Here is a 57,671-nt window from a genome sequence, read left to right as displayed (position 1 = left end):
CCGAGCCGACCAAAAAAAACGCCGGGCTAAAAAGCCCGGCGCGGAGTTCGCAGGAAAGGCTTGAGGGCCCGGCACTCCCACGACGTGTAGGGCGCCCATTGTCGATGCGATTCGCCCGGCGCGCCGTGATCAAAGTCAAAGACCATCGCGCCCGCTCGCACTCCGGCAAACCCTCGCCGTTCCTCAGCCGTCGCGGAAGATAAAGCTGTATGCGCTCAACGCGGGCACGCCGCCCAGATGCGCGTACAGCACCTTCGACCCCGGCTCGAATTCGCCGCGGCGCACCTTGTCGATCATGCCGTGCATCGACTTGCCCTCGTACACGGGATCGGTGAGCATACCCTCCATCCGCGCGCACAAGCGAATCGCCTCGAGCGTGCCATCGTTGGGCAACCCGTATTCCGGGCCGGCGTAACGCGTGTCGAGCACCACGTCCTTTTCGCCGATATCGCGGTTGAGGTCCACGAGCCCTGCGGTATGACGCGCAATGCGCGTGATTTGCGCGTGCGTCTTCTCCGGCGTAGCCGATGCGTCGATGCCGATCACGCGGTCCGCGCGGCCATCTGCCGCGAAGCCGACCACCATGCCCGCCTGCGTGCTGCCCGTGACCGAACACACGACGATGTAGTCGAACTTGAAGCCCAATTGCGCCTCCTGCGCCCGCACTTCCTCGGCAAAGCCCACGAAACCGAGTCCGCCGAGCGGATGCTCCGAGCAGCCCGCCGGTATCGCGTACGGCTTGCCGCCCGCCGCGCGCACACTCTCGAGCGCTTCCTCCCAACTCGGCCGAATGCCGATGTCGAAGCCATCCGGCACGAGCCGCACGTCCGCGCCCATCATGCGCGACATCTGGATGTTGCCAACCCGGTCGTAGACGGCGTCGGAATAGTTGACCCAGTTTTCCTGGACCAGCACGCACTTCATGCCGAGATGCGCGGCGACGGCTGCAACCTGACGCGTCTGGTTCGACTGGATGCCGCCAATCGAGACCAGCGTGTCGCAGCCTTGCGCGAGCGCGTCGGGAATCAGGTATTCGAGCTTGCGCGTCTTGTTGCCGCCGAACGCGAGGCCGCTGTTGCAGTCCTCGCGCTTCGCGTATAGCTCGACCTTGCCGCCGAGATGCTCGCTCAGGCGCTTGAGCGGCTGGATGGGCGTGGGTCCGAACGTCAGTGGATAACGGGGAAAGCGCTCGAGGTTCATCGAATATCTCCGGGAGGTCGGCTCGTGCAGGGCGGGGTCAACGGTCGGCATGCGGCTGGAACGCGCAATCCGATGGAGAAATGTTAGGCGCCCTGCTGCGAAATGAGCTTGCGAAAAAAATATCGATGACCTACGTTTAAAGCGCTCCGATTGACCCGGTAGCACTTTTAATTCGCCAAACGATTGAATTGCGCAATGAAATTAACCCGACAATCTCCCGCTACGCCAGATGGCCCGCCCGCGTTGGATCGCATCGATCGCGCGATCCTCAGGCATTTGCAGCAGGACGCATCGATTTCGAACGTCAGCCTCGCGGCCAGGGTAAAGCTCAGTGCGCCCGCGTGCCTGCGGCGTGTGGAGCGGCTCAAGGAGTTGGGATTGATACGCGGGATCGTCGCACTGCTCGATCCGAAGGCGCTCGGCGCGGGCATGCTGGTCGTGATCGGCTTCGTGCTCGACCGCTCGACGCCTGAAGCGTTCGCGGCATTTGAAAAAGCGGCCCAGAAGGTTTCAGGCTGTGTGGAATGCCACGTGGTGACCGGCGAATTCGACTACTTCATGCTGGTGCGCACGCGCGACAACGAAAGCTTCAACCAGTTGCATGCGGAGCAGTTGTTGTACTTGCCGGGCGTGCGGCAGGTCCGCAGCTTCATGGTGCTCAAAGAGATTCTTTCGACGCATGCGTTGCCGCTGTGACGATAGACGTGCGAATGCGACCCTTTGCTGAGGATGCCTGAATGTCGATGTAGCGCGGGGAATTGAATCTGGATGATGAAGCTGTGTGGCCGAAGGCCAGGCGTTCTGTTGGTGGAGGTAAGCGGGATCGAACCGCTGACCTCTTGCATGCCATGCAAGCGCTCTCCCAGCTGAGCTATACCCCCATGCAGAACGGCTTCTGCGCCAGTGGGATGACGCAGAATCGAGCAATGTCAGCCAATGTCGTCTAACAGACCTGCTCGAAGAGCGGCGATTATATACGCCGCCCGCGCAACCTCGCAAGCACCTCGCTGCAGTTCAGCGAGCGAACCCGTCAGCAACGACGGCCGACGATTTCACCGAAACTGCGGCATGTCGAACGTGTCGGCCTTCGCCGCGGTCTTCTTGCGGCGCTTGAGCTTGATCTGCGACTGCGCAACGCCGCTCCACATCTGCGCCGCGCGGCGCACCGCGCAATCGAACGATTCGTCCTCCACGGCGGCGCGGCCGTCCACGGTGATCCGCCAGCCGTTGCGAATGCGCGCGCAACTCACGCGATCGTCTTCCATGAGATCGGCGTACCAGCGCCAGACGCGCGCGTCGTCGACATTCGCACGCGTGGCGGCGGCGAGCCGCGCGAGTTCGAGATTATGTGGTTGTATGAGCATCTTTCCCCCTGCCGTGGCCTCGCCTACCAGCCCAGTTTCGCTTCTACGCCAACGTAGTCGGCGTTGCGCGCCCCAAGCGCGCGAATCGAATCGCCGACTTCGAAATGCACGGCTTCGAGCGCAAGCGCCACGTTGTCGTTGACGAGCCAGTCCGCGCGGACCTGTGCATACATGCCGGTCCACAGATTCCCCTTGCCGGCCGTGCCCGGCACCACCGCCATGCCCTGCCCGTAGATCGCATCGGCTGTCGTATCGCGCCATTGAAAACCGAGCGCCGTGAGCAAGGTCACCTTAGGCGTGACCTTGAACGTGAGCGACGGCTTTACGTGAATCAGGTTGCTGTAGCCGGTATAGCCCGCCAGCGTGAAGTAGTACCCGTTCGGAAAGAGCGGATTGAACGTTTCCACGCGACCATCGCCGGGATGCCGGTCACCCGATGCGCCGTCGATCTGCACGCCAAGACGCGGCGCGCCCGGCAGCGCGGCGAACGTATAGCCGCCCAGTGCGCCGAACGCCCACGCGCTCACCGTGTCGGCCCCTACGTGGCCGGTTTGCAGCATCGCTTCGATGTCCCAGTCGAACGACGCGCGCTTGCCCGCATAGCGCGCGTCGAACACGTCGCGCCGCTCGTTGCCGCTCGCGTCGAGAAAGCGCGCGTTGTCGCGCTCGTAGCGCGACCAGTACGCCGAGAGATCGCCGGGCCCCGTCTGCGCGCGCTCCACGCGCACGCCGCTAAACGTGAGGTGGCCGTTCGAGACGTCGTCGAACACTTCAGCATCGCGGTACTGCACCGGCTGCGTGAGATAGCCGATGAAGCGCCACTTGCCGATCTCGTAGTCCGCCCACAGCGCGTCGAACGCCTGGCGCACGTTCGGGCCATCGCGCACGGAAATGAAGCGCTGCAAATCGAACGCCATCTCCTGGCGCCCCACGCGCGCCTTGAAGGTGCCGCCTCCCACGCCATAGACGAACGCTACAAACGCCTGTTCGATGTCGAGCGGATTCTTGTCGACGGGCGTAACGGAGTCCTTACCAAACGGGCGCGCGTCTTCGAGCTGGAAGAAGGCCTGCACATGCTCGCCGAAGCGCGCGTCGGCATGCACTTCGGCGCGCTGGATCACCCAGCTGTCGGGCCGCGCGGCGCCGAGACCGAAGAGCGGCGTATTGTTCAGCTCGAAGCGCTCACGCAGGTTCGCGCCCAGCGAGAGATACCACGCGGGATCGCTGGAAAGCGGTATGTACTTGAGCGAATCGAGCGGCTTGCGCGGCACGCACGGATTGGCGAGCACGCCCCAGTCTTCCTGCCAGCGGTTGAACGACGGAACCGGACGTTTTGCGTCGCAAGCGGCAGCGGAAGTCTGCTGCGTTGTATCCGCATTTGCCGTGCTGGCGTGACATGAAGCGCTCGCGGCGAACACCGCCGCCGCAAGCGTAGACTTGATGCGAGTGCGCATGCCGTTTATTTCGTACGCTGGTGCAGCTCGGCGACATAGCCGCCCGGGAATTCGACCATCGTCGTGCGGCCTTCGACGTTCTGCGCCGGCTGCACCAGCACCTTCACGCCGGCAGCCTGCGCGCGAGCGAGCGTCGCGTCGAGATCGGCTACGTCGTAGCCCGTGGTTTCCGCGCCATAGGGATAAGGCAGCTTGCCGTCGGTCACGAACACGAGCATGTTGCCGAAGCCCGACTCGATACGCACGCGCCGGATCGCTTCGCCGGGTTTGCCGATTTCCGCGCCGTCCGCATGATGGTTGTCGGCAACGATCTTGCCGTGCGAGAAGCGCAAGAAGCGCTTGATGAAGTTCTGCGCCTCGTACTTCGACACGTACACGCGGTTGTCGGGCACACGCTCGAGCGGCGCATACGAAGGCGCCTTCGTGTGCCAGTACAGCTGCATCGTCAGGCCGCCGGGCCACTGGATGATCGCGTCCTTGCCGATCGGATCGTCGAAGGGCTCGACGATCACGTCGGCGCCCGCCGCACGTGCGGCGCGTACGGCACGGTCGATGTCGGTGACGAGATAGCCCGTGCGCTCGTTGCCGAACGGGTGCGGAATGGGCGTCTGGAACGCGAACACCGAAAGCATGCCCACCGGCGTCTGCACGTATTGCGACGCGGTCTTGCTCGGCGTGGGCGTCACCGTGAATACGGCGCGCGGCGAAGCCTTGCCGCCGAAGGTCGCGACGAAGCTGTTGACGAACGCGTCGATGTCGTCGCCCGCTACATAGACATGCGTGGTGTCGTATTGCGGGCCGACCGAGACGACGGGCGTTTGGGCGGTCTGCGAAGCTTGCGGATATTGCGCGTCGTCCGCGAGCGCCACGGCTGCGGGGAACGCAGATCCCAATGCGGCGAGCGCGAGAATCAGCGCGCGCATGGGACGGTGAATGGCGGAAAGATTCACGTAGTGCTCCAGATGAAAGAACGGAAATAGAAAAGGAGTTAGTTGGCCGCTGCGCGCCAGGCGCACGCCGCGAGCGCGCCGAGCAGAACCAGCGGCACGACGAGCGCCCAGAACGACGCCGTGAGCCAGCCCAGCGCGCCGCCGCCCGCGCCGAGCGCGAACGCCAGCACAGGCGGCAACGTGCGTGCGAGGCGCTCGCGCGCTTCGGCGCGCGCGGCGTGTGCGGCGTGCCGGCGATGCGGCGCGAGAAGATCGAAGGCGTCGATCACGGCTTGCGTCACGTTGCCGGTCATGACGGTATTAGCGACCACGCTGCGCGCGGTAAGCCGCGCATGTGCGTTCTGCACGCCCATGCCCGCCGCGCCGAGCAATCCGCAGGCGATGGTGAGCGGCGCATCGGCGTTCGTGATCGGCGCGGCGAACACACCCGCGACCATGAACGCGGCGAGCAGCGCGATCTGCAGCGTGTAGAGTCCGCCCACGCGCGTGCCGTGCGACTGCGTTCGCAGCGCGTCGTCGAACACGCGGGCCACGACGATGCCAGCCACGAATGCGGGAAACGCGAGCCATTTGATCAACAGACCGCTGCCCGCGCCGGCAAGCCCCGAGCCGATGAGAATGAAGTTGCCGGTGACGTGCGCCGTGAACAAGCCGAACAGCGCGACGAAACCGAGCGTATCGACATAGCCCGCGACAAAGGCCAGCACGACGTTCTCGCCCCAGAGCGGGGCAAGCGTGGCCGCCGCCGCGCCAACGCTCAAGGTTCGTTGCTGCATGACGTTTGCACCTTGGTGGTAGTGGCGTGCGTTTGCGTCTGCGCTTGCGGTGTCTGCAGTTGCGCCTGCACGAAAGGAATAGCGTGCTCGCCGATCACGATGCCGAGCAGACCCAGCAAGGCAACGAGCGGCGGCGCGGGCGACTGCACACGCGAGACGTAATAGAGCAGGCCGACCACGATGCCCGCCCCTAGCGAAATCCAGTAAGACATCTTCTGTCCTCCAAGTCCGGCCTGCGTCGAGCAGGCCTTCCGATTTAGTCCTGCCATTGCGAGCCCAGAATCTGCCCGCAGAAGTTTTCCCGGCAATAGTCCGGGTCGATGCGGTCGAGCACGTCGGCGTTGCGCGTGCCGAAGGTCGTTTGCGGCCGATGTGTCACGCCATGCCCGATCGCGCCGATGATCGCCTGCTTGAAGCCCTTGCCGCGCGGATACGCCGCGAGCACGCCAGCGCGCTCGGGGCCCGTATAAGCCTCGAATTGCGCGGCGACCAGGTCCGTGCGCACCGCCGTGGCCAGCACGCCCGCGAGCGGCGAAATGCACTCCGGTATGCCCGGCGACGTATGCAGCGCGATGGCGAGCCACGCGTCGTCCTGCTCGCGCGAACTCGCGCCATGGTGATACAGGAGCCGGCGCGCCGCGTCGGCGCTGTCCAGCTCGTAGCGCATCGTCGAATGCGCATAGGCCGCACTCAAGCCCATGTTTGCGTACATGGCGCTCACGTAGAGTGTCTGGGCATCGCACGCGAGGCCGTTACGACGCGCGCTCAATGAGGCGAATACATATACGCGGTTCGCGTGGCCAAACAGGACCGCGGGCAGCGCCGCGCGGGCGCTTTCTGCCGCCGCTCTTGCGAGCGGCGTGCACGGAATGCGCACCCCCGCCACTTCTCCGTCCATGCCCGCCGATGCTGCTCGCATGCCTCTCGTCTCCCCTTGTTATGATCCGCGACGCTTCACGCCGCTCTCGTACGCGCCGATGCTCGCAGAGCGAGCCGATAGCGTCCCGCGCCGCCCAACGCCACGGTGCCGAACAGAATCAGCAGCATCCAGGCAAATTGCCCCTGCGCGAGCGTCCAGTCCGGATGCACGAGCACGAGCGCCACCACGGTCACGACCAGAATCGGCACCGCCGCCAGCCGCGTGGCAATGCCAAGGATCATCAGCACGGGGCACACGACCTCGGCGAAGATCGCGAAGCCCAGCGTGAACGCCGTGCCCAGATGGAGCGGATCTTCGATTTCACCAAGCTGGCTCTTCATGTGCAGCGCCTTGGGCAGTCCATGCACGAGCAGCACGAGCAGGCTCGCGCTCACGCGCAGGAACAGGAGCGCGGCATCGGTTGCGTCGATTCTTGCGTCGATTCGTTTCATCGCGAAGCGCGCTCCCTGCTCAGAACGCGAAACAGCTACAGCCAAGCGCGCCCCAGAACGCATTGGCGTCGCCCGCGGGCACGTTGCTGCGCCACGCCCAGCCGTGTGCATGCTTGTGCACGCCGCAGAGGTTCACACACGCATTGCTGCACGACTGCGCCAGCGCATCGTTCGCCGTGACGGGACGGTAGCGCGCATAGCCGCCGAACTCCGCAACGGGCGACCACGCCGGGCTCACGGGCAGCGTGGGCGGGCTGAGCGCATCGAATTCGGCGTCGGCATAGACCACACGCCCGTTCACCACGGTGAGCACCGAAGTCAGATGCTTGATTTCCTCTTCCTCGATCGTGAAGAAGTCGTCGCTCAGCACCGCGAAATCTGCGAATTGACCCGGCACGAGCGCGCCCTTTTTTGTCTCGTCGTTCGAGAACCACGCGCTGCCCACCGTGTAGCGGCGCAGCGCTTCCATGCGCTCCAGGCGGTCGCGCTGCGCGTACATGGGCGTGCCGCCCACCGTGCGCCCGGAAACGAGCCAGTAGAGCGAGACGAACGGGTTGTAGCTCGCCACGCGCGTGGCGTCCGTACCCGCGCCCACGGGCAGCCCAGCCTCGAGCATCTTGCGCACGGGCGGCGTTTGCGCAGCGGCCTGCGCACCGTAGCGCGCAATGAAATACTCGCCCTGGTAAGCCATGCGGTGCTGAACGGCAATGCCGCCGCCGAGCGCCGCAATACGCTCGATGTTGCGATCCGAGATCGTCTCGCAGTGGTCGAAGAACCAGCGCAGGCCGTTGAACGGCGTATCGGCGTTTACGCGCTCGAATACGTTCAGGAAGCGGTCGATGGATTCGTCGTAGGTCGCATGAAGGCGGAACGGCCAACGATTCTGCACGAGCAGGCGCACGACATCTTCGAGTTCCTTTTCCATCTCGCCCGGCAGGTCGGGGCGCGGCTCGAGAAAGTCTTCGAAGTCCGCCGCCGAGAACACCAGCATCTCGCCCGCGCCGTTGACCTTGAGGAAATCGTCGCCGTCGCCGGGGCGCGTGGCCTTCACCCACTTCGCGAAGTCCTCGATTTCGCGCTTCGCATTCTGCGTGAAGAGGTTGTACGCGATGCGCATGGTCAGCTGGTCGCGCTTGGCGAGTTCCATGACCACGGCATAGTCGTCGGGATACGCCTGATAGCCGCCGCCCGCGTCGATGGCGCTCGTCACCGCAAGGCGGTTCAGTTCGCGCATGAACTGGCGCGACGAGTTCATCTGATCGTCGAAGGCAAGCTTTGGGCCCTTCGCGAGCGTGGCGTACAGCAGCCCCGCATTCGGGCGCGCGATGAGCATGCCGGTGGGATTGCCGCGCCGGTCGCGCTGGATCTCGCCGCCCGGCGGGTTCGGCGTATCGCGGTCGTAGCCCGCCGCGCGCAAGGCCGCTGCGTTGAGCAGCGCGCTGTCGTAGAGGTGCAGGATGAAAACCGGCGTGTCAGGCGCGATGGCGTTGACTTCTTCGAGCGTCGGGCCGCGCTTCTCCGCGAACTGGAATTCGTTCCAGCCGCCCACCACACGCACCCACTGCGGCGCGGGCGTGCGCGCGACCTGGGCGCGCAGCATCTCGAGCGCGTCACGCAGCGAGGGCACGCCGTCCCAGCGCAGCTCCATGTTGAAGTTCAGGCCGCCGCGAATCACGTGCAGGTGCGAGTCGTTCAGCCCCGGAATCACGGTGCGCCCGTTCAGGTCGATGCGGCGAGCGTCGTCGCGCGCCCATTGCATGACGTCGCGCTCGTTGCCGCTCGCGACGACCTTGCCGTCCGCCACGGCCAATGCCGTGACGAACGAACGGCGCTCGTCCTGGGTGGCGATTTTGCCGTTGTAGATCACCAGGTCGGCGATGCGGGCAGGTTGATCGGGTGCGCTCATCGACGCCCTCCTGTGTGCTCGATTCGGTTTGCATGGTTCGCGTGCGAAGGCAGGTTCGCTTCGCACGCGTGACTGACTGAAACTCAGGCGGCTTCGCTCGCGTGCTCGCCGAGAATCTGCTTGGCGTAGCGCACGCCAATGCCGTACGCGCTATGCGCCTTGAAGATGTCCATGCAGCCTTCGTAGGTCTCGCCGCGCGCCCAGTCGCGCTGCAGTTCGCACATGAACTGCAGCGAGGTCATCGGCACCGCGCCCGCCTGGATCACGCGCTGCACGGCGCGCTCGTGCGCTTCTTCGGTCACGTCGCCGCATGCGTCGGTCGGCACGTAGATCTCGAAGCCTTCGTTGAGCATCTGCACGGTCGGGAACGCGACGCAGACTTCGGTCCACAGGCCCGCGATCACGATCTTCTTGCGGCCCGTGGCCTTGATCGCCTCGCGAAAGCCCGCGTCTTCCCACGAGTTCATCGAAGTGCGGTCGATCGGCTTGATTTGCGGAAACACCGCCTGCACTTCGGGCAGCAGGTGGCCGCTGAACGTTTCCGAGGCGATCGTCGTGAGGACGGTCGGCACCTTGAAGAGCTTCGCCGCCTTCGCAAGGATCTGGACGTTGTGCAGCACCGAGGTGCGTTCGTGCGAGTGGGTGCCGAAAAACATCTGCGGCTGGTGGTCGATCAGCGCGAGCGCGCAGGTGTCGGGGGTCAGCAGTTCTTTAGCCATGAAAAGCTCCTTGATGGAATATCCGGGTGAAAACCTGAAGCGTTCTGAAATGACGTGCACGGTCACGCGCGCGTCACACGGACCGCGTTGCGTCGTTTCAGGACTTGAGGAAGGCGAGCAGGTCGGCGTTGACCTGATCGACGTGCGTGCTGCACATGCCGTGCGGCGCGCCCGCGTACACCTTGAGCGTCGCGTTCTTGACGATCTTCGCGGAGCGCTTCGCCGAATCGTCGATCGGCACGATCTGGTCGTCGTCGCCGTGCAGGATCAGCGTGGGCACGCTGATCTTCTTGAGGTCTTCGGTGTAATCGACTTCGGAGAACTGCTTGATGCACTCATACTGGCCCTTGATCGAGCCCGCCATGCCCTGACGCCAGAAGTCCTGCACGAGGCCTTGCGAGACCTTCGCGTTGGGACGGTTGAAACCGTAGAACGGCGTGGCGAGGTCGAGATAGAACTGCGAGCGGTTCGCGGCCACACCTGCGCGAATGCCGTCGAACACCGACATCGGCAAGCCGTCCGGATTGGTCGCCGACTTGACCATTTGCGGCGGCACGGCGCCGATCAGCACGGCCTTCGCCACGCGCTTCTCGCCGTGGCGGCCAATGTAGTGCGCCACCTCGCCGCCGCCCGTGGAATGGCCCACGAGCATCGCGCCCTTCACGTCGAGCGCGTCGAGCACCGCGGCCAGATCGTCTGCGTAGGTGTCCATATCGTTGCCCTCGGACGGCTGGCCCGAGCGGCCATGGCCACGGCGATCGTGCGCGATCACGCGGTAGCCCTGGTTCACGAGGAAGAGCATCTGCGCGTCCCACGCGTCGGCGCACAGCGGCCAGCCGTGCGAGAACACAACCGGGGTGCCCGTGCCCCAGTCCTTGAAGTAGATCTGCGTGCCGTCCTTCGCGCTCACGTAGTTGCCGCCGTGATGGTGGCCCGTGCCATGCGCGTGCGGCGCTGCACCTACCGTTGCGGCCGCGTTCGCCGAAAAGCTCGACATGGCGGCCACGGCGCCTGCCATACCCGCGCTAGCCGAAAGCAGCCTGCGGCGCGACGCCGAGGGGATGGGCGAATTGAGTTCCTGCGTGCTCATGCTGATTCTCCGTCGTTGCATCGCTCCCGCATGCGCTGGGCGATGTCACTGCGCGTTGTATTGGATAGCGATGCGGCGATCTGCGAGAAGTCGTTGACCTTCGCCGCATGCCCAACGGCAGCTTAGAGACGGAGCGTTCTGAAGTCCTTGGCGTGAGCTGAAAGTTTCTGAAGCAGAGCGCTTCAGGTAGTGGCAGGTTGTGGCGCAGGCGCGCGCGCGTGGGACGAAGCGCGCTCTTCGTCGAGCTTTGCGTCGAGCATTTCGGCCAGCTTCGCGAGGCGCAGAAAATCGGGCGCCTTCGAAGAAGCGTCCACGCGCGCGCTCATGTCGTTGACCAGAGCCACGGCGCGTTCGACGTCACCCGCCTCGCTGAGCTGCGCAGCCAGATCGATCGCCGCGCGCATTTCCCAGAGCGGCGCGCCATCGGCCCTCGCCTGCTCCATGGCCGCCTCCAGGAGCCGTTGCCCTTCCGACCGGCGCTGCGCGGCCTCTTCTGCGGGCATGCCCTTCAGCTTTGCACGCTGCCACTCCAGCACGCCGCGCGCCCGCAGCAGTTCCGGCAGAAAGAATCGTTCGCCGTTCGCGCGGGCGGATGCCGTGGTCTCGTCCAGCAGCGTGCGCGCCTCATCGAGACGGCCAGTTTGCGCGAGCGCCTGCGCGCGCAACACGACGAACGGCGCGACCACGCGCCGGAAACCTCGCGCAGCGAGCCGCTCGAGCGCGGGTTCCAGGCGTTCGAGCACGCCATCGCTGCGCCCGGCCATCATGTCGGCCTTCGCGCTCAAACACTCGGCGTAATCCAGCCAGATCTCCAGACGATGACTCGCGGCCTGCGAACGCAGCAAGGCCAGATAGTTCGAAGCCGCGTGCTGCTCACCGCAATCGAGCGCGATGGGCACGGCCACGACGGCGAGCACATGGCTGAGCGACGGTTCGAGCAAATCGCCGCGAATCAGCTCCAGCGTGCGTTCGACGAGCTGCATCGCCCGCGCCGGATCGCCCTGCAACAGCGCAATGCGCGCAAGCGTGCCTCTCGCATAGGTCAGCGGCGCAACCGTCAACCAGCCGCGTACCGGCGTGCGGGCGCTCAGTCCGCTAATGGCATTCACCATGCGTTCAAGACGCTCGCGGGCCTGCTCGTGCTCGCCGAAACAATGCAGCGAAATGGCGATCATCTGCTCCGCGAGCCATTGCCGCCACGGCGAGTCGCTGGACGTAGCGGCCTGCTGAAAGCGCGTGGCGTAGCGCAGCGAGGTATGGATGTCGCCCATCGCCAGCATGGTGTTCCACAGGCCCCAGAGCGCGTCGGACGCGAACTCCGCATCGCCTGTCTCGCGCGCACGCCGTTGCACGCGCTCCCATAGCGACACGGCCGTACCCACGTTGTCGCCCGTATGCATGAGCGTGAATGCGTAGGCCGCGCACAACTTCATTTCGCAAACGGCGTCCACCGACCCCGCGGGCAGACTGTCGAGCACCGCCAGCGCCCGGCGCGCGCGCTCGCAACACTCGCGCACGTGCGACGCCGCGAGCAGCGTGCCGACGAGCGCGCCTGCGAGCGCCACGCCCAGCGCGGGGTCGCCGTCGTCGGAGAACGCCCACTCGTAGGCGCTGCGTGCGTCATCGAGCGAAAGCCGCGCGCTTGCGTCCTGGCTGTTTTGCCCCGCTTGCGCCACGAATGCGCCGCTCTCCTCAATGCGCTCGCGCATATAGCGCACGTGGCGCGTGGCGATGACCTGCGATTCGCCTTCGTCGCGCAGTTTTTCGAGTGCATACGCACGCGTACATTCCGTGAGCCGGTACATCGCAATCGCGCCGCGAAACTCGACGTTCAGCATCGACTTGGTCGCAAGCTCGGAGAGGCTCGAAACGATCACGGCAATCGACATGCCGGGCTCGGCCGCCACCGCGCAAACGGCCTCGAAGGTGAAGGTGCCCGCGAAGCACCCGACGCGCCGGAACAGCGTGCGCGAGGCGGCATCGAGCAGCGTGTAGCTCCATTCGAACGTTGCGCGCAGGGTCTGATGGCGCGGGAGGGTGGCGCGCAATCCCCCCGTGAGCAGATTGAGCCGGTCGTCGAGGCGCGAAGCGACGCCTTCCACGCCGAGCGTCGCCACGCGCGCGGCAGCCAGTTCGATGGCGAGCGGGAGGCCTTCGAGCCGCCGGCAGATTTCGGCGACGCGCGCAATGCTCGCCTCGTCTCGCGCGCAGTCGGGCGCGAGTGCGCGGGCGCGGCACAGGAAAAGCGCAACGGCCGAGTAGCCGGGCATGGCTTCGGCTGGCACACCGCTCGCGGGAACGGCGAGCGGCTCGAGGCGCAGCACGGATTCACCCCAGATATGCAGCGGCTCGCGGCTCGTCACGAGCAGGCGCACGGCGTGATTGCGCGAGACCAGCGTATCGGCCAGGCTCGCCACGACATCGATCACGTGTTCGGCGTTGTCGAGCACGAGCAGGCAACCGGAAGCGGCAACCGCGCGGGAGATGGCGTCCTCGTAAGACTCGCCAGGACCGGCGCGCTGGCCCAGGGCATCGGCAACCGTGGCGAGCACGGCTTCGCTCGAGCCGGCCTTGCCCAGTTCGACGAAACACACCGTACGGCCGAAGCGCCCTTGCATTTCGCTCGCGATGTAGCGCGCCAGACAGGTCTTGCCGATACCGCCCGCGCCAACCACGGTGGTCACGGGAACCTGGTCGAACTGCTCGACAATGCGCGTGATTTCGCTTTCACGCCCGACGGGATGCGCGGCCCGCAATGCCGCCGGTGCGGCGCCTTCGCGCGGGAGTGCACCCGCGCCAGCCGTGTCGCCGGGCTCCGGGCGTTGGCCAACTTGCTGGCCAACGAGCACATAGCCCCGGCCAGGCACGGTCTTGATGAGATCGCGATCGGCGCCGAGCACCTTGCGCAGGGCGGCCACGTGAACCTGAAGACAATTCTCTTCTACGACGGTGCCGGACCAGACCGCGTCCATGATGGCATCTTTCGAGAGCAAGCCCCCATTCGCGCGATAGAGCGCTTCGAGTACGTCGAATGCCCGCGCCCCAATCCGCACGGGAAGGCCATTACGCCGAATCTCGCGCTGCTCGAAGCTGACCTGCAACGCGCCGATCTGAATCATCGTCATCTCCCGGTTACGTCGACAAAGTGTAATGAGCGGTAATACATACGTCTTGAACAATAATTCGCCGAAATTTCGTTACCGCGAGCGACAGCTCTAATAACGGCGCAGGCGTGAATATTTTTTTAATTGCCTATGCCTGAAATAATCCGGATTTCGAAAGCCGCTTATGCTTGCCTGCCGCAAATGGCGCCGAGCGTCGTGCGTTGCCGTTCGTCAGCGCCAATGGTATAAAAGTCACCTCGATTCGATCGTGTCAGTATTGCCTCCACCCCGACTATTTCGCCGGGTCTGCCCCGCCCGGTATGAGGTTGCCGTTCATGATTCCGCCCGACTCCCCGTTTCGCCAATCGAGCGCGCCAAAAGACAATCTGGGGTGCATTTCCACCAAACTGCGCAAAGACATCCACGTCGATAGCGGCGATATTGCGTTCTATCGGAAATGCATGGTCGAGCCGCAACTGGAGCGCGTGGCAATGCCCGCATGCGATCGAGGCTTTCTGGTGGGCGTATCGCTCGGCAACGCGCACCGCAGGCGAATTTTCACGGGTGCGCGCGCGCTCGACAGACGCTTTGAAACCGATTCGATATATATCCGCGATTTTTCGGAAGACTATCAGGCCGATATGTACGGCAATTTCGATTTCATTCTTGTCGAATTGTCCCGCGCATTTCTCACCCGGCTCGGAGACGAACAGCACGTCCCGACTCTTGGCGGCTTAACCTGCGCGCCGGACCAGAAAGACCCCGTGCTCGGACATCTCTCGCGCGCACTCGCGGGCAATCTTGAAGTTGGCGGTCCGCTCAACCGCTTGTTCGTCGAGCAGATCGGCCTTGCCATGGGGACGCATCTCGCGAAGCAATACGGCGATTTTTCAACGGGCCGCGAGCGCGCAAAGGGTGCGCTATCGGCTGCGGACGAGGCCCGCGCCAAGGAACTCCTGCTCGACAAATCGCATGCGAATGCATCCATTGCGGACATCGCGCGCGAATGCAATCTCTCGCGCGGATACTTCATTCGCGCATTCGCAAAGTCGACCGGGCGCACACCTCACCAGTGGCTGCTCGAACAGCGCACGGAGCAGGCGCGGCAACTTGTCGAGCGAACCCGGATGACGCTCTCGGAAATCGCCACGATCTGCGGTTTCGCCGATCAGAGCCATTTGAGCCGCGTGTTCCTCAAACTGGTCGGCATGTCGCCCGGCGCGTGGCGTCGGCGCGGCGCCTAAGTCGTTTTGAGTTGGAGTCCTGACTATTAAGGCACAAAAGCAAAAAGCCGGCTAATAAGCCGGCTCTCTCGCTCTGTTCGCAGCGTAATCGCGCGAATACAATTCTTGGTGCCGACGGCGAGACTCGAACTCGCACAGCTTTCGCCACTACCCCCTCAAGATAGCGTGTCTACCAATTTCACCACGTCGGCATTCCAGTACGACCCGGGACTCGCTTGATCCTTCCAGGTCCCGTTCCCTCTCGCCTCTTGGGCTCGAAGGGTCGCCATTGTATCGACTCGTCGCGCATTTTTGAAGACCCTGCGCGAAGTTTTTTCAAAGCGTCGCGCCAGCGCTTAAAACTCCAGCGTTGAAGTCAATTCCAGCGTGCGTCCAAGTCCTACGCCCAACTGATTCGACCCCGCAGCACTCCAGTAGCGCCGGTTCGCCGCATTCTCCAGATTCGCCTGCACCGAAACGCGTTTGCCGTACACGCGCGTGGCGTAACGCACGCCAGCGGTCAAGAGCGTATAGCCGCCAATCTGCGCCTGATTCGCGTTGTTCACCTGGCGCGGCCCCACGTAATAGATGCCGCCATTCACCGAGAGACCTGCAAGCACCGGCACGCGATATTCGGCGAACAGGCTCGCCGTGACGTGCGGCGTATTCTCCGGCGTCTTGCCAACGAGCGTCGGGTCGGAAGAATCGATCTGCTTCGCGTCGAGATACACGGCCGACGCCGTGAGCGAAACGTCCTTCGTCACATCGCCCTGCACCGAAAACTCCACGCCGCGATAACGCGCGTTGCCGTCCATCACGTAGACGTTGTCGGCGTTCGTTTCGGCGCTGGCCTGCTTGAGATTGAAGAGCGCAAGCGATACGAGCGTGTTGCCGGCGAGGCGCGTGCGTACGCCCACTTCCTGCTGCCGGCTCACCGCCGCGGGCAGGATCTGGTTTGCGTTGACGGCCGTGGCCGGCGCGCTGCCCGCCGATTCGAGCGCCTCGACATAGCTCGCGTAGACGCTCGTTTGCGGCGTGATGCGATACGTGATGCTGCCCGAGGGCGACGTGTGGTTGATGTCGGAGTTCGGCGTACCGGCCTGCGAGGTCATGTACTCCGAGCGGCGCACGCCAGCGACGACCTGCAAACGCGGCGTGATGTCGATCTGGTCGAACAAGTAGATGCCGCTGTTGCGCACGTGCTGCGCGTAGAACTGCCGTGCGCTGCCGCTTTGCTTGAGCGTCGTGATGTCGATGGGATCGTAGAGGTTTTGCGCCGCCGTATACGTGTACGTCGTGAAGTCCGGCTGAAACAGCCAGTTCTGCACGACACCTGTCGTGACCGTGTGCGTGAACGGTCCGGTTTTGAAGTCGCCGTTCACTTCGAGGCGCACGTTCTTGTTCTCGTACATCTGCCCATACTGCTGGCTGCCTTGCAGCGTGCCCGCGCCAGTGGCGACGTTGTACTTCTGAAACACCCAGGCCCAGCGGTCGCGCCGCGTGATCGACTGGCCAAGCGAGAGCATCGCGCTCCAGTGGTCGTTGAACGCATAGTCGGCGCGCACGAGTTGCGACGTCGCGCTCGCCGTGGTCGGCCGGTCGTTCGGCACGAGCAGCTTCGAGGGGTCGGGCATCGCGGGCAGCGTGATCTTGCCGTTCACGGCGGCAAGCGGCGCGATGCCGGCCTGCTCGACCACGCTTGTTTCGATGTGTTCGAGATCGTATTGCAGCTTGAGCTTGTCGTTCACGCGCCAGTCGAGCGCGGCGCTCACGAACTTGCGGTAGCCGCGGTCGCCGTCGATGGGCGTTTCGACGTGCTCGTCCATCGCGTTCACGCGTATTCCGAACTGGTCGCTTGGGCCGAAGCGGCGCGCAATGTCGGCGGCCGCGCCGATCGAACCGTTCGAGTCGCCGAGCACCGAAATGCTCGTGACGGGCTCGCTGCCCGCGCGCTTCATCATCATGTTGACGATGCCCGCCGGCGCGCCGAAGCCGTAGTAGAGCGCGGACGCGCCCTTGAGCACTTCCACGCGCTCCTTGTTCTCCATCGGCATCCAGATGTTGTTGTCGATGGGAAGCAGGCCGTCGAGATAGAAGCTCGAGCGGTTGTCGAGCGGGATGCCGCGCACCGAAAGGTTGTCGTACGCGAGCCCGTTGAGCTGCTGGCGCGTCACGCCCGCGACGTTGCGCAGCGCGTCGTAGAGGCCGGTGTCGCCCTGGGCGTCCATCACCGAGCGCGTGACGACGTTCACCGTGGCCGGCACGTCGAGCGCGTCCATGCCGCGGTATTGTCCCGTCTCGACAGTTTGCGGCGCGTAGCCCTGGGTCTTGCTGCTCGTGATCTTGACGGGCGCGAGCTGGGTGGCGTCGTCGGCCGGAGCGTCGGCGTCGGCTGCCTGCGCGGTGTGTGCGATGCCGGCGATGCTCGCCGCCAGCGTGGAGTGGATGATCGCGTGTGCGCAGATCCTGCGCCATTGATGCGTGCACGTGTGCGACATGCGCGTGTGCGACGCGCGCTTCCCCGGAACCATGCTTTCCCTTCTTCTTTGCGTTCAACCAGCACTGCGGGGCCACGCTGCCATCCGGCCCCGATCAGCGAAAGAGCTGAGATGATAATGCGAATTATTATTATTTAAGAAGAAGGGCCGGATCTTTGTCGGGGAAATGCAACAGAAACGCATGGCCGGTTAAGACAAACAAGCGCGTGCCGCCCTTGCCAAAGCGTCCCGAGTGACCGCAAGCACGAGCCGCCGCGACCAGTGCTACGTACGAGAGTCGCCGTGCGCCGTTCGGCGGCGGCCGGACATCATGTTACTGCCTAGCTGTCAACAGTCTCACGCTTCGCCACAGTAGCCGATAGCTTCTTGAAATACGTCGCAATCCTGATTAATGCGATAGAGGTATCGCCAGGATCGATGGACATAACACGGGACAGCAAAATCAAGCCACTCGCGTACTGACTTAGCGGCCTTGCCGCGCGTCAAGAGTATTAATTTCGAGATGGTTTCCCGCGACGAATCTGCCTTATTTTCACGTCCTCTGGAAGTGGAAACCGGGCGGACGCCTGCATCACGATCCGCTAGTCTGATAAAAGGAAAAGACATGGCGGAATTCGATCCGTTTAACCGGGGTATCACGGGACGCCAAGCGAGCCACCTGGCGGTGCCAGGCACAGAAAGCGCGAGACAGCTTTCGGTCGTGTCGTTCACGGCCACCGAGAAGATGGGCGAACCCAACATCGTCCGGATCAGGCTGACTCATCCGCAGCAATTGCCGCGCACCGACTATCTCAACCTCGACGCGACCTTCACCATCGAGGCCGATGACGGGATCGTGCGAAAGTTCTCGGGCTACATCGAGCGCTTCTCGACGGTGCAGACAACGCAGCATTTTGTCGCGTATGAAATCGTTCTGAAGTCACACTTCGGACGGCTTGCCGCCGTCACGAACACTCAGCCCTACCAGCACCTCACGACGCCGCAGATTATTGCGGCCATACTGCGCCGCCACGGCATCCCAGATCACCTGATCGCATTCCGCCTGCGACGCCAGTTTCCGGTTCATGCGTGGCGCTTCCAGTACGGCATGACCGATCTCGCCTATGTCCAGATGCTCTGTCAGAAGGCGGGGATCTACTCCTACATTCTGGAAACGGAATACGGCGATCAAGTGGTCTTCGCCGATGACATTGATCACTATCTCTATGATCCCCGGCTGATTGTGCCTTACCGCGAGGCGGCAGGACTCGAAGCGGGCGGCGTGGAAGCGGTCACGTCACTCAAAACGCACATCCACACCGTGCCACAGTCGTTCGTGGTTGCGGATTACAACCCTGAAGCTGCCTGGGAGCGTCTCCGCGAGCAAGCCAATGTCTCCCCCGGTGATCCGACCACCTACGGTCAGCCGTATATCTACGGCACGAACCACCTCGACGCGGCCGGGGCCAGGTGGGAAGCGCAACTGCGGCACGAGGCCGCCATCGCCCGTCAGATCGTGTACGAAGGCGACAGCAACGTGTTCGCCTTGCAATGCGCGAGCGTACTTGAAACCGATATCGTGCTGCCCGATGCCCCGAAGGGCATTGTCATTATCGAGGTCACGCATAGCGGCGCACGCGATACGCAGTATTCGAACACCTTCAGGGCGATTCCTGCCGACCGGCGTTTCCGCCTGGAACTGAAGCCCGACACATGGGCAAAAATACCCGGTTCACTATCAGCACGAATCTGCAGTCCGGACAAATACACCTATGGATACCTGACGGCTGCAGGCTACTACGTGGTGCGACTCGATGCCGACTTCGGTAACTGGCCCAAGGGTGGCGAGAGTGTACCGCTGCGCCTCGCCAAACCCTTCGCGGGCAAGCTTCAGACCGGCATGCATTTCGTTACACTGGACAACGATGAGGCCGTCATTTCATTTCGAGACGGGGACCCGGATAAACCCGAAATCGTTGGGTTTCACCACCATTCGCAGGCGCGGGACCTCATCACGAGCGACCGGCGCTGGCTCTCCCGTAACACGATCCGCACGCAGAGCAACAACAAGCTGCGCATGGAGGACTGGGCGGGCCAGGAAGGCGTCAAACTTAGCACGGAACATTCAGGCAAGTCGCAACTGAATCTCGGCTACCTGGTTAACAACAATCTCGAATACCGGGGCGAAGGCTTCGAGACGAGGACATCGGGTTACGGGGTCAATCGCGCGGGCAACGGGCTGATGCTCACGACCTACGACCGGCCCGGTGCCGCCGGCAAGCAACTGGACATGCAGGAGACCATCGCGCAGCTTGAAAGCGCGCTGGCGACCGCAAAAGCGCTCGCTGCATCCGCCAGCAGCGCGAACGCCGAACCCGCCGACACCGACGCGCAGCAGCAGATGAAGGACGATCTGGACGGGCTGAGGAAGCCGGGGTTGCTCATGAGCACACCCGCGTCGGCGGCGCTTGTTACGGGCCAGGCCATGCAGTTCGCCGCGCAGGAGAACATCAACACCGTAGCAGGAAAAAATGCAGACTGGAGCGTGCTGAAACGCTTCACGTTCGCGGCAGGCGAGAGGATTTCGCTGTTCGCGCAGAAATTCGGGCTGAAGATATTCGCGGCCAAAGGCCCCGTCGAGATTCAGGCCCAAACCGATGCCATGTCGATGACCTCCGACCAGGATATGTCGATATCAAGCGTCAACGGCACGGTGCGTATCGTCGCGAATGAGGAAATGACACTCGCATCGGGCGGCGCGTTTATCCAGATGAAGGACGGCAGCATCACGCTGGGCGGCCCCGGTGACCTTTTCCTGAAGGTCATCACGATCCAGAAGCCTGGCAAGGCATCGCTGAACCAGCCGCTGGACCTGACTCACCCCGCGCTCTCCGCGTTGCCGACCACGCCGCTCACGTTCTACGCGGGCGCCTCGCCTGCCTCGCGCGCCGTGATTCCCGCAAACATGCCCTACAGCCTGTTCGTGGGCGGCACGCTGGTCAAGCAAGGCGTGATGGACGAAACCGGCCTAATCCAAGTCGAACATCATCCCACGACGCTGAAATACACACTCAAGCTCGCCAATGGAACTAGTTACACCATTCCAGTTACAGAGGACTACAAAGAGAATGCGGAGAACGGTGCACTTGCCAACGGTGGCTTGCACTTTCACGAAGGGCGACCCACCGTTGCTTCCCGCACAGTTGATCGGGCTAAACATCGCACCGGCTACAACGAATTACTTGATCCGGAAAAGGACGCCTGACCATGACCCAGCAAACCCCGATTACCGTACCCATTGCACTGTCCTGCACACGAAGCGCAACAATCACGCTTCCCTGGTTCGTGCAAAAGACGGAATACAACCCGGCTCTTGCGACGTTCAAGCCGCTGGTCAATGGCGAAGAGGCGTTTGGGACGATCTACGATGCCATGCTGAATGCGAAGCGTTCGGTCGATATCATCTGCTGGGGTTTCCAGCCGTCGATGTACTTTAAGCGTGGAAGCGGCAGCGCCTCGGTTCCAATCGGGCAACTGCTTGCACAACTTGGCGCCAGCGCAATCAAGGTTCGTCTGCTCTGTTGGCAGGATGATCTGCACCTCGCCGAACTTAGCGAGAACGAGGCGCCAGGCAATAATCTGGCCACCCAAGCGAAGGCAGCACTGGATTCGCGATGGACCAGATGGGCTTATTCGTTGCCTGGCGTCTCGAATTTCCTGAGCCCGGATTACCAGGCAGGCTGGGAAAGAGAGTTTGATATTGAGTGGTACCGGCGGGCGAATTTGAACAACGTTTCCAAAGCAAGATCACTCTCCGTGCAGGACGCCTTGATAGCTTATGGCAGCCGAGAGGACGCGTTCAGGAACGTCGAGTTCGCCACGCGCGATTTCAGCATGGACGACCGAAATGAAATCGACCATCGGGTGAAGCTCCACAACGAGGCGGTTCGTCAGGGCAAGGCCGTGGGAAGCGTTGGCAGGGCCGCCATGAAGGTTTTTCCCACCCATCACCAAAAGATGGTGCTGGTCGACTACGAAATTCCCGAGCAAGCGGTTGGATTCGTGATGGGCCACAACATGCTCGATACGTACTGGGATCGTGACGATCACAGCCATGTTCGCATGCACCCGCAAATGGGCCGCAACGGACTGCATCCTCGCCAGGACATGTCGAGCCGGGTAAGCGGCCCGGTGCTCGCGTATCTCAACGAGAATTTCTGCCAGGCGTGGGATGAGGCAACGGGCCAGAATCTCACGCAGCAACGCGCCGCGATCGAGTGCCAACTAACCTTGCGCCGAGACTTTGACACGCCCGTAATGGCGCAGGTTCTTCGCACGCAATCGCAGCACGGCAAGCGCGATATTGCCAGCATGTACCTCCAGGCGGTGAATAACGCCACGAAGTTCATCTACATCGAGAACCAGTATTTCCGCTGGCCCGAACTGGCCGAGAAAATCAAGCAGGCCGCTGCTGCCCAGGTCGGCGCTGGGCGCGATCCGGCAAAACACGGCTCAATCTACCTGTTCATTGTGACGAACTCGAATGACGAGGGCATCGGGCCAGGCACTGTCAATACGTATCACATGCTCAGTGCGCTCGGCAAGGCCGACAGCATCCCGGCGATCGCTCGCCTTGAGCAGGGCGATGCTTTGCAGGCCCAACTTTCGGCTGCACAGCGTGACCAGACGGCGGCCAACCTCCAGGCGAGCAACGCGGTCGGCGTGGATGCGAAGGTTCGTGCCTTGCAGAATCAACAGGAGGCGCAGGCGAACGTGGCCTCGCTTCAGCAACAGGTCATGGACAATCGCGACGAGAAGAAAACGGCGATCCTGCCAGTGGAGATTCCCGGGCTGAAGGTTCAGGTATGTACGCTGGTCGCGCCAGATTCACCGCCTGACAAGTGGGACTATGTGTATGTGCACGCCAAGCTGATGATTGTGGATGACGTGTTCATGACCTTGGGTTCCGCGAACATCAACCTGCGTAGCATGGCAGTGGATAGTGAACTGAATATCTGCCACGAAAATATGGCTGTCACGCAGCCGTTGCGCAGGCGGTTGTGGGGGCTGCATACGAAGGGATTCGAGAAAGGCGCGTCGGATACGCCAAAGGACGCGTTTATCGCGTGGTCAAAAATTATCGACCAGAACGCCAGAAATCAGAAAGGTGGACTGGAACCTATCGCGTCACTTATCGGCTTTTCGTACACGTCAGCCAAACGTAGCACGGACGACTAACCCGATGAAGCGGACTACATTCATCGCGGGGCTCGCAGTGATCGCGAGCGCCTGTTCGAACAAGGAGAATGCCGTGCCTTCCCAATCTGACTGGAGCGCGGTGCGCGCAAATCTCGCCTTTATCTGCGTCCACGAGGCCGATCATCTGCCGCTACTCAATTCCGATGCCGTCCAGCTTTTCAAATATGGTCGTTACCTGGAGAAGAAGGACGGACCCAAAGACTATGCTGCCATGGCGCGCTATTACCGGATCGCGGCGGCGCACGGGCACTACAAGGCCAACAATAATCTTCAGCAGCTGGTCTCGACGGGACTTGCACCGTCGCCCGATGCACCGAACGAAACTCTCGACCTCGCGGAACTGTTGATTGAGGCTGGGGTTCCTGGCGGCTATTACGACATGGGCCACTATCTCGAACTTGGCTACGGTGTAAAGCAGGACAACGAAAAGGCGCTGCGGTACTTCCGCAAGGCGGCGGACCTTGGCAGTCCTGAGGCGCAGTACTACGTGGGTGATCTGCTTTCACCGCGGGATCGTGCTCCCGCCATTTCCCGCCAGATGATGGAGTGCGCGACCGACCAAGGATACGGCAAAGCAGCGAAATATCTCGGGATTGATCTGAAAACTGACAAGCTTTATTCAGAAGCCGTACAAGCTTTCCAGAAGGGTGCAGAATCGGGTGATGCGGAATCGATTTCCTTTCTGGAAGACGGATTCAATACGCAACCGTCCGATTTACTTAACTACATGGCGTTACCAGTTGACCCCGAACGCTCTCGCCGCTACAAGCTCATCGGGGATTTTATCGACAACAACGACGGCCTGAATCCCAAGGTGCCGGACATCGACCAGATCGTGCCGCTGCCACCCGCGAAGCTGCCGGAGTGGGACGGCACGTTCCAGTGGCAGAAGGAGCAGGACGCTGCAAAGCCCCCGAAGAAGCCCGACGAGGAGCTGGTCTCTCGCCTCGCGAAGGAAAAGAATCTCGACCCTGCCACGGGCCTGCCGCTCGGGCCTGCCAAAAGCGCGAAGGCCCGGCGCGTGCCGCTGGGTACCGTAGTGCGAACTGGCGAGGTCTGCCCCATAGATGGCGTGTGGTGCGACCATCATTGGGCTTCGGTCAGCTATGAGGCGACACGGCATTTCAGGAAAGGCGAGACGATGCCGCAACTCGTCATGGACAATCGCCGCCCCGTTGCGTTGCTCGACACGCTGCTTGGCATGCGCCAGTACCGGACCGATGCGAACTGGAGCCTGGTGTCCTACGACGAGCGGACGTAGCGCGGACGACTGAACCATGACCCGGACCACACTCATCATGTTACTTGCGTTGCTCGCGAGTGCCTGTTCGAACAAGCAGAACTCAGTGCCCTCCGAGGCCGACTGGAGCGCTGTGCGCGCCAATCTCGCCTTTACCTGCGTCCACGAGGCCAATCATCTGCCTCCACCCAATTCCGATGCCGACCAGCTTTTCAAATACGGCCGCTATCTGGAGAAAAAGGACGGACCCAAGGACTATGCTGGCGTGGCGCGCTATTACCGGATCGCAGCGGCGCACGGGCATTACAAGGCGAACAACAACCTTCAGCAACTTGTCTCGACGGGATTCGCGCCGTCACCCGATGCGCCTAACGAAACGCTTGACCTCGCGGAACAGCTGATTGCAGCAGGCATTCCCGGCGGCTACTTCGACATGGGGCACTATCTCGAACTCGGCTATGGCGTAAAGCAGGACGACGAGAAGGCGCTGCGATATTTCCGCGAGGCCGCTGATCTTGGTAACCCCAATGCTCAATATTACGTTGCGGAAAGGCTTGCGCCACTAGATAGGGCCCCCGAAATTGCGAAGCAGATGCGACAGTGTGCGACCGATCAAGGCTTTGGCGAGGCTGCGAGTACGTTGGGTGTCGATTTGATGGCTGACAAGCTTTATTCGGAGGCGGTCATAGCATTCCAGAAGGGCGTAGCCGCAGGTAACACGCTCTCATCGCTGGCACTCGAAGAAGGATTTAACGGGCCGCCTTCGTCGAATCAGCTTTATTATCTAGCGCTACCTCATGATCCTGAACGCTCTCGCCGCTACAAGCGAATCGGCAGGTTTATCGACAGCCACGACGGCCTGAACCCTCAGGTGCCAGACATCGACCAGATCGTGCCGCTACCGCCCGCGAAACTGCCGGAGTGGGACGGCACGTTCCAGTGGCAGAAGGAGCAGGACGCTGCAAAGCCCCCGCAGAAGCCCGACGAGGGGCTGGTTGCACGCCTCGCGAAGGAAAAGAATCTCGACCCTGCAACGGGCCTGCCGCTCGCGCCTGCCTAACGCGCGAAGGCCGAGCGCGTGCCGCTGGGTACCGTAGTGCGAACTGGCGAGGTCTGTTGGACTGCCGAGGTCCGCCGCCTACCGGAAGTACCGCAGCGCCTTTTCGTTGTCCTGCTTCACACCGTAGCCGAGTTCGAGATAGTGGCCCATGAACCTTTCTGCAAAACATTCCCGCGTACAGCGCACCATCGAAGGTATGCATGCCCTGGCCGCGACGCGTGGCGGACGCTGCCTGTCTGACCACTACCTAAACGGCAAGACGCACCTTGAATGGGAATGCGCAAAGGGTCACCGCTGGCGGGCGACGCCTGACAACGTCATAACCCATTCCTCCTGGTGCGGCATCTGTTCGAAGAAGAAACCCCGGCGCCTACGCTTTACGATTGACGACATGCAGGCGCTAGCGGAAGCGCAGGGAGGCCGGTGCCTATCTGCGCAATACCTGGGTACGGGCACACCGCTCGAATGGGAGTGCGCTCACGGGCATCGGTGGTTCGCGAGGCCACTCAAAATCGAGCAAGGGGCGTGGTGCATCGCCTGCTCCCAGGATCGTAGGCGCGGCTCGATTGACGACCTTCAGCAGATTGCCGCTGAGCGTGGGGGACGGTGTCTTTCCGCGCTATACGTGAATACGAACACGCATTTGGAATGGGAGTGCGCAGCGGGCCATCGCTGGTTTTCCAGTCCAGCGACCATAAAAGCTGGGGCGTGGTGCAGCGTCTGCGCGCAGAACCGCCAGCGCAGCACGCTTACCGAATTTCAGCAGCTTGCCACAGTGCACGGGGGGCGCTGCCTTTCCACGGAATACGTGAACGTCGATACGCATCTGCTGTGGCAATGCAAGGAGGGGCACCAGTGGAAGGCCGCGCCCTCCAGTGTGAGAAGCGGAACGTGGTGCGGCATCTGCGCGAAGGCACGCCTGCGCGTGCCTTTGGCGGAAGTGCAGCGTGCTGCGGAGAAGTTAGGTGGCCGCTGCCTGTCCACAGAATATCTGAACGGGACCACGCCGCTGCTGTTCGAGTGCAAGGCGGGCCATCGCTGGAAAACGGCGCCTGGCGCAGTGCGTCAGGGTCACTGGTGTCCACGGTGCGCGCACGACAGGCGGCGGCTAACCATCGAGCAGATGCGCGCACTGGCTGCCACTCGGGGTGGCGAATGCTTGTCGGAACGGTATGTGGACCACCGCACCCATCTACGGTGGCGCTGTGAAGTGGAGCATGAGTGGGAATCGTCGTTCAATTCTGTGCGGCACAGCTGGTGTCCCGAATGCGCATGGTTGGCCCGGTCTACGCGAAAGGAGACGAGGCGCAAGTATGAGGCGGTTAAGGCGCCGGACATCCCGCCTCATGCTGACTGAAGCGTCACAGGTGTCACTCTTTGGATCGACGGGAATGGCGCTGTCCTGCATCATCGCTTTGAGGTGCTTGTGCGTTGGCGCCACTTCGCGTGCTTCACCGCCACGCCCTCGCGCACAGCATCGGCATGTTCGCGAATCGTCTCGATCAGCGCGCGCAAACCCGCCGGCGCGTGCCGCCGCCCAGGGTAATAGAGGCAGAGGCCGTCGAGCGGCGGCGTCCAGTCCTCCAGCACACGCACGAGCGTGCCCGCCTCCAGGTCCGCGTTCACGTTCCATTCGGTCAGATACGTGAGGCCGAGCCCGTCGCGCGCGGCCGCGAGCATGAGACCGGGCTCGTCGAGCGTCAACGCGCCCTCCACGTCGACGCGCACGGCCTGCCCGCGCCGCTCGAACTCCCACTGGTAGATTTGCCCGCTCGGCATGCGGCTGCGTATGCAGCGGTGCAGCTTGAGATCGGCGGGCGTGCGCGGCGGCTTGTGCTTCGCAAAGTATTCTGGACTGCCAACCACTGCGAAACGCTGACGGTCGCCGAAAGGCACGGCAATCATGTCCTGCGGCACGATTTCGGCGAGACGAATGCCCGCGTCGTAGCCTTCGACCACGATGTCGATGAGCCGCCCTTCCGTGACGAGATCGAGTTTCATCTCGGGATAGCGCTTCAGGAAGGCCATCAAAACGGGCATGACCTGCTTCGCCGCGCCCGCCGAAGTATTGATACGCAACGTGCCCGAAGGCGTGTCGCGAAAGCTGCCCGCCTGATCGAGCGCCTCGCGGATCGTGGACAACGCGGGCGAAACGCTGCCCACGAACTGCGCGCCGGCTTCGGTCAACGCCACGCTGCGCGTGGTGCGATTGAAGAGCCGCACGCCGATGCGCCCTTCGAGCGCCGCCACCGCGTGGCTGAGCGCCGAGGTCGACACGCTCAGCTCATCTGCCGCCGCGCGAAAGCTGCGATGGCGCGCCACGGCCAGTACGGCTTCGAGTTCCACCAGGCCCGATGTTTTCATTGTCCGAAATCACTCAACAGGTCATGCGCCATTGTACGGCTAGTCAACGCAATGGCCCGGGTTTATCTTGCCTCATCGGTTCAATTTTTCTGGAGCAGCCATGCAGATCATCGACAAGATCTATATCGACGGCGCGTTCGTCACGCCGCACGGCAAGGAGGACTTCGACCTCTTCAACCCGGCGACCGAGGCCGTGATCGGCCGCGTGCGTCTGGCCGACGCGGTGGACGCGAACGCGGCCATCGCCGCCGCAAAGCGCGCGTTCCCAGCGCACTCGCGCACCACGAAAGCGCGGCGCATCGACATGCTCATGGCGCTGCATAAGGCAGTGGTCGCGAGCGAGGACGCGCTCTTCGAAGCGATCGTGGAAGAGTACGGAGCGCCGGTCTCGCGCGGCCGCTGGATGGCGCAGCACGCCTCCAACGTACTGCGCGACGCAGCGACGACGCTGGAAAACTATGCGTTCACGCGCCGGGCGGGCACGGCGGAAGTCACCATGCAACCGCTGGGCGTGGCGGGTCTCATCACGCCCTGGAACAGCGACGCGGGCTTCATCTGCGGCAAGCTCGCGGCCGCGCTCGCCGCGGGCTGCACGGCCGTCATCAAGCCGAGCGAGATGAGCGCGATCCAGACGCGCATCGTGACCGAGGCGCTGCATTCGGCGGGCCTGCCCGCGGGCCTCTTCAACATCGTCACGGGACGCGGCGACACCGTGGGCGCGCGTATCGCCGAGCATCCCGACGTTGCCAAGATTTCGTTCACGGGCTCGACCGCGGTCGGCAAGACGATCCTGCGCACCGCGGCCGAAACGCTCAAGCGCGTGACGCTCGAACTGGGCGGCAAGTCGCCGGTCATCGTGCTCGACGACGCGGACTTCGACGAAGCCGTGCCGCTCGCGCTGCAGGCCGGATTCATGAACAGCGGGCAGGCGTGCATTGCAGGCACGCGCATTCTCGTGCCGCAGTCGCGCCTGGTCGAATTCGAAGCGAGCGTTTTGAAAGCCGTGGCGCAGATCCAGGCGGGCGATCCGCGCGACACGCGCACGAGCGTCGGCCCGATGGTGAGCCAGAAGCAATGGGAGCGCGTGCAGCGGTATATCCGCATCGGCATCGACGAAGGCGCACGCGTGATTGCAGGCGGCCCGCAGCGGCCCGAGGGCATCGAGTCGGGCTGGTTCGTGCGTCCCACCGTGTTCAGCGGCGTGACCAACGACATGGCAATCGCGCGCGAGGAGATTTTCGGGCCGGTGCTTTCGATCATCGCGTATCGCGACACCGAACACGCCATCGAGATCGCCAACGATACGCCCTATGGCCTGCAGGCCTACGTGCTCTCGCCCGATATCGAGCGCGCACGCCGCGTGGCCGCGCAGATCGAGGCAGGCCGCGTGCTCGTCAACACGCTCGCGCACGAGCCGGCTGCGCCGTTCGGCGGATTCAAGCAATCGGGCATCGGGCGCGAGTACGGCACCTTCGGGATCGAAGCGTTCCTTGAGCCGAAGTCCACGCTGGGCGTGCTTTGATGCGCCACTAGCCGCGCAGAAATGCAAACGCCCCGGTTGCGCTGCTAACCGGGGCGTTTAAAGTGCGCTTCAGCACGCCTCTACATCAGAAGGTCTGCCAGTCGTCATCGGACGTGGCCGTTGCCGGCTCGCGGCGATCCGCCTTCGGAGCGGGCGCAGCGGCCGGGCGCACGGGCGCCGGCCTCGAAGGTGCAGGACGCTTGACCGTTGCGCTCGCAACGACATTCGCCAGCGGCGCGACGCTTGCCGTTGCCGCGCGCCCCGCCGAGCCGATGTTGAACACCGACACCAGTTCGCGCAACGCGGCTGCCTGCGAGGACATGGACTGCGCCGCCGCCGACGCTTCCTCGACGAGCGCCGCATTCTGCTGCGTGACTTCGTCCATCTGCGTAACCGCCTGGTTGACCTGCTCGATGCCGGTGCGCTGCTCGCCCGAGGCCGCCGAAATCTCGTTCATCAGATCCGCCACGCGCTTGACCGATTGCACGATCTCGCCCATCGTGCGGCCCGCGTCGTCCACGAGCGCCGTGCCGTTGTTCACGCGCTCGACCGACACGCTGATGAGTTCCTTGATTTCGCGCGCCGCCGTCGCGCTGCGCTGTGCGAGCGTGCGCACTTCGCCCGCCACGACCGCGAAGCCGCGGCCCTGTTCACCGGCGCGCGCCGCTTCCACCGCCGCGTTGAGCGCCAGGATGTTGGTCTGGAACGCAATGCCTTCGATCACCGAGATGATCTGCGCGACCTGCTCGGAGCTGTTCGCGATGTCGCGCATCGTATCGACCACACGACCCACCACTTCACCGCCGCGCGTGGCCGTTTGCGATGCCTGGCCCGCCAGCGTGTTGCCCTGCGTCGCGTTGTCGGCGTTCTGCTTGACCGTCGCCGTGAGCTCTTCCATGCTCGCCGCCGTTTCTTCGAGCGAAGCGGCCTGCTCTTCGGTGCGCTGGCTCAGGTCGGTGTTGCCCGCGGCGATCTGTGCGGAAGCCGTGGCAATGCCTTCGCTGCCCGTGCGCACGCGGCCCACCAGGTCGACCAGGCGCTCGTTCATGTTACGCAGCGCGCCGAGCAACTGAGCCGCCTCGTCGCTGCCGTCCACCTGGATGCGCGCGGTCAGGTCGCCACGCGCCACGGTCTCGGCCACGTCCACGGCACGTGCAATCGGGCCCGTGATCGAACGCGTGATGAAGAGCGCGATCGTCGCACCGAAGCCAATCGCGATCACGATCAGCGCGATGGTCCAGGCGAACGCACTGTGGTATGCCGCCCTCGCCGTGGCGACTTCCGCGGTCGAGCCGTTGTGGTTGAGGGTCACGTCCTGATTGATGAGATCCATCACGGCCACGAACGACTTCGCCGAGGCAGTCGAAACCGCTGCGCGAGCCTCGGGCGTTCCGCCGTCGGCGGACTGGGCAAGGGCATCGATCTTCTTGTCGTCGTCCAGATACTGAGACCATGCCGTGCCGATCGAATCGGCCACGCGGCGCTCTTCGGCCGAGGAGACCAGCTTCGAATAGCCGTCGAACGTCGTACCGAACTGGCTGATCATCTGGGCGTGCTGGTCGTGGAGTGCAGCCTTCTCGCTGGCGTCATTGGAGATCAGCATGCGCAGCGACGTGCGGCGCACGTCCTGCGCCTGATTGCGCATGTTGCCCAGCGTCTCGACGCTAGGCAGCCAGTTCGTGCCGATTTCCTGCGTGCCGTCGAATATGCGCGACGCCTGGAGGAGCCCGGTCCCGCCCACTGCGCCGAGCAGGATCAACACAATGGCAAAGCCCGCGCCAAGACGCGGGCCGATTTTGATTCTGGTAAGGAATGACATGGGGACGCCGTAGTGAGAAGTCACCTCTAATGACGACCGCGACGCCCAAAAATTAAGTCAATGTTGCAAATATAACAGCGCGTAAGGAGATCACGAGGTGATAGAACGCCCGGTCTTTTATCATACGATTAGTATACGATCAGGAATCCGTATCAAAAATCGCTAGATGCTTGCCACGCATACTCCGACCTGCGCGATCGCCGCATCGCGCTGCGCCGGGCTCGCATGCGTCGCGCCCGTGAGATACGTCGTGACGAGAACGGGCGCACGCCCGGCGGGCCAGACAATTGCCACATCGTTCGCCGTGCCCCGGTCGCCGGTGCCGGTCTTGTCGCCGACGCGCCAGTCCTTCGGCAAGCCCGCGCGCAAACGCGCATCGCCTGTCTTGTTCGCGACGAGCCAGGCAATGAGCTGCTCGCGCGAAGGAGTGGAAAGACGCTGGCCCAGCAGCAACTCGCGCAGGTTCGCGACCATCGCGGCAGGCGTGGTCGTATCGCGCGGGTCGCCCGGTATCGCTTCGTTGAGCGTGGTCTCGTTGCGGTCGAGGCGCGTTACCGGGTCGCCAATGCCGCGCGCGAAGGCCGTAATCGCGCTCGGTCCGCCAAGGCTCTCCAGCAGCAGGTTGGCCGCCGTGTTGTCGCTGCGCGTGAGCGCGGCTTCGCACAGTTCGGCGACAGTCATGCCCTCGCTGCCTGCGCGCGGCCCGCTCACCGGCGAATACGACACGACTTGCGCCTTCGAATACACGATCTTGCGCGCGAGGTCTTCCTTGTCATGGTCCTTGCGCGTCAACACAGCCGATGCGAGCAACACCTTGAACGTACTGCACATTGGAAAGCGCTCGTGCATGCGCCAGCCGCGCACGTCGCCGCTCGCCGTATCGAGTATCGCCACGCCGAGCCGTCCCCCCACTTGCGCCTCGATCGCGGCGAGCTGCTTTTCCAGCGCGCCCGCTTGCGCCTGCGTCGACGCCTGCGCCGCCGTTGCGCAGAACGCCTGAGATGCAACGCCAGCTATCGCACCGCCTAACACCGTCATCGTGAATCTACGTCGCGTGATCATGGCCACTCCCTGAAGAGCCGCCACTATCGCGTGTTCTTCACTAAGTGACAAACGATGATAAATTGCGCCCTGCCCCAGAAAAACTTATGGTTCGATCATGCGACCGCATCTGCCCCTTAATGCCTTGCGCGCCTTCGAATCGTCAGCGCGGCACTTGAGCTTCACGCGCGCGGCGAGCGAGCTGAACGTCACCCAGGCCGCCGTGAGCCAGCAGGTCCGCATGCTCGAGGAGCGGCTCGGCGCGACGCTCTTCAAGCGCCTGCCGCGCGGCCTTGCGATCACCGACGAAGGTCTCGCGCTGCGCCCCGTGCTCACGGACGCGTTCGATCGCATCGAAGCCGTGCTGCGTCAGTTCGAGGGCGGCCACTTTCACGAGGTGCTGACCGTGGGAGCGGTGGGGACCTTCGCGGTGGGATGGTTGATGCCGCGCCTGAAGTCGTTTCACGACGCGCATCCGTTCGTCGAGCTGCGCATCATGACGAACAACAATCTGGTTGATCTCGCGGGCGAAGGGCTCGACTTCGCCATTCGGTTCGGTGACGGCACCTGGCCCGGCTCGCGCGCCGCGAAGCTGTTCGACGCGCCGCTCGCCGCGCTCTGCACGCCCGATATCGCGCAACGTCTGCGCACGCCCGCCGATCTCGCCAACGAAAAACTCCTGCGCTCGTATCGCGCCGACGACTGGGCGCTCTGGTTCGAAGTCGCCGGTCTTGCGCCGCGCCCGGTGCGCGGGCCCGTGTTCGATTCGTCGCGGCTCATGGTCGAAGCGGCGATGCAAGGCGCGGGCATCGCGCTCGCCCCGGTTTCGATGTTCGAACGCGATCTCGCGGCGGGCAGGCTCGTGCGGCCTTTCGATATCGAAGTGCAGGCGGGCAGCTACTGGCTCACGTCGCAAAAGGGGAAAGCGGCGACGCCCGCCATGCGCGCGTTCAATCAGTGGATCGTGAAGGAAGCCGGCAGCGGCGAGAATGCGTGAACGTCGTGTTACGCGCTGGCTTGCAAGAGCCGCGCGTGAAGCGCGTCGATTTCCGTTTCCGCAAAAACTTCGATGCCGTGCTGGCGCAGCAACGTAGTCGTCACGCCTGCGCCCGCGTGTTTGTGGCCCGCGAAGCTGCCGTCGTAAATGGCGCGGCTGCCGCATGAAGGACTGCCGTCCACGAGCAAAGCGAAGCGGCAATCGTGTGTGAGCGCGAGTTCGAGCGCCACGTGTGCGCCGCGCACGAATTGCGCGGTGACGTCCTCGCCGCGCACGTCGATCACGCGTGCGGCGCCTGCCAGCACGGCGCCGCCTGATGCGGCATCTGCGATCTCCGCGGGCGGCCTTGGCACGCCGAACCCGCCAGCCACTTCAGGGCAAACCGGCACGAGGCGCTCCTCGCGCTGCCACTGCTCGATCAGTGCGTGCGCAACGGTTTTCGCCGAGCCGTTGTAACGGACCGGACGGCCGAGCAGGCAAGCGCTAACGAGGATGTTTGGGAGCATGCGGGGTACTTCTTGACTGGATTGCAGGACCCCCCTCATTTTACGCGGCCCAAGCCCGGCAACCTCACACCATCATCGCCAGCCGCGTGGCCTGATCGATCGCGCGCAGCGCGTCCAGTTCGGCGGCGACATCGGCGCCGCCTATCACCTTCGGTTTCGCGCCGCGCGCAACGAGTTCATCGTAGAGCGTGCGATTCGAACGCTGCCCCGCGCACAGCACGACATGATCAACGGCGAGCACATGCGGCTTGCCATCCACGCGATAGTGCAGACCGTCGTCGTCGATCGCGTCGTACGTCACGCCCGACGTCATCATCACGTTCGCCTTGCGCAAGCGCGCCTTCAAGATCCATCCCGTCGATTTGCCGAGCCCCTTGCCGAGCGGCTCCGCCTTTCGCTGGAACATATGGACGCTGCGGCGCGGCGCGCGATGGCCGTCGATACGCATGAGGCCGCCTGCATCCGCGTTTGCGGGATCGACGCCCCACGCACGGAAAAACACGCTACGGTCCAGCGATTCCTGCGCATCGCCCAGCAGATACTCGGCCACGTCGAAGCCGATGCCGCCCGCGCCGATGATCGCCACGCGCGCGCCCACTTCGACCTTGCCCGTGAGCACGTCGATATACGACACCGCCTTCGCATGATCGACGCCGACGATATCGGGCACGCGCGGCGTCACGCCCGTCGCGATGACGATCTCGTCGAACGCCCCGCTTGCGAGTGCTTCCGCGGTGGCCGTCTCTCCCAGCCGCACCGAAACGTCAAGGCGCTTTAACCGCACCTCGAAATAGCGCAGCATCTCGTGAAACTCGGCTTTGCCGGGCACGACCTTCGCCAGATTCAACTGGCCGCCGAGCCGCGCATGGACTTCGAACAACGTCACCTGATGGCCGCGTTCGGCAGCGTTGATCGCGAACGCCATACCGGCCGGCCCGCCGCCCACGACTGCGATGCGCTTGGGCTGCAAGGCCTTGCCCACCGCGAATTCGATCTCGCGCCCCGCGCGCGGGTTGACGAGGCACGTAGCAGTGCGTTCCGTGAAAATGCGGTCGAGGCAGGCCTGGTTGCAGCCGATGCAGGTGTTGATTTCGTCGGCCAAACCAAGCCGCGTTTTCTTCGCGAATTCCGGGTCGGCGAGCAGCGGGCGCGCCATCGAAACGAGATCGGCCACGCCCGAGGCGATCAGTTCTTCCGCGACCTGGGGCGTGTTGATGCGGTTCGACGCCATCACCGGAATCGACACGGCCTGCTTGACGTTGCGAATCGCGTCGCGCCAGGCCGCGCGCGGCACGCACGCGGCAATGGTCGGCACCGCCGATTCGTGCCAGCCCACACCCGTGTTGATGAGGTCCGCGCCGGCCGCTTCGATCTCTTTCGCGAACGCCGCGACCTCGGCGCCGTTCATGCCGCCTTCCACGAGGTCAATGGAAGAGATGCGATAGATCAGCATGGGCTCGCGGCCCACTTGCGCGCGCACGGCGCGCACGATGTCGAGCGCAAAACGGATGCGGCCTGCGAAGCTCCCGCCGAATTCGTCGTCGCGCGCGTTGGTGAGCGCGGCCGTGAACTCGTTGATCAGATAGCCTTCCGAGCCCATGATCTCCACGCCGTCGTAGCCGGCCTCGACCGCCAGCGCCGCGGTGCGGGCGAAATCGGCGACGGTCGCGCGCACGTCCTCCGTGCTGAGCGCGCGCGGCGCGTAGGCGTTGATTCTCGCCTTCGCGGATGTGGGCCCCACGCACTCCGGCACCTTCGCATAGCGCCCCGCGTGGAGGATCTGCAGCACGATCTTGCCTCCCGCTTCATGCACGGCGTGCGTCACGGCACGATGCTCGTCGATCTGCTCCGCGCGATTGAAGAGCGGGCCGCCCGCCTCCATCACGCCTTCGGGATTCGGCGCGAAACCGCCGCTCAGGATCAAGCCGATCTCCCCGGCCGCGCGCGCCGCGTAGAACGCGGCGAGGCGCTCGTGCGGGCGGTCGAGCGTTTCGAGCCGCGTGTGCATCGCGCCCATCACCATGCGGTTGGGCAACAGCGTCGCGCCAATACGCAGAGGGCTCAAAAGCGGGGTCGAAAGCCGGTCAAAGGTCGCCATGGGGTGTCTCTTGATATTCTCGTGCGTCGTTCCCACACTCTAGGCGAGCCCTCTAATTACGTCAACATCATGATATAAATTGAGGGTGTGAGGAGGGGTATTGCCCAAATGGACGGCACGCCCACTTCCCTTCATTATTTTCGTATCAGGTATTTGTCTCATTGCCCGCCATGCTCACGCGGGGACCGCAAGGCGCCCATGACCCAGAACGACCCTTCGTACGACCAATCCGTTTCGTCCATTCACAACCGCCTGTTCTTCCGGTTGTTCCAGGCGGGCAACACGCTCGACCGGCAGACGACCAAGGCACTCGGCATCACGACCGTGCAGTGGTCGGTGCTGGGCGCGCTGTCGCGTCCGCAAGTTGCAGAGGGGATGTCGTTTTCCGAACTGGCCGACTATCTCGTGGTGAGCCGCCAGAGCCTGGATGGCGTGCTCAAGCGCCTGGAGCGCGACGAGCACGTGCTGCGCGTGGCCGACACCGTGGACCGGCGCGCCAAAAAAGTCGTGCTCACCGAGCAAGGCAAGGTGTTCTGGGAGAGCCTGCAGCCGAAAATCTACGAGTTCTATCGCCAGGCGCTCGCGAGCTTTCGCTTCGACGACAAGGTTTCGCTCGTGCACTTCCTGAATCAGCTGAACAAGGGCATGGACGAGATCGACCCGGGCGAACAGACGCCGGGCGAGCCGGAGTGAATGCGCCGGCGCGCTTTCATATCGTGCAATGCGCGCCCGGTGGGTGCAAATTCCGCCTTTTCGAATGCGGCCCGCAATTGCACATGGAAGGACACCTTCTCTTATCGTGAAAGACATCAGATAAGCCATTGACCAACAAGGGAATTCCAGCGCCGGAAACCAGCAAGGAAGTCGTCTTTCCCTGCGATAGACTGAATCCAACGACGCTTCTTATTCGCTTGTTATTCAATGGAGACTCATCATGGACGTGTATATCGAACCGTTGCCGAGGGGCCAGTGGGGGCCAATCGATGGCTATGCCCTGGAGTTCGCGGACGGCAGCAAGTTCGCCGAGAACATCTTCCGCTCGGAGCGCCTCGCGATCAGCGAGATCCTGCTGCGGGGCTATAAGCCGCTGCTCGCCAAGGTCCGCATTACGGACAAGGACGCGAACGGGCACTGGCAGCGCCCTGAAAATTCGCGTTGACGCCTCACACCGCCTCCTGCATGATCGATCTCATGAACGCGCACATGCTCACCACGACGACTACCACGACCGCTTCAGGCGGGTCGTGAGTTCGGTGCGCGCGCGTTAGATTTCGTATCGATCACAAGGCCCCGCCAGCAATGGACGGGGCCTTGTCGTTTCTCCGTCCGTTGCGGGCGCAACAACCGGAGAACCATCATGCCCAGCCTCGCTCGCGCCCTTCTCGTCATCGACATGCAGGAAGGCTTGTTCAACGGCCCGAATGCGCCGTTTGAGGGACAGCGCGTGCTCGCCAATATCAAGCAACTGATTGCCGAGGCGCGCAAGGCTCGCGCGCCGGTCTTCGCGGCGCGCCACGTCGGGCCGCCGGGCTCGCCCATCGAGCCGGGTAGTCCGCTCACGCAATTGCTGCCGGCGCTCGCCATCGACGCGAACATCGACAGCGTGTTCGAAAAGCGCCGCCCAAGCTGCTTTTCCGGCACCGATCTCGCGCAACGACTCGCGCGGGCCAACGTGGGCGAACTCGTCATCGCGGGCATGCAGACGGAGTATTGCGTGGATTCCACCTGCCGCGCCGCGGGCGACCTCGGCTTCAAGGCGCTGCTCGTCGCGGACGCTCACACGACCATGAATACGCCCGTGCTGAGCGCCGCGTCGATCATCGAGCACCACAACCGCACCTTGAGCGGCCCGTTCGTCAAGCTCGTGAGCACTGCCGCCTGTGCGTTCGAATGACGTGCGCCAGCCGCGCCGTTGTTTAAAAGCCTTCGAGCACGAGCTTGCCGCGCGAGCGGTTGGTTTCCACGAGTTCGTGCGCCCGGCGCAGGTTCGCTGCGTTGATGGTTCCAAAACTTTCGTTGAGCGTCGTGCGCAACACGCCCTCGTCGATGAGCGAAGCCATGCGGTCGAGCAGGCGGTGCAGGCGAATCTGGTCCTTCGTGCCGAACATCGAGCGCGTGTACATGAATTCCCAATGCAGCGCCACGCTCTTCGTCTTGAGCTTGCGGAAATCGAACAGCTCGGGGTCGTCGATCAGCGCGAGATGCCCCTGCGGATTGATCGAGGCGACGATCTCGTCGAAGTGAAGATCGGTCTGGTTCAGGCTCGCGATATAGTCCACGCCTTCCATGCCGATACGCTTGAGCTCCTGCGAAAGCGGCTTCGTATGATCGATGACGTGATGCGCGCCCAGTTCGCTCACCCACTTCGACGTTTCGGGCCGCGACGCCGTGCCGATCACCGTGAGGCCCGTGAGCTTGCGCGCCAATTGTACGAGCACCGAGCCCACGCCGCCCGCCGCGCCGATCACGAGCAGCGAGTCGCCGGAAGGCACCGTGCCCTCGGGCACCTTGAGGCGATCGAACAGCAATTCCCACGCAGTGATGGAGGTGAGCGGCAACGCGGCCGCTTCGGCGAAATTCAGGCTTTGCGGCATGCGGCCCACGATGCGCTCGTCCACCACGTGCAGCTCGCTGTTGGTGCCGGGGCGCAGCAGCGAGCCCGCGTACCATACGCGCTCGCCCGGCTTGAAGAGCGTCACGTCGCGGCCCACGGCGCGCACAATGCCGCTTGCGTCCCAGCCGATCACTTTCGGCTGGCCGTTCTCGGGCGCCATGCGTGCACGCACCTTCACGTCGACCGGATTGACCGACACCGCGTGCACTTCAACGAGCAGATCGCGCGGGCCCGGCTGCGGGTCGGGCAGTTCGAGATCGATCAACGATTCAGGGTCGCTGATGGGGAGATTGCGGTAGTAACCAATCGCTTTCATCGTGAATACCTCCAGACAGTCAAATTGCGGGAAACCGGCTCGGCTGCGCGAGCGGCTCGAAGTGGTAAAGGTCGGGGTCCGCCGAGAAGTACGGCCACAGCGCGTGCAGAAAGGTCTGGAAATCGCCGTGCATCATGAAGGCGCTCTGCGCGTCGAGGCTTTCCCACTCCACTTCCAGCACGTAGCAGCCTTCGTCTTCGCACTGCGGACCCAGACGGTGCCCGCGATAGCCCGGCCTGTTCGTGAGCAGCGGGCATACGCGCAACCATGCCGCCTCGAAATGCGAAATCCTGTCTGCTCGCAGGTAAAAGCGGCCTATCGCGACGATCATCGAAGCCTCCGTGCCGTTCGTGTTGTACGAATGATCGGCCGGCACGATCGGTGCGCATAGCGGCAAACGGCGAATTCAGCTTCAAAGCTGCTTTGAAGATCGCTCGGGCGGCGGCGGTGGGAAACGCGCGTGCAGAGCCGGCCCGATGGCGCACAGGCCAGCGAGCGGGCCGATTAGCGGGCTTACTACCGGGCCAACTGCGGAATCACACGTCAGGCGAGATACGCGGCAATGCGATCGCGCAGCAAATCGCGCAGTGCGTTGACGGTTGGCGAGAGCATCGTGCGGTGGGCGCACACGAGATGCAGCGGCGCGCCTTCGCCATGAAACGCGTCGAGCGCGGTTTCGAGGCGGCCGGCCTTGATATCGGCGAGCACATCCAGACGCGACTTGTACGCAAGCCCATGCCCCGCCACGGCCCAGCGGCGCACGAGTTCGCCGTCGTTGGTGTTGCGGTTGCCGAGCACGTTCACGACGCTCGCTTCGTCGCCGCGATAAAAGGTCCAGCGGTCGTGGAGCGTGTCGCTCAGCGCGAAGCGCAGGCAGTTGTGGCGCGAGAGATCGGCGGGCGTGGCGGGTTTGCCGTGACGCGCGAAATAGCTGGGCGCGGCGCACAGCACGCGCCGGTTGTCGGGCGCGAGCGGCAGCGCGACGAGGGAGGAGTCTTCGGGCACGCCGTAGCGAACCGCCACGGCCACCGGCGAGCGGAACATATCGGTCACGTTGTCGCCAATGTGCACCTGAAACGACACCGCGGGATGCTGCGCCTGGAAGTCGTCGAGCCAGGGCGCGAGCACGTTGCGCCCGAGGTCGGAGGGAATCGACAGCGAAACGGTGCCGCCGATCATCTTGCGCCCATGCGCCACGGCGTTCTGGCCGGCCTCCACCTGCTCCATGACGCCGCGCGCGTATTCGAGGTAGCGTTCGCCGTCCGGCGTGAGCCGCAGGCTGCGCGTGGAGCGCGCGAGCAGGCGCGTGCCGAGTTCGGTTTCGAGCCGCTTGAGACCCGCGCTCGCCACGGCGGGCGTGAGATCGAGCTGGCGCGCGGCGGCCGAAAGGCTCCCGTTGTCCGCCGCACTGATAAAGATGACGAGGTCTTCCAGTCTGATCATGTACCGTCGTGTCTCGTTGGGCCGCGGGCGCTCGACAGTCGGGCGCCGCGGTCATGGAGTAAGCGAACTGTACACGAAGCCATCGCGCCGCAGTCTTGAATCAGATCGGCGTCGATTTCACGAAGCGGACCGGAGTTCTATACTCCACAATTGGAAACTGCAGGTCGTTCACGTTCATACAGGAGTACGAGGCAATGCTGAACTATCCCGCCGCCTACCAGTCGACCAAGGGCTCCGCGCTCGACGTGAACAAGCCCTTTTACCGCCGCATCGCGCAACAGCAGGACCAGCGCGAGCTGATCGAATCGATCGTCGTGCCCATCCGCTCGGGCGAGGCGTGGAGCGTCCCCGCCGGGCACGTGTTCCGCATCGTGACGATCGAGGGGCCGCAGGTGGCCGACCTCAATCTGTGGAACCGGCACGACCCGCGCGAACGCATGTGGGCTTCGCGCACGCGCCAGCTCCAGCAGGCGCACGTGAGCACCTACGACCGCCTGTGGTCCACGCTGCCCTTCCTGCGTCCACTAGTCACCATCACCGACGACAGCCTCGCCGGCTACGGCGTGGACGAGCACGGCGGGCGCGTTCACGATCTGCTAGGCACGCGCTGCGACCCCTACGTCAACCGCATGCTGACCGGCGAGGACTTTCACTTCCACTGCCACTCGAATCTCACGCGCGCCATTGCGCCCTACGGGCTCACCGAATACGACGTGCACGACGTGCTCAACGTGTTCCAGTGCACCGGCCTGAATCTGGAAGACAAGTATTTCATGAAGGCCTGCCCGGCGAAGAAGGGCGACTACCTGGAGTTTTTTGCCGAGATCGACCTGCTGTGCGCGCTTTCGACCTGCCCCGGCGGCGACCTCTCGCTACCGATGTGGGGACCCGATGCACGCGACCCGCTGGAAGTCTGCCGGCCGCTCGGCATCGAGATCTATCGGCTGGCGCCCGCGCTGCTGGAAGGCTGGTCTTCGCCGCCTGTCGCCGAGTATCGCGGCCTGCACGGCATGGCGTTGCAGCAGCCGGACTGGAAGTGCGGCTGCTGAATGCGACCACTACGGCGCGCCGAGCGTGCGCGTGAGCCAGCCGGCCATTAGCGCGAGGTCGAACGGCTTTTGCAGCAGCGCAAGGGCGCCCGCCGCGGCCACGCGTTGCTCCAGTTCCAGCGTGGCAAACGCGGTGATGAACACCATCGGCGAACAGCAGCCGTTGGCCAGCAGCCTGCGATGCAGTTCGATACCCGACATGCCCGGCATGCGGACATCGGCGATCAGGAAGGCGATGTCGCGCACGCGCGCCGCGTCGAGCAGCGCGTGTGCGCAATCGAAGCCGTGCACGCGTCACCCCGCGGAGCGCAGAAAACTCGACAACGCGAGCCGCACGGCCTCGTCGTCATCCACGATGCAAACGATCTTTTCAGTGTGCAAGGCAAGACCCTCCGGCGAGACGAAGAGACGCTACCTCGCGGCTATTCCACAGCAAGCGCGCTGGCAGCCGCCGCCCCGGTCTCGCGGCAGATGCGCCGCCACTGCCCAGTCGGCATGCCAAAGCGAGCGGAGAATGCACGCGTGAGATGGCTCTGGTCGGCAAAGCCGCACGCGGCCGCGACCTGGGCGAGCGAGAGGCGCGCGTCGCGCATGAGATGCATGGCGCCCTTCAGACGCTCCGAAACGAGCCAGCGGTGCGGCGTCGTGCCCGTCGACTCGCGAAAAGCGCGCACGAAGTGATTGACCGATAGTTCGCACTGCGCAGCAACGTTGTCCAGGCCAATCTCGCCGTGCATGTGCTCGAGCATATAGTCCTTCGCCCGCCGCAACTGCCACGGCGCGAGCGCGCCGCGCGGCGGCGGCTTGCCCGGCGCGCGCTTGCCGTAGGTGCTCGACACGTGTTCGTGCAGCGCGAGCACGAGATGGCGCGTGTAGTCGGCGCTCGCGCTGTGCGTGCCGATGGCCTCTCTGGTTCAATGCGGTCAACCGGGAGAGGCGCGTTGCAGCGCGCACGAGTCCTCAGTGAACGCCTCGCACACGATACAAGCCATCCTGGGCCCAACATAATAGGTCCAAACCGGGTTCGCGGGAGGTTGGGATTCGCGCGTTCAGGGCACGACAGAAGCGGCCGATTACCGTGAGGAAAACCGTCGCTCAAAAAGCCGTCGGACCATGTGCCCACCTTGGGTGGTCGCATGGCCCGACGGCGTACAGCGGGTGCGGCTATTTGCGGCTTAATGCTGCTGATCGACCTTCTTCGGCTTCGGCGGCGACTCGACCTTCGCGTACTGGAACGCGGGCGTGGCCTTCAGCGCGTCCTTGGTTGCGCCGGGCAGATAGAGATTGCCCTGGCGCACGTCGAGCGATGCGATGGGCACGGCCACGTCGTGCGAGCCGACGCCGAGGAAACCGCCCGCCGAGACGATGGCCGCGGAAACCGAGCCGTCCGGCGCCACGATCAGGTCGCGCACGGTGCCGATCTTCACGTTGTCGTCGTTATAAACGGGCTTGCCGAGCACGCTCTTCTTCACGCTCCAGCCTTCGAGCAGCGCCTGCGACTGCTCGACCGAAACGCTCAAGGTCTGCGTGCCCGCGACCTGGGCATTCGCGCTGGCACTGGCCAGCACGGCGCTGAATACGGCTACGGCCAACATCGTCTTGCGGAAAAGCATTTTGTTTCGCTCCTGTATTCCGGTGATTTCGCCGCGCAGGTCGTTGCATGTCAGTGCGAGACTGCAGGCGGGATGTCATGGTAGCCGGTATGGCGCGGCGCTGCGCTCAAGCTGTTTGCGCACGAGCAATAGCGAACCAGAAAGGGACGCCCTAGCGCAAATAAGCCGCCAACCCTTCCGATGCTTCACCGAAGCGTTGCTCGAGAAAGTCGAGCAACGTGCGCACGCGCGGCGCCATATAGGGCGTGCGTTGAAAAAGCGCGTTCACGGGCACGTCCGGGCTGCGCCACTCCGGCAAGAGCAGCTTGAGCCGGCCCGCCTGCAAATCCGCGCCGATGTCCCAGATCGACTTCATCACCACGCCGCGCCCTTCGATCGCCCACTCGCGCGCAAGCGAGCCGTCATTGGTCTGGCGCGAACGTTCGAGCGGCGCTGAAAAGAGCGCAGATTCTTCGCCGCGCGCGAAGCGCCAGTTGTTCGCCACGCCCGCCGCCGAGGCAAGCACGATGAATTCGTGTTCGCGCAATTCGTCGGGGTGGCGCGGCATGCCATGCGCCGTGATGTAGTCGGGCGAGGCGCACAACGCGCGGCGATTGTCGGCCATGCGTTTGGCGACCATCGAACTATCGGCCGGCACGCCAAAGCGAATCGCGAGATCGATGTCGTCTTGCAGCAGGTGCGAGAGCGAATCGGAGAGCACGAGCGTGAGCGTGACGTTCGGATGATGCTCGTTGAATTCGTCGAGCCAGTAGCGCAGCACGGAGCGCCCGAAGTCGGAGGTGGCCGACACGCGCAGCGCACCGCTCACCGAAGCGCGCCCCGCTTGCAGCGCCGCGCGCGCGTCTTCGAGCGTTTGCAGCGCGTGCTGGCAATGTGCGAGATACATGCGGCCTTCGTCGGTCAAACGCAGTTTGCGCGTGGAGCGCTCGAACAACTGCGTGTGCAGCTCGCCTTCGAGCTTCACGAGTCTCGCGCTCGCCGCGGCGGGCGAAAGCCCAAGCTTTCTGCCCGCGGCCGAGAGGCTGCCATGGCTGGCTGCTTCGACGAAAAGGCGAATATCTCCGAGATTGTCCATGGCCGCGCGTAGCGATGAAGGTGACAGCGATGGTAGCGCCAATCGACTACGAGGCCTACTAGGCCCGCGAAGCGAGCACGAAGCGAGCGCGCGGCGCGCTTATTTCGCCACCACGCCCAATTGCTGCAGGAACGTGAGGTTGTCTTCGAGGTGCCAGTTGTCGGTGATCTTGCCGTCGCGGATGCGGTAGATGTCCGTGGCGATGAAGTCCACCGGCTGGCCCTTGCCCTGCACGCCGTTGAACGTGCCTGTGAAATGGCCCGTGAAGTGCAGATGGGTGACCACGCGGTCGCCCGTCACGATCATCTGTTCGACGTCGGCGTGCACGTCGGGCACCGCGCCGTGGAACACCTTCGAAGCCGCGAGCGGCCCCGCCACGCCTTGCGCACGGCCGGCGGGCAGCGTGCGGTCCGTGAAGTCGGCGGCGAGCGCTTCGCGGGCCTGCGCTTCGTCGCCCGTGCTCCAGAAGGTGTCGTAAAGGCGCGCTGCGCGAATCTGCTGTTGCACCTGATGTTTGGGCAAGCTCTTGTCGACGATGAGTTGTTGCGGCTGCACGAGGTTGTCGTTCGTCGCGGCGGTGGCAGGCACCGCGATGCCGAGCAAAGCGGCGGCGGCGGAGAGCGTGGCGACAGAGGCGCGGGCGATTGCGGAGAAAGCGGTTTGCGTGTTCATGTCAGGCTCCTTGAATGCGTGAATGTCGTGTGCGATGTTTCGGTTGAAAGCGGTGTTGCCTGGTTGCGAAAATCGAATCTGGCGTTCAGCAGACGCATTTAGTTCGGACTTCGTATCATGCGCAGTGGCGCCACGAGAATGCGAAGTTGCCTGGTTGTCGCCGATGAAGCGGTGGAACCGCGCTGCCAATGGAGCTATTTTGCTTACCGCCGCGCCAATTGATAATAGGTCCCGTTCTTGAATGATTTTCAAGCGGCACAAAAAGATCGCTTGAAAACCGGCGTTTGTTTGCTAACGACCTCGTTTGAACTCGACCGCTGCTTTTCGCCTACATTGAGAGCGCTTGCGTTGCTTTTGTCTGGCTCCTGGAGAACGACATGTCCGCCCTGCCCGCCCGCCACAATCACGCCAAGGCCAGGCTCGCGGCCGGCGAAAGCCTGACCGCCTTCATGGTCGAGTTGCCGAGTGTGGGGCTCGTGCAGGTACTCGCGGCAAGTGGCGTAGATGTGCTGATCTTCGACATGGAGCACGGCCCGATCGACATGCAAAGCCTCCACGCCATGGTGGCCGCCACCCGCGGCACGCCGGTCACTCCCATCGTGCGGATTCCGTGGACCGAGCCCTGGCTCGTGAAGACGGCGCTGGAAACGGGCGCCATGGGCATCAACTTCCCGATGATTTCCACGCCCGAACTCGCGCGCAAGGCGAGCGAGTCGCTGCGCTATCCGCCCAACGGCTCGCGCGGCTTCGCGCCCTCGCTTGCCGCCGCGCGCTGGGGCGTGAGCGGCCCCGAGTACATTCGCGCCGCGGATTCGGAACTGCTCAACGTCATCACGATCGAGGACGCACAATCCGTCGAGCAGCTCGACGAGATTCTCGCGGTGCCTGGTATCGACGTGGCGGCAATCGCCTCGTTCGATCTTTCGATGAGCCTTGGCGTGCCGGGCCAGTTCGATCACCCTGACGTGCAGGCCCTCGTGCGCAAGGCCGAGGACAAAGTGCGCCGCGCGGGCACGCCGCTGGGCGGCGTCGCGCTCGACGCGCAAACGGCGCAGAAAAAGCGTGCTGCGGGCTACCGCATGTTGCTGCTCGCGTTCGATGTGATGATGATCGAGCAGGCGGCGCGCGGCATCGTACAAGCAGCGGCGGCGCCCGTGGATCAGGGCTAGTGCGTTTCGCGCGGCCGCCCCCCTCACTCCATCATCGCCGGCAACGCCTGCGCAAGTTCCTCCACCGCCAGCCGCACCCGCATCGGCACGTGCGGCGTACGCAGCCATACCGCGTAAGCATCGTAAAGATAACCTCGTTGCGCGGGCAACAACTCTACAAGCACGCCTTCATGGACTCGTTCGCGCACGAGCCAGAACGGCAGCCATCCGAGGCCTTCTCCCGCCGCTACGGCGTCGGCGATCGCGGCCAGATCGTCCAGTCGAACGCGGTTGGGCGGCGTGATCTCGACGCTCGGCTCGCCCTCAGCCTCACCGGTAAAGCGCCACGGCGGCACGCGGCCCGAGCGGCGATACATGATTGCTTGATGCTGAGCGAGATCGTCGAGCGTTTCGGGCCGTCCATGCGCCGCGAGCCACGCGGGCGACGCACACACCGTCATGCGCTGCCGCGCCACGCGGCGTGCGACGAGGTCGGCGCTGTCTTCCAGCGCGCCCGTGCGGATCGCGAAGTCATAGCCATCGTCGGCCAGATCGACGAAGCGATCGTTCATCGAGAGATCGAGTTCGATGCCCGGATAGCGGCGCGCGAAACGCATGAGCACGGGCATCGCGCAATGCCGCCCGAAATGCACCGGCATGGCGATGCGCAAGCGACCGCGCGGCTCGCCCAACTGGTCGGCGGCGAGCGCGTCGGCGGCGTCGGCTTCCGCGAGGATCAGCTTGCAGCGCTCGTAGTAAGCGCGGCCGAACGCCGTCACGCTTTGGCGCCGCGTGGTCCGGTTGATGAGCCGCACGGCCAGGCGCGCCTCGAGCCATTGCACATGTTTGCCAACCATCGGCGCGGAGAGGTCCAGCGCCTGCGCGGCTGCCGCAAACGACCCCAGATCCACGGCTTTCACGAACACTTGCATGCTGGTCAAGCGGTCCATATTCGAAACCATCCGTTACGAGTGTCGATGCCGATTCGCAATTTATCGCCGAATCATCGCCAGGTACAGTGGATTCGTTCCAATCGTTCAGGAGTCGGCATATGGCGCGCGTCGTTCGTTTTCATCGGCATGGCGGCCCCGAAGTGCTGCGCATCGAGGCGGTCGAGCTTGCGCCGCCCGGCGAGGGCGAGGTCGCGATACGGGTCAAGGCGCTCGGGCTCAACCGGGCGGAAGCGCTCATGCGCGCGGGTAGGTATATCGAAACGCCCGCGTTGCCGTCGGGAATCGGGCTGGAGGCGGCTGGGGTGGTGGAAGCCGTTGGGGAAGGCGTCACGTCGCTCGCGCCTGGCGACGCGGTGAGCCTCATTCCGCCAATCTCGATGGCGCGCTGGCCCGTTCACGGCGAGCGCGTGAATTTCCCTGCGCAATGCGTGGCGCGGCATCCGTCTTCGCTGGGTTGGGAGCAGGCAGCGGCGCTCTGGATGGCGTATCTCACCGCCTATGGCGCGCTCGTGGAAATCGGGGGGCTTCAGCGCGGCGAGGTCGTGGTCATTACGGCGGCATCGAGCAGCGTTGGATTGGCCGCGATCCAGATAGCGAACCGCATCGGCGCGACGCCGGTCGCCGTTACGCGAACGTCAGCCAAGCGGCGCGCGTTGATCGAAGCGGGCGCCGCGCACGTGATCGCCACTCACGAAGAAGACCTGGCCGCGCGGCTCGCGGCCATCACCGCGAACGAAGGGGCGCGCGTCGTGCTCGACGCAATCGGCGGTTCACTGTTCGAGCCGCTCACGGCTTCGATGTCGCGCGGCGGCCTGTTGATCGAATACGGCGGACTGAGCGGTGAGCCCACGCCCTTTCCCTTGCCCGCGGTCTTGCGCAAAACGCTGACGCTGCGCGGCTACCTGGTGCATGAGGTCATTGGCAATCCTGATTGGCTGGAGCGCGCCAAAGCCTTCATTCGGGACGGCGTGGAAGCGGGCGCGCTACGGCCCGTGATAGCGAAGACGTTTCCCTTCGAGCAGATCGTCGAAGCGCACCGCTATCTGGAGTCGAACGAGCAGTTCGGGAAGGTTGTCGTCACGCTGTGAACCTGGCGCCGATAGCGCGCCGGTTCACGACGTAGCCGCGGCGCACTGGGCGCAAAGCCCGAAAACAACGAGACTCGAACGCGTATACCGAAAGCGCTGCGCCGTCGCGATGGCGGCGTGCTGTTCCTGCAGCGTGGGCTCGTCGATGTCGACCACGGTCTTGCAGCTCTCGCACACGAGGTGCGCGTGCGGCGCGCCACGCCCCAGTTCGTACACCACGCGCGTTTCACCAACCCACGTGCTGTCGAGCAGTGACGATTCCATCAGTTGCGCAAGCGCGCGATACACGCTCGCCAGGCTGCATTGCTCCACATCTTTTGCAATGCGGCGAAAGACCTGGTCGGCGGTCAGGTGCTCGTGCGGCGCTTCATGAAACACCTTCAGCACGGCCACGCGGCTGGACGTAGGGCGCAGGCGCGCGCTCTTCAGTTCGGAGTAGACCGTTCTCATACGCGGGGAAAAAACACGTCGGCAAGGCCGACAGTTTCCCCGAGAATGCTTAAGGTTTCCTTATGTCAGTAACGGCGGCGCGTAGCCGTCCCCCGCTTCATGCTGCAGCGCCATATAGTCTGCAAATGATTGGGAAGTGGCGGATATTGAACAGATGCACGAAATGAGGCCCACATGGCTGCCACGCCCACGGTGATCTTCGGCGCGTTCGACCGGCACAACTTCGGCGATCTGCTGATCGCGCAGGTCGTGGCGCGCATGCTGCCTCGCCACGAACTGCTGTTTGCCGGGCTCGCGGCGCGCGATCCGCACGGCGATGGCGGACCGCCTGCCGTCACGCTCGCGCGTATCGCCGCATTCGCGCACGGCCGCGCCGTGAATGTGATTCACGCAGGCGGCGAGCTGCTGACCTGCAATGCGTGGGAGGCCGCCGTGATGCTCGCGCCGCCACAGCGCGTGCCGGCGCTCATTGCCGCCGAGGGTGAATGGCTGCGCGACGGGCGCGCGTGGGCGCAAAAACATGTAGGCGTGACGTCGCTCGCGCCGTATGCGCTTTCGAAGACCGCGTTGCCCGGCGTGCGCGTCAAGCGTCTATCGTTCAACGCAGTGGGAGGCGTCGATCTGGACACGCACGATGCCCAGATGGGCGCCGACGTGCTCGCCGCGCTGCGATCCGCGGACTGGGTGAGCGTGCGCGACTGTCGAACCCAGGCGCTGCTCGCAGAACGGGGCGTCGAGGCACGCCTGATACCGGACCCCGCCGCAATGACGGCTGTCCTGTTCGGCACGACGATACGCCGGCACGCCGCAAACCTCGCGTTGCACGGCGTGCGGCGAGCGTTCCCGCAAGGCTATGCAGCCGTGCAATTCAGCGCCGACTTCGGCGACGACGCAACGCTCGATATGCTAGCCGCCCAGCTTGAACGCGTGGCGCACACGCGCGGCCTGGGTATTGTGCTGTTTCGCGCGGGCGCCGCCCCCTGGCACGATGACCTGGCCGTGTACGAACGGCTCGCGACACGATTGCGCGCGGATCAGGTTCGCGTGTTCGCGTCGCTGAATATTTGGGACATCTGTGCGTTGATCGCCGGAAGCCGAATATATTGCGGCAGCAGCCTTCACGGTCGCATCGTCGCGATGGCGTACGCGCTTCCACGCATCAATATCAGTCATCCTGATCATTCTTTCGAGCGAAGCAAGCATGCGGCTTACGTGCGGACATGGGAGGCAGCGGGTCTCGTCGGCATTGTGCATCCGGGGAATCTAGCCGACGCGGTTGCCGGTGAACTCGCAACCGATCGCGAAACACTGCGCGAAACCGCACTCGCGCTCGCACGGCGGTATCGGATGGAGTTCGGGACCTTGAGCGCTGCATGATCGTGCCCAGGAACCGTCGTCTCCCAAAGACATCGACGGCCCCCGGTCACGTTCATGTGACAACGAGCATTACCAGCTAAACCGGTAGCCAGCCTGGCCGAACACATTGCGGCGATATTCGCCGCCCAGGCTGTGTTCGTATTTCACGTTCGCGTACACCTCGGAACGCTTGCCGAAGCTGCCCGTGATACCAAAGCCCACGGCGTACCAGGTCTTTTGCAACGCGTTGTCGAATGGCGTACCGCCAACCGTGGCCTGCCCCGGCGAGAAGAAGTCGTGCAGCACGTCTGCCGTGAAATACGGCGTCACGCTCGACGTCTTCGAGTCGTTGTTCAGGTTCGCGCTGAACAGCCGGAAGCCGAGGCGGCCGCGCAATGCGTTCGTCGTGTTCGAACCCACAGGCGCGATGCCATCGTCGAAGCCATTCAGGTGCAGGTACTGATAGAGCAGTTGCGCCTGAGGCTCGATCGCTATGCCCGTCGAGCCGAGCGCGAACGGCTTGCCGATTTCGCCTGAAGCGCCGGCGCCGAAGCCGTTCTGGCTCGCGCCGCCGCCGAAGACGTCGCCGTATCGGTTGTGATAGTGCGTCAGTTGGCCGACGCCGTCGAAGTACGTGCCGTCGGGCAGATACTTCGTCCAGTAGCCGCCGAACGATTGCGCCTGCGTTTCGACGCTGCCCGTCGAACCGGACATGCCTGCAAGGCTTCGCGCGCTATCGGCGAAGGTCGCCGACGTGGAGCCGATCGTGATCATCGCGCCCGTATGCGTGCTGCCGCCGTTGGCGTCGCGCGAGAGCGTCCAGTCCCGGCCGAACTGCGCGAAGAAGGTACGCTCGTCGGTGGAGAAGCGGTCGCCTGCGTCGGCGTCGAGATTCTGTCCGCCTATGCGGCCCCATACGCCATTGCTGTGCGCGGGTTGTGCCGCGTCGGCGCTCGCTACGTCACCGACGCGCTCGTGCAGGCGGTCGAGAATGCTGAAGCCGTAGTCCGCGTTGAGCAACGGCGTAACGGAGTAGCCGACCACGGCGGGACGATAGGCAACCGGGCCTGTCGCCGCGGCGCTCGTGGTTGGCGCGGTCGTCGGGTTCAAAGGATCCGCGGGTGTCGTCTGTGCTGCTTCGAGTTGCGAGCGCAGATACCAGTTGTTGGCGTCCGTGGTCCCGCCCTGGTACAGCAGGTATTGATACGCGCCCGCCTGAATGGGTGCCGCCAGGTGGAAGCTGTTCGCGGCCGACGTGCCGTTGACCTGCACAAGCTGAATGCCATCGCCTGTGGTCTGCGCGCCCGTACCCGACTGGTTCACCTTGATGGCGGTGGTACCGCTTGCGTTCCCGCCCACGACGAGCCGGTCGGTCTGCGATGACGCGCCGCCCGCGTTGAGCAGCGTATTGAGCACGACGAGGCCGTTCGCGCCGGTGTAGTTGCCCGCGACGTTCAGTACGTTGCCGATGGTGCCCGATGCCGCCGCGAGGTTAACGACGCCCGCGTTGCTCAGACTGCCGCCGATGCTGAATGTACCGCTGCTCGCCGATGCAAACGCAGCCAGCGCATTCGCGGCCGCCACCGTGCCGCTGTTGTTCACCGAGCCCGAAACGGTGCCGTAGCCGCCGAGTGTTGCACCCGTGGCGACGGTCGTGAGACCCGAGGCGATGGAGGCGTTGGTGTGCGCGGCATCGCCGATAGCGAGCGTGCCGGTGAGCACGTTCGTTTCGCCGGTATAGGTATTCGCGGCTGTAAGGATCGTGGTACCGGAGCCAACCTGATTTACGGCACCGGTACCGCTCACCAGATTGTCGAAGGCGAACACATCGCTGCGGTCGAACGCGAGCGTCGCGTTATCGGTGATGTTTCCGATGACACTGCCGCTCGTGCCGCCATTGCCGATCTGCAGCGTGCCTTGCTGAATCGACCACGGCGTGGTGGCGGTGCCCGTGCCGGTGAGCGCCCAGGTGCTGGTGCCGGTTTTCTGGAGGACGTTGAAGTTCTGGTACTGCGCGGCGGGGCCGATGGACGAGACGTCGAAGACATCGTTCGCGGTGCCGCCCAACGTGAGCGTGTTCGTTGACGACGGCATTGCGAAGACCGTGCCAATGATTTTCGATCCCGCCTGCAGTTCGAGGGAGAGCGGAGCGTCCACGCCCGCGGTTGGCATACGGATCGCGACGGTTTGGTCTGTGCCGGCCTGGATCGTGCCGCTGTTGACCAGATCGACACCCGTCGATGCCGTGATTGCGACTGCGCCATTGCCACCAACAATCGTCCCTGTGTTCACGATGGACATGGGAATGGAATTGACGCGAACGTAGATGGCTGCGTTGCCCGCCCTGGTTCCCGTCAGGTCGGAACCGCCGCGAATCGTACCGTTGTTGATCAACGTGGCGCCCTGGAGTCCGTAGCTCAAGCCGTAGCCTGATGTTCCCGTTCCATCGATGTTGTCGCCACCTGCAATGGTGCCGTTGTTGGTCAGCGTAGCGCCACGGCCAATCTGGACGCCTGTCCCGGCAGCTCCGGTGGCGGAAGAATTGCCGCCCTTGAGCGTGCCGTTGTTGACGAATGTTACGGCAGACAGAATCGCGCCGTATCCACCGCTTCGGCCTGCCGCTGCCGCGCCCCCCGTCATCGTCCCGTTGTTCACGGCGGTCGTGGACGCACCTGTCACCTGAATCGGGGTAGCCGATGTCACAGTGGTTTGCGGCGTGCCAACGAACGTGCCGTCAAACGTCAGCGAAGGCCCCGACAAGGCCAGGTTGATGCCCGTCAACGTGAAACCTAGCGTGTCGAGCGTGATCGCAACAGTTGACGTCAGAGTCGTCGCAGCCGTAAAGCTGGCTCCCAACTGGATGACCGTGGGGGTGTTCGCCGCGCTGATCGCCGCGCTCAGTTGCCCCTGGTTACTCACAATGGTAGGCGTGGCGTGGCTTACACCGGGCAGCGTGCCGGCCACTGCAAGCGCAAGACACGAGAGGGTGAATAACTCACCTCGATTTCCGCGTCCAAGCCGCCTTATATCCGAACAGCCGTCAATATTATTTCCCGCCGCCGAGCCGTCGACGCCCGCCCGCATTCCCCGAAACTTCAATTCCCCACCTCACGTGTGATTACTGACTGCAATTTCCTGAAAACTTTGCGGCGCGAAAGATATCAGAAGAATTGGTAAGGTTTACGTCGCAAAATGGGCGATGCAGCGGCCACGCAACAGTGCATGCGGGATGAGTAAATTAATACGGACTGGAGGAAGCGTATGCGACGAAACCCTTACACAGCGGTCGATACAGCGAGATTCCGGCACGTTGCGTGGACGGTTCGGGATAACCGCCACGCATATCGGGGCATACGAAATTGAATGTTACTGAACGCAATCGCGGCGAGTAATTCGACGCTTTTAGCGTTTTTTAGGTTTCGCGAAACCGTCGTTAAATGAAGTAGGCGAAATCCGCTTCGAAAATGCCTCTCGGGGAATTTACCTCTTGTTGCGCGCGCAACTATCAAGCGCCATTAATCATCATACGAATGTATGAGTGGACAAAATCAAATACTTATGAATACGCGTTTTGCGGCGTCAAATTGCGATTGAATCAAAAATTGAATAAGAATATCTCGCAAACACCGCGTGACGACGCCGCTCGCCGCGTAACCGAAGCCAACATCATCTACGGTCGCCAAGGAAACCGAATGAATTGAATCAGCTCGGGGCAGGCCCCGGAAACGGCTCAACCGCCTGCGGCTGCGCGTCCGGATCGACGACCGCGATCACACGTGCACGCAACCCATTCGCGCGCCCCACACCAGCGAACGAACTCACGCTTGCGATCATCGTCGAGCCGGACTGATTGACGAAAACCGGGTCTTCGCTCTGCGTGGTGCGCCGAATCGCGTGCTCGCGATACGGATTGCGTTGCATCAAATGCACCATCAGCGATTCGGGAAGGAACACCTGACCGACATGCGAAACATGCGTACGTTGCGATTGCGACGCGCTTGCCGTGCGGACTTTGAAATGAATATGGTTGGTGCGCCCCGGATAGTTGCCCGGCACGATGGTCTCGAACGTGACGATACCCGCGCGATCGGTGTGCTGAATGCCGCGCAGGAAGGTCTGGTGGTCAGTGGGCCGCGGCGCGGGTGGCGGACCCGCGTGCCAGCCAACGGGTGGGCGCGCAGGCCCCTTCGGATCGAAGTCCGGTGGAGGCGGGAGTTGCATCTGCGTGTAGCCCGAGTAAGCGCCCGCCGCATCGCATTGCCATATGTCGACCGCGGCGCCAATCAGCGGTGCGCACGTTCTTGCGTCGGTGAGCACGATGTCGAGCGTCAACGGCACGCCCGGCCTGCCCTCCCGAACGTCTCTACGCACGAGATCGCCGTCGATCCAATAGGGGCCGACTTCCTGTTCGGGCGTGAGCCGGCAAGGCGCGGCGCTCGCGAAGGCGGCGGGGCTCGCTTCGATGGTCGAAACGCTCGCGCCAACCGCGATCGTCAGTTTGATGAATTCTCGTCGTGACAGGCGTGATGTCATTGCTGTGCTGCATTGCGCGTAATGGCGGGACTCTACCGGAGCCGGCGCGCTGGGCGATTACATTTCTATTACGCCATATTTCGAGCCAGCAGGCGTATTTCTCCTGATTGCCTCGATTCAGCCGGCTGTGCAGAAATGCGCATGGAAACCGTCGCGAATGGTCAAGACGAAGCGATATTGGCTTCCTATAGTCGCTTTCAGCGCTTCGCACCAGCGCTTTTCGTGCGGAGCGGTTCGATCGATGCCACGCCCATTCTGGAGGAGCCCAACACGTAGTCGACGCGAACAAGAGAGCCGTGAACTGGCCGCCGCCCCGAACGCACCAGACGCTTAAATGGGCGAGCCCGGCCGGTATGCACGCCACAGCAGTAAACCCATGCTTGCCGACAAAGGAATCAACATGCGTTTTGCGAAGACTCTTACCCCTATCGCAGTTGCCGTTGGAGCACTTCTCGCTGTTGCACCGCTCGCCTCGCGCGCGGACACCGTCGTTAAAATCGGCTTTGCCGCGCCGCTCACCGGACCGAACGCCAATTACGGCAAGGACCTGGAAAACGGCGTGAAAATGGCCCTCGACGACGCCAAGGCGCAAGGCGTCAAGATCAACGGCCAGCCCGTCTCGTTCGAGCTCGTGGCCGAAGACGATCAGGCCGACCCGCGCGTGGGCGTGCAGGTCGCGCAAAAGCTCGTGGACGAAGGCGTTTCGGTCGTCGTCGGCCACTTCAACTCGGGCACGACCATTCCCGCTTCCGAGCTGTACGAAAAGGCTGGCCTGCCCGATATCGACCCCGCCGCCACGAACCCGGTCATCAGCGGCCGCGGCTTCAAGAACGTCTTCATGGTGATCTCGAGCGACGCGCAAAATGCGGGCACCGCGGGCGCGTATGCGGTCACGACGACGAAGGCCAAGCGCATCGCCGTGATCGACGACCGCACGGCGTTCGGCCAGGGCGAAGCCGACGAGTTCGTCAAGGCCGTGAAAGCGCACGGCGGCGAGATCGTCGACCGCGAGTACACGACGAACCAGGCGACGGACTTCAAGACGCAGCTCACCAACATCAAGAGCAAGAACCCCGATCTGATTTTCGTGGGCGCCCTCAATCCGCAGGCGGCCGGCATCATGAAGCAGATGGCCCAGCTCGGCATCAAGGCGCAGTACGTGGGCGGCGGCGGCGTGAAGGATGTGGACTTCATCAAGCTTGCGGGCGACGTGTCCGAAGGCGCGATGGCGTGGGAATACGGCCGTCCGCTCGACAGCACGCCGGTCGGCGCGAAGTTCGCCGATCGCTTCAAGCAGAAGTACGGCGTGGACGTGCTCTCGTATGCGCCGTTCGGCTACGACGCAGCGTGGGCCGCCATCAAGGCGATGCAGGCCGCCAATTCGACGAAGCCCGACGACTATCGCGCGAAGCTGCAAACCGCCAGCTTTGACGGCATCACCGGCGAGATCGGCTTCAACACGAATGGCTCGCTGAAGAACGGTTCGTCCACGGTCTATCAGGTGAAGAACGGCCAGTGGGTGACCGTCAAGACGGTGAGCGGTCTCTGATCGCTCGCGCGGGCCTCGCCGTTTCAGGCGAGGCCCGCGTGCAAAACGATGCATTGCACGGCCACTGGCAGCCGCATCCTCAGAAGCTATGCCGGATACCCGCCATGATCCCCAGTTGCCCCGTCCCCGGCGCGGGCGTCGTCCCGCCGCCGCCCTGGCTCACCGTATAAGCCGCCTTCGCGCTGTTCCACAAATACGCGCCCTGCAGATAAACGGCTGATCGCTTGGAGAGTTGATACGTGGTGCGCAGCGCCGCAATCGTGCCGCGTGTGTCGTGATCGCTATTGACGATGCGGTACACGCCGCCGTCGACGATAAAGGCCGCTGTCACCGGATACTGCGCCGTGAGATAGAACTGGTCCGAGTGCACGTTCGGCGTTTCAGCCGACACCGTGTCGACGCGCCTGCCCAGCCAGCCGCCGCCAATGCGCAGCGCGCCGATATGGCCATAGCCGTTGAGCTGGATGCGCACGTCGGTGTCGCCCGGGTTCGTCAGCGCGAAAGTCGGCGTGCCGTCGTACAGGTTCGCCGCGGCGCCTGGTCCGCCGCGTTGTTCGTCATAGGCAGCGGCGACGCCGTAGCCATTGCGGTCGTAGCGCAGCATCGCCGACCATTCGCGGCATGACTGCGCGCTGCCCGGCACGGGCCCCGCGCAGGTGCCCTGGCCCGGCGAGTTGCCGGTGCCCGCCGAATCGCGCCCGAACGACCACGTCGCGCCAAGCGTGACGCCCTCGTAGCTGCCTTTGTAGACGATCGTGTTGTCGCTGCGCGAGCTCGGAAGGTACTGGTCGAACGAAGCCGTGCCGCCGTAGATATCCGGTCCGAGCAAATCGGCGTCGGCGATCGCCCAGAACGTCATGGTGTACTGACGCCCGAACGTGAGGCTGCCATAGGGACTGTTCATGCCCAACCACGCCTGGCGCCCGAACATCCGGCCGCCCTGGTTCAGGGTGCCGCCGCGCATGTTGAAGCCGCTTTCCAGCGCGAAGATCGTGGACCACCCGCCACCCAGCCCCTCGCTGCCGCGCACGCCCCAGCGCGAAGGCATTTCGCCGGTGATGCCGGGCATACGCACTACGCTGTCGCCCGCCGCGTTCGCGTGCGAGACGTATTCGATGCCGGTGTCGACGATGCCGTAAAGCGTGACGCTGCTCTGCGCGAACGCCGACGCGCTGAGGCCCGCGCAAGCCAGCCCTGCTGCGATCCGAAGTTTCATGATCTCCGTGTTCTCCTGATGTTCCGGTCTCGCGGACTCGCCGCCAGCCGGACGTTGTTTTCGATTGAGCGCGCAAAAAGGCAACACGCAGCCACGTCGCCTCTTCTTTGCGCCGTTTTTTAGGACTCTTGATTGAACCGACTGGACGACCAGACGCGATGGCGCGCTTGCGCGCCGTCGTCCGGTCTCAGGAATGCGTCAAACCTGGCGCTGCCCCGCGCGTTTGGGAATATGACGGCCAACCAGGGCAAGCGCGATCAGCACCAGCGCCATGGCGGCGCCGAGCATGATCAGATAGCCCGACGCACCGCCTGCGGTAATCACCGCCGCGCCGGCAAACGCGCTCAGGATCGCGCCCACGCGGCCGAACGCCAGCGCCGAGGCCGTGCCCGTCGCACGTACGCCCGTTGGGTAGACATAGGCGCACAGCGCGTACATGGTCGATTGCACCGCGTTGACAAAAAGGCCGTGCAGGCCGAGGCCCGCAATGAGCAGGCCCGTGTGCTGGGTCGCGCCCACGCCGAGCATCACCCACGCGCTCGCCGCGCCGCCCGCGCAGCACAGCAGCAGCGGCCCGCGCGAGCCGAAGCGCGTAATCGCGAGCGCGCACAGCAATGCACCGATCACGCCCCCGAGGTTATAGGCGCTCAGCCCGTAGCCGGCGAGCGACACGCTCAGCCCTTCGCTCGTCAGCATGGCGGGCAGCCAGCTGAATGCGCTATACACGGCGAGCAGACACATGAAGAACGCCCACCAGATCGCCACGGTGTCGCGTGCGCGGCCATCGCGAAAGAGCGCCGTGAAGCCCACGTGCTTTTCGGCGCTTTGCTCGCGCGCGTCGGTGAACGCCGCGTCCGGCGCAACCTGGCGTGCCATGCGGCCCAGCAGGCGCACCAGTTCGGGCCAGCGCTTCGGCCGGCGTGCGAGAAAGTCAGTATGACTCCCGTGAGGTAGAGGCTGGCCTGCCGCGCGGCATCAAACGCGGGTTAGCATGTCTGCCAGAGCCGCACGGTGCGGACAGGGCCGCACCCGGCGATTTCCGACACGGAGGCCAGC

Annotated in this window: 46 protein-coding genes, 2 tRNA genes and 2 pseudogenes; 16 read left to right on the top strand and 34 right to left on the bottom strand. The window is 63.8% G+C overall.

The window, feature by feature from the left end; all coding sequences use genetic code 11:
• Positions 1-183: 183 nt before the first annotated feature.
• Positions 184-1,200, bottom strand: coding sequence for a 1-aminocyclopropane-1-carboxylate deaminase (locus tag VSR72_RS00250; RefSeq protein ID WP_342950408.1), 1,017 nt, complete (start codon positions 1,198-1,200; stop codon positions 184-186).
• A 195-nt stretch (positions 1,201-1,395) separates the two neighbouring features.
• Between VSR72_RS00250 and VSR72_RS00245 the strand changes: the two genes are divergently transcribed.
• Positions 1,396-1,896 carry an Lrp/AsnC family transcriptional regulator gene (locus VSR72_RS00245; RefSeq protein ID WP_342950407.1) on the top strand — a complete coding sequence of 167 codons (501 nt, stop codon included), beginning with the start codon at positions 1,396-1,398 and terminating at the stop codon, positions 1,894-1,896.
• Between the two features lie 109 nt (positions 1,897-2,005).
• Here VSR72_RS00245 and VSR72_RS00240 read toward each other — a convergent pair.
• From VSR72_RS00240 to VSR72_RS00185, 12 genes are all read right to left on the bottom strand, one after another.
• Positions 2,006-2,081, bottom strand: a tRNA-Ala gene (locus VSR72_RS00240).
• A gap of 171 nt (positions 2,082-2,252) precedes the next feature.
• Entirely contained in the window at positions 2,253-2,564 is a 312-nt protein-coding gene (locus tag VSR72_RS00235; protein WP_342950406.1) for a hypothetical protein, read from the bottom strand.
• A gap of 23 nt (positions 2,565-2,587) precedes the next feature.
• On the bottom strand, positions 2,588-4,018 hold the full coding sequence (locus tag VSR72_RS00230) for an alginate export family protein (RefSeq protein WP_342950405.1): 1,431 nt from the start codon (positions 4,016-4,018) through the stop codon (positions 2,588-2,590).
• 5 nt (positions 4,019-4,023) lie between these two features.
• Positions 4,024-4,968: a glyoxalase gene (locus tag VSR72_RS00225; RefSeq protein ID WP_342950404.1), complete on the bottom strand. Its 945-nt coding sequence runs from the start codon at positions 4,966-4,968 to the stop codon at positions 4,024-4,026.
• Between the two features lie 38 nt (positions 4,969-5,006).
• On the bottom strand, positions 5,007-5,744 hold the full coding sequence (locus VSR72_RS00220; RefSeq protein WP_342950403.1) for a YoaK family protein: 738 nt from the start codon (positions 5,742-5,744) through the stop codon (positions 5,007-5,009).
• On the bottom strand, positions 5,726-5,956 hold the full coding sequence (locus VSR72_RS00215; RefSeq protein WP_342950402.1) for a DUF1427 family protein: 231 nt from the start codon (positions 5,954-5,956) through the stop codon (positions 5,726-5,728). The genes VSR72_RS00220 and VSR72_RS00215 overlap by 19 nt, the downstream gene beginning before the upstream one ends.
• Before the next feature lie 44 nt (positions 5,957-6,000).
• The gene (locus tag VSR72_RS00210) at positions 6,001-6,663 is read right to left on the bottom strand and encodes a phosphohydrolase (protein WP_342950401.1); all 663 of its coding nucleotides are present in this window, start codon (positions 6,661-6,663) and stop codon (positions 6,001-6,003) included.
• Positions 6,664-6,698: 35 nt separating this feature from the next.
• The gene (locus tag VSR72_RS00205) at positions 6,699-7,115 is read right to left on the bottom strand and encodes a DoxX family protein (RefSeq protein ID WP_342950400.1); all 417 of its coding nucleotides are present in this window, start codon (positions 7,113-7,115) and stop codon (positions 6,699-6,701) included.
• Between the two features lie 19 nt (positions 7,116-7,134).
• Positions 7,135-9,021 (bottom strand): amidohydrolase, encoded by a 1,887-nt coding sequence (locus tag VSR72_RS00200; protein WP_342950399.1) that lies wholly within the window; start codon positions 9,019-9,021, stop codon positions 7,135-7,137.
• 83 nt (positions 9,022-9,104) lie between these two features.
• Positions 9,105-9,740, bottom strand: a complete 636-nt coding sequence (locus VSR72_RS00195) for a hydrolase (RefSeq protein ID WP_342950398.1) — start codon at positions 9,738-9,740, stop codon at positions 9,105-9,107.
• Between the two features lie 97 nt (positions 9,741-9,837).
• Complete coding sequence (locus VSR72_RS00190; protein ID WP_342950397.1) at positions 9,838-10,830, bottom strand: alpha/beta hydrolase; 993 nt, start codon at positions 10,828-10,830, stop codon at positions 9,838-9,840.
• Between the two features lie 182 nt (positions 10,831-11,012).
• Positions 11,013-13,949 (bottom strand): winged helix-turn-helix domain-containing protein, encoded by a 2,937-nt coding sequence (locus VSR72_RS00185; RefSeq protein WP_342950396.1) that lies wholly within the window; start codon positions 13,947-13,949, stop codon positions 11,013-11,015.
• Between the two features lie 320 nt (positions 13,950-14,269).
• Between VSR72_RS00185 and VSR72_RS00180 the strand changes: the two genes are divergently transcribed.
• Positions 14,270-15,178, top strand: a complete 909-nt coding sequence (locus VSR72_RS00180) for an AraC family transcriptional regulator (protein WP_342950395.1) — start codon at positions 14,270-14,272, stop codon at positions 15,176-15,178.
• 106 nt (positions 15,179-15,284) lie between these two features.
• Here VSR72_RS00180 and VSR72_RS00175 read toward each other — a convergent pair.
• A tRNA-Leu gene (locus VSR72_RS00175) sits at positions 15,285-15,369 on the bottom strand.
• Positions 15,370-15,513: 144 nt separating this feature from the next.
• Entirely contained in the window at positions 15,514-17,655 is a 2,142-nt protein-coding gene (locus VSR72_RS00170; protein WP_342950394.1) for a TonB-dependent siderophore receptor, read from the bottom strand.
• Between the two features lie 604 nt (positions 17,656-18,259).
• Between VSR72_RS00170 and vgrG the strand changes: the two genes are divergently transcribed.
• From vgrG to VSR72_RS00150, 4 genes and pseudogenes are all read left to right on the top strand, one after another.
• The gene (vgrG, locus tag VSR72_RS00165; protein ID WP_342950393.1) at positions 18,260-20,899 is read left to right on the top strand and encodes a type VI secretion system tip protein VgrG; all 2,640 of its coding nucleotides are present in this window, start codon (positions 18,260-18,262) and stop codon (positions 20,897-20,899) included.
• 2 nt (positions 20,900-20,901) lie between these two features.
• Positions 20,902-22,872 (top strand): phospholipase D-like domain-containing protein, encoded by a 1,971-nt coding sequence (locus tag VSR72_RS00160; protein WP_342950392.1) that lies wholly within the window; start codon positions 20,902-20,904, stop codon positions 22,870-22,872.
• A 4-nt stretch (positions 22,873-22,876) separates the two neighbouring features.
• The gene (locus VSR72_RS00155; protein WP_342950391.1) at positions 22,877-24,154 is read left to right on the top strand and encodes a sel1 repeat family protein; all 1,278 of its coding nucleotides are present in this window, start codon (positions 22,877-22,879) and stop codon (positions 24,152-24,154) included.
• Between the two features lie 16 nt (positions 24,155-24,170).
• Positions 24,171-25,190, top strand: a pseudogene (locus tag VSR72_RS00150) (sel1 repeat family protein); the annotation flags it as partial.
• Positions 25,191-26,600: 1,410 nt separating this feature from the next.
• Here VSR72_RS00150 and VSR72_RS00145 read toward each other — a convergent pair.
• Entirely contained in the window at positions 26,601-27,557 is a 957-nt protein-coding gene (locus VSR72_RS00145) for a LysR family transcriptional regulator (protein ID WP_342950390.1), read from the bottom strand.
• Positions 27,558-27,657: 100 nt separating this feature from the next.
• Between VSR72_RS00145 and VSR72_RS00140 the strand changes: the two genes are divergently transcribed.
• The gene (locus VSR72_RS00140) at positions 27,658-29,079 is read left to right on the top strand and encodes an aldehyde dehydrogenase family protein (protein WP_342950389.1); all 1,422 of its coding nucleotides are present in this window, start codon (positions 27,658-27,660) and stop codon (positions 29,077-29,079) included.
• 85 nt (positions 29,080-29,164) lie between these two features.
• Here VSR72_RS00140 and VSR72_RS00135 read toward each other — a convergent pair whose 3' ends face one another.
• The gene (locus tag VSR72_RS00135) at positions 29,165-30,898 is read right to left on the bottom strand and encodes a methyl-accepting chemotaxis protein (RefSeq protein ID WP_342950388.1); all 1,734 of its coding nucleotides are present in this window, start codon (positions 30,896-30,898) and stop codon (positions 29,165-29,167) included.
• A 162-nt stretch (positions 30,899-31,060) separates the two neighbouring features.
• Positions 31,061-31,960 (bottom strand): class A beta-lactamase, encoded by a 900-nt coding sequence (gene bla, locus VSR72_RS00130; RefSeq protein ID WP_342950387.1) that lies wholly within the window; start codon positions 31,958-31,960, stop codon positions 31,061-31,063.
• A 97-nt stretch (positions 31,961-32,057) separates the two neighbouring features.
• Here bla and VSR72_RS00125 point away from each other — a divergent pair, with 97 nt between their 5' ends.
• Positions 32,058-32,936 (top strand): LysR family transcriptional regulator, encoded by an 879-nt coding sequence (locus VSR72_RS00125; protein WP_342950386.1) that lies wholly within the window; start codon positions 32,058-32,060, stop codon positions 32,934-32,936.
• An 8-nt stretch (positions 32,937-32,944) separates the two neighbouring features.
• On the opposite strand, the gene VSR72_RS00120 is transcribed toward VSR72_RS00125, so the two are convergent.
• Positions 32,945-33,442, bottom strand: coding sequence for a DUF523 domain-containing protein (locus VSR72_RS00120; protein ID WP_342950385.1), 498 nt, complete (start codon positions 33,440-33,442; stop codon positions 32,945-32,947).
• Between the two features lie 64 nt (positions 33,443-33,506).
• Positions 33,507-35,540, bottom strand: coding sequence for an NADPH-dependent 2,4-dienoyl-CoA reductase (locus tag VSR72_RS00115; RefSeq protein WP_342950384.1), 2,034 nt, complete (start codon positions 35,538-35,540; stop codon positions 33,507-33,509).
• Positions 35,541-35,738: 198 nt separating this feature from the next.
• Here VSR72_RS00115 and VSR72_RS00110 point away from each other — a divergent pair, with 198 nt between their 5' ends.
• The 3 genes from VSR72_RS00110 to VSR72_RS00100 all read left to right on the top strand — a co-directional run bounded on the left by VSR72_RS00110 (position 35,739) and on the right by VSR72_RS00100 (position 37,434).
• On the top strand, positions 35,739-36,233 hold the full coding sequence (locus VSR72_RS00110) for a MarR family transcriptional regulator (RefSeq protein WP_342950383.1): 495 nt from the start codon (positions 35,739-35,741) through the stop codon (positions 36,231-36,233).
• A gap of 241 nt (positions 36,234-36,474) precedes the next feature.
• Positions 36,475-36,699 (top strand): hypothetical protein, encoded by a 225-nt coding sequence (locus tag VSR72_RS00105; protein WP_342950382.1) that lies wholly within the window; start codon positions 36,475-36,477, stop codon positions 36,697-36,699.
• A gap of 198 nt (positions 36,700-36,897) precedes the next feature.
• Complete coding sequence (locus tag VSR72_RS00100; protein ID WP_342950381.1) at positions 36,898-37,434, top strand: cysteine hydrolase family protein; 537 nt, start codon at positions 36,898-36,900, stop codon at positions 37,432-37,434.
• 22 nt (positions 37,435-37,456) lie between these two features.
• Here the strand turns inward: VSR72_RS00100 and VSR72_RS00095 are convergent, their stop codons facing one another.
• From VSR72_RS00095 to VSR72_RS00085, 3 genes are all read right to left on the bottom strand, one after another.
• The gene (locus VSR72_RS00095; protein WP_342950380.1) at positions 37,457-38,470 is read right to left on the bottom strand and encodes a zinc-binding alcohol dehydrogenase family protein; all 1,014 of its coding nucleotides are present in this window, start codon (positions 38,468-38,470) and stop codon (positions 37,457-37,459) included.
• Between the two features lie 19 nt (positions 38,471-38,489).
• Positions 38,490-38,846 carry an antibiotic biosynthesis monooxygenase gene (locus tag VSR72_RS00090; protein WP_342950379.1) on the bottom strand — a complete coding sequence of 119 codons (357 nt, stop codon included), beginning with the start codon at positions 38,844-38,846 and terminating at the stop codon, positions 38,490-38,492.
• 167 nt (positions 38,847-39,013) lie between these two features.
• Positions 39,014-39,913, bottom strand: a complete 900-nt coding sequence (locus VSR72_RS00085; protein ID WP_342950378.1) for a LysR family transcriptional regulator — start codon at positions 39,911-39,913, stop codon at positions 39,014-39,016.
• A 194-nt stretch (positions 39,914-40,107) separates the two neighbouring features.
• Between VSR72_RS00085 and VSR72_RS00080 the strand changes: the two genes are divergently transcribed.
• Complete coding sequence (locus tag VSR72_RS00080) at positions 40,108-40,962, top strand: DUF1989 domain-containing protein (protein WP_342950377.1); 855 nt, start codon at positions 40,108-40,110, stop codon at positions 40,960-40,962.
• 9 nt (positions 40,963-40,971) lie between these two features.
• Here VSR72_RS00080 and VSR72_RS00075 read toward each other — a convergent pair whose 3' ends face one another.
• From VSR72_RS00075 to VSR72_RS00055, 5 genes are all read right to left on the bottom strand, one after another.
• Positions 40,972-41,253 (bottom strand): response regulator, encoded by a 282-nt coding sequence (locus VSR72_RS00075; RefSeq protein WP_342950376.1) that lies wholly within the window; start codon positions 41,251-41,253, stop codon positions 40,972-40,974.
• 131 nt (positions 41,254-41,384) lie between these two features.
• Positions 41,385-41,822 (bottom strand): AraC family transcriptional regulator, encoded by a 438-nt coding sequence (locus VSR72_RS00070; RefSeq protein ID WP_342950375.1) that lies wholly within the window; start codon positions 41,820-41,822, stop codon positions 41,385-41,387.
• 315 nt (positions 41,823-42,137) lie between these two features.
• A complete protein-coding gene (locus VSR72_RS00065) occupies positions 42,138-42,575 on the bottom strand; it encodes a PRC-barrel domain-containing protein (protein ID WP_342950374.1) in 438 nt (145 codons plus the stop codon).
• Positions 42,576-42,726: 151 nt separating this feature from the next.
• Positions 42,727-43,650 (bottom strand): LysR substrate-binding domain-containing protein, encoded by a 924-nt coding sequence (locus tag VSR72_RS00060; protein ID WP_342950373.1) that lies wholly within the window; start codon positions 43,648-43,650, stop codon positions 42,727-42,729.
• 99 nt (positions 43,651-43,749) lie between these two features.
• The gene (locus tag VSR72_RS00055) at positions 43,750-44,322 is read right to left on the bottom strand and encodes an ester cyclase (RefSeq protein WP_342950372.1); all 573 of its coding nucleotides are present in this window, start codon (positions 44,320-44,322) and stop codon (positions 43,750-43,752) included.
• 377 nt (positions 44,323-44,699) lie between these two features.
• Here VSR72_RS00055 and VSR72_RS00050 point away from each other — a divergent pair, with 377 nt between their 5' ends.
• Entirely contained in the window at positions 44,700-45,491 is a 792-nt protein-coding gene (locus tag VSR72_RS00050; RefSeq protein WP_342950371.1) for an aldolase/citrate lyase family protein, read from the top strand.
• Positions 45,492-45,514: 23 nt separating this feature from the next.
• Here VSR72_RS00050 and VSR72_RS00045 read toward each other — a convergent pair whose 3' ends face one another.
• Entirely contained in the window at positions 45,515-46,420 is a 906-nt protein-coding gene (locus VSR72_RS00045; RefSeq protein WP_342950370.1) for a LysR family transcriptional regulator, read from the bottom strand.
• A 101-nt stretch (positions 46,421-46,521) separates the two neighbouring features.
• Here VSR72_RS00045 and VSR72_RS00040 point away from each other — a divergent pair, with 101 nt between their 5' ends.
• On the top strand, positions 46,522-47,511 hold the full coding sequence (locus VSR72_RS00040) for a zinc-dependent alcohol dehydrogenase family protein (RefSeq protein WP_342950369.1): 990 nt from the start codon (positions 46,522-46,524) through the stop codon (positions 47,509-47,511).
• A gap of 24 nt (positions 47,512-47,535) precedes the next feature.
• Here VSR72_RS00040 and VSR72_RS00035 read toward each other — a convergent pair whose 3' ends face one another.
• Positions 47,536-47,961 (bottom strand): transcriptional repressor, encoded by a 426-nt coding sequence (locus tag VSR72_RS00035; RefSeq protein WP_342950368.1) that lies wholly within the window; start codon positions 47,959-47,961, stop codon positions 47,536-47,538.
• 174 nt (positions 47,962-48,135) lie between these two features.
• On the opposite strand from VSR72_RS00035, the gene VSR72_RS00030 reads away from it, so the two are divergent.
• The gene (locus tag VSR72_RS00030; protein ID WP_342950367.1) at positions 48,136-49,338 is read left to right on the top strand and encodes a polysaccharide pyruvyl transferase family protein; all 1,203 of its coding nucleotides are present in this window, start codon (positions 48,136-48,138) and stop codon (positions 49,336-49,338) included.
• 69 nt (positions 49,339-49,407) lie between these two features.
• Here the strand turns inward: VSR72_RS00030 and VSR72_RS00025 are convergent, their stop codons facing one another.
• The gene (locus VSR72_RS00025; RefSeq protein WP_342950366.1) at positions 49,408-52,281 is read right to left on the bottom strand and encodes an autotransporter outer membrane beta-barrel domain-containing protein; all 2,874 of its coding nucleotides are present in this window, start codon (positions 52,279-52,281) and stop codon (positions 49,408-49,410) included.
• Positions 52,282-53,019: 738 nt separating this feature from the next.
• Positions 53,020-53,850: an intradiol ring-cleavage dioxygenase gene (locus VSR72_RS00020; protein ID WP_342950365.1), complete on the bottom strand. Its 831-nt coding sequence runs from the start codon at positions 53,848-53,850 to the stop codon at positions 53,020-53,022.
• Between the two features lie 400 nt (positions 53,851-54,250).
• Between VSR72_RS00020 and VSR72_RS00015 the strand changes: the two genes are divergently transcribed.
• Entirely contained in the window at positions 54,251-55,399 is a 1,149-nt protein-coding gene (locus tag VSR72_RS00015; RefSeq protein ID WP_342950972.1) for a branched-chain amino acid ABC transporter substrate-binding protein, read from the top strand.
• 79 nt (positions 55,400-55,478) lie between these two features.
• Here VSR72_RS00015 and VSR72_RS00010 read toward each other — a convergent pair whose 3' ends face one another.
• Together VSR72_RS00010 and VSR72_RS00005 are read right to left on the bottom strand one after the other, a co-directional pair.
• Positions 55,479-56,615 (bottom strand): porin, encoded by a 1,137-nt coding sequence (locus VSR72_RS00010; RefSeq protein WP_342950364.1) that lies wholly within the window; start codon positions 56,613-56,615, stop codon positions 55,479-55,481.
• Positions 56,616-56,813: 198 nt separating this feature from the next.
• Positions 56,814-57,545 (bottom strand): annotated as a pseudogene (locus VSR72_RS00005) (MFS transporter); the annotation flags it as partial.
• Between the last annotated feature and the right edge of the window lie 126 nt (positions 57,546-57,671).

Origin of the sequence: Paraburkholderia sp. JHI869, from assembly GCF_038900775.1 — a bacterium.
Taxonomy (GTDB): domain Bacteria; phylum Pseudomonadota; class Gammaproteobacteria; order Burkholderiales; family Burkholderiaceae; genus Paraburkholderia.
This window is presented reverse-complemented; position numbering and strand designations above follow the sequence as displayed.

Coding starts and splice junctions, on each gene's coding strand:
- VSR72_RS00250 (WP_342950408.1), bottom strand. CDS start 1,200: ATGAACCTCGAGCGCTTTCCCCGTTATCCACTGACGTTCGGACCCACG.
- VSR72_RS00245 (WP_342950407.1), top strand. CDS start 1,396: ATGAAATTAACCCGACAATCTCCCGCTACGCCAGATGGCCCGCCCGCG.
- VSR72_RS00235 (WP_342950406.1), bottom strand. CDS start 2,564: ATGCTCATACAACCACATAATCTCGAACTCGCGCGGCTCGCCGCCGCC.
- VSR72_RS00230 (WP_342950405.1), bottom strand. CDS start 4,018: ATGCGCACTCGCATCAAGTCTACGCTTGCGGCGGCGGTGTTCGCCGCG.
- VSR72_RS00220 (WP_342950403.1), bottom strand. CDS start 5,744: ATGCAGCAACGAACCTTGAGCGTTGGCGCGGCGGCGGCCACGCTTGCC.
- VSR72_RS00215 (WP_342950402.1), bottom strand. CDS start 5,956: ATGTCTTACTGGATTTCGCTAGGGGCGGGCATCGTGGTCGGCCTGCTC.
- VSR72_RS00210 (WP_342950401.1), bottom strand. CDS start 6,663: ATGCGAGCAGCATCGGCGGGCATGGACGGAGAAGTGGCGGGGGTGCGC.
- VSR72_RS00205 (WP_342950400.1), bottom strand. CDS start 7,115: ATGAAACGAATCGACGCAAGAATCGACGCAACCGATGCCGCGCTCCTG.
- VSR72_RS00200 (WP_342950399.1), bottom strand. CDS start 9,021: ATGAGCGCACCCGATCAACCTGCCCGCATCGCCGACCTGGTGATCTAC.
- VSR72_RS00195 (WP_342950398.1), bottom strand. CDS start 9,740: ATGGCTAAAGAACTGCTGACCCCCGACACCTGCGCGCTCGCGCTGATC.
- VSR72_RS00190 (WP_342950397.1), bottom strand. CDS start 10,830: ATGAGCACGCAGGAACTCAATTCGCCCATCCCCTCGGCGTCGCGCCGC.
- VSR72_RS00185 (WP_342950396.1), bottom strand. CDS start 13,949: ATGATTCAGATCGGCGCGTTGCAGGTCAGCTTCGAGCAGCGCGAGATT.
- VSR72_RS00180 (WP_342950395.1), top strand. CDS start 14,270: ATGATTCCGCCCGACTCCCCGTTTCGCCAATCGAGCGCGCCAAAAGAC.
- VSR72_RS00170 (WP_342950394.1), bottom strand. CDS start 17,655: ATGTCGCACACGTGCACGCATCAATGGCGCAGGATCTGCGCACACGCG.
- vgrG (WP_342950393.1), top strand. CDS start 18,260: ATGGCGGAATTCGATCCGTTTAACCGGGGTATCACGGGACGCCAAGCG.
- VSR72_RS00160 (WP_342950392.1), top strand. CDS start 20,902: ATGACCCAGCAAACCCCGATTACCGTACCCATTGCACTGTCCTGCACA.
- VSR72_RS00155 (WP_342950391.1), top strand. CDS start 22,877: ATGAAGCGGACTACATTCATCGCGGGGCTCGCAGTGATCGCGAGCGCC.
- VSR72_RS00145 (WP_342950390.1), bottom strand. CDS start 27,557: ATGAAAACATCGGGCCTGGTGGAACTCGAAGCCGTACTGGCCGTGGCG.
- VSR72_RS00140 (WP_342950389.1), top strand. CDS start 27,658: ATGCAGATCATCGACAAGATCTATATCGACGGCGCGTTCGTCACGCCG.
- VSR72_RS00135 (WP_342950388.1), bottom strand. CDS start 30,898: ATGTCATTCCTTACCAGAATCAAAATCGGCCCGCGTCTTGGCGCGGGC.
- bla (WP_342950387.1), bottom strand. CDS start 31,960: ATGATCACGCGACGTAGATTCACGATGACGGTGTTAGGCGGTGCGATA.
- VSR72_RS00125 (WP_342950386.1), top strand. CDS start 32,058: ATGCGACCGCATCTGCCCCTTAATGCCTTGCGCGCCTTCGAATCGTCA.
- VSR72_RS00120 (WP_342950385.1), bottom strand. CDS start 33,442: ATGCTCCCAAACATCCTCGTTAGCGCTTGCCTGCTCGGCCGTCCGGTC.
- VSR72_RS00115 (WP_342950384.1), bottom strand. CDS start 35,540: ATGGCGACCTTTGACCGGCTTTCGACCCCGCTTTTGAGCCCTCTGCGT.
- VSR72_RS00110 (WP_342950383.1), top strand. CDS start 35,739: ATGACCCAGAACGACCCTTCGTACGACCAATCCGTTTCGTCCATTCAC.
- VSR72_RS00105 (WP_342950382.1), top strand. CDS start 36,475: ATGGACGTGTATATCGAACCGTTGCCGAGGGGCCAGTGGGGGCCAATC.
- VSR72_RS00100 (WP_342950381.1), top strand. CDS start 36,898: ATGCCCAGCCTCGCTCGCGCCCTTCTCGTCATCGACATGCAGGAAGGC.
- VSR72_RS00095 (WP_342950380.1), bottom strand. CDS start 38,470: ATGAAAGCGATTGGTTACTACCGCAATCTCCCCATCAGCGACCCTGAA.
- VSR72_RS00085 (WP_342950378.1), bottom strand. CDS start 39,913: ATGATCAGACTGGAAGACCTCGTCATCTTTATCAGTGCGGCGGACAAC.
- VSR72_RS00080 (WP_342950377.1), top strand. CDS start 40,108: ATGCTGAACTATCCCGCCGCCTACCAGTCGACCAAGGGCTCCGCGCTC.
- VSR72_RS00065 (WP_342950374.1), bottom strand. CDS start 42,575: ATGCTTTTCCGCAAGACGATGTTGGCCGTAGCCGTATTCAGCGCCGTG.
- VSR72_RS00060 (WP_342950373.1), bottom strand. CDS start 43,650: ATGGACAATCTCGGAGATATTCGCCTTTTCGTCGAAGCAGCCAGCCAT.
- VSR72_RS00055 (WP_342950372.1), bottom strand. CDS start 44,322: ATGAACACGCAAACCGCTTTCTCCGCAATCGCCCGCGCCTCTGTCGCC.
- VSR72_RS00050 (WP_342950371.1), top strand. CDS start 44,700: ATGTCCGCCCTGCCCGCCCGCCACAATCACGCCAAGGCCAGGCTCGCG.
- VSR72_RS00045 (WP_342950370.1), bottom strand. CDS start 46,420: ATGGACCGCTTGACCAGCATGCAAGTGTTCGTGAAAGCCGTGGATCTG.
- VSR72_RS00040 (WP_342950369.1), top strand. CDS start 46,522: ATGGCGCGCGTCGTTCGTTTTCATCGGCATGGCGGCCCCGAAGTGCTG.
- VSR72_RS00035 (WP_342950368.1), bottom strand. CDS start 47,961: ATGAGAACGGTCTACTCCGAACTGAAGAGCGCGCGCCTGCGCCCTACG.
- VSR72_RS00030 (WP_342950367.1), top strand. CDS start 48,136: ATGGCTGCCACGCCCACGGTGATCTTCGGCGCGTTCGACCGGCACAAC.
- VSR72_RS00020 (WP_342950365.1), bottom strand. CDS start 53,850: ATGACATCACGCCTGTCACGACGAGAATTCATCAAACTGACGATCGCG.
- VSR72_RS00015 (WP_342950972.1), top strand. CDS start 54,251: ATGCGTTTTGCGAAGACTCTTACCCCTATCGCAGTTGCCGTTGGAGCA.
- VSR72_RS00010 (WP_342950364.1), bottom strand. CDS start 56,615: ATGAAACTTCGGATCGCAGCAGGGCTGGCTTGCGCGGGCCTCAGCGCG.